This is a genomic window from Streptomyces virginiae (genome assembly GCF_000720455.1).
GTDB lineage: Bacteria > Actinomycetota > Actinomycetes > Streptomycetales > Streptomycetaceae > Streptomyces > Streptomyces virginiae.
Map to the genome: position 1 here is coordinate 229748 of NZ_JOAK01000012.1, position 57671 is coordinate 287418.

Consider the following 57671-nt stretch of genomic DNA (forward strand, 5'->3'; position numbering starts at 1 on the left):
GAAGCGGCGTGGGCGGCGACGAGGGCGCCCGCGGTGGCGGTGCCCAGGCTGCCGCCCACCTGCATGGCCGTCTGCTGCATGCCGCCGGCGACGCCCGACAGTTCGACCGGTGCGCTGCTGATGACGAGCTTGGTGGCGCCCACCATGACCGGGCTGAAGCCGAGCCCGAGCAGGAAGAAGCACAGCGTCGTCTCCAGCGTCCCGGACTGCGCGTCGAGACGGGACAGGGCGCACATGGCCGTTGCGGTCACCAGGAGCCCTGCGACCACCGGGGCCCGGGGCCCGGACCTGCTGATCCACATCGCCGCGAACGGCGCGCCGACGATCATCAGCAGGGTCAGCCCCAGGACGCGGACGCCCGACTCGGCCGGGGTCAGCCCGAGCACGTTCTGCAGGTAGAAGATCAGGACGAACGGCGCGCCGAACATCACGAAGGACATGGCGAGCATGGCCAGGACGCCGACGGTGAACCGGACCGACCGGAAGATGCGGGGCGGTACCAGCGGGTCGGCGGCGCGCCGCTCCCACCAGGTGAAGAAGGCGCCGAGGAGCAGCGCCGAGGCCAGCAGCGCCAGGGTGCGGGCGTCGGGCCGGCCCTGGTCGGCGACCGTGGCCAGGCCTCCGACGAACAGGCACAGCGCGGCGCCCAGGACGGCCATGCCGGTCAGGTCCAGGCGGCCGGCCGGCCGCTCGCCGCGTACGTCGCGCAGCACGGTGACGCCGAGGGCCAGGGCGACCGCGCCGAGCGGCACGTTCAGGAAGAACACCCAGCTCCACGAGGCGTGTTCGACGAGCAGGCCGCCGACGACGGGGCCGGCCGCGGTGGACGCGGCGATGACGGCGCTGCGCACGGCGATCGGCATGTTGAGCCGGTCGGCCGGGAAGGCGGTGCGCAGCAGGCCGAGGGTGGCGGGCTGCATCAGCGCGCCGAACACGCCCTGGAGGACGCGCAGTGCGATGACCCAGCCCAGGCTGCCGGAGGCGCCGATGGCCACCGAGGTGGCCGTGAAGCCGGCGGCGCCGATGAGGAAGACGGTGCGGTGGCCGTAGCGGTCTCCGAGCCTGCCGGCGGCGATGAGCAGGGCGGCGACGGCGAGCAGGTAGCCGTTCGTCACCCACTGGATGCCGGTCAGGCTCGCGTCGAGGTCGGCCTGCATGGCCGGCTGGGCGACGGTGACGATGGTGCCGTCGAGCGAGACCATCATGGCCCCGACCGACAGGGTCAGCAGGGTCAGCCAGGGGTGGCCCCGTACCCCGCGGCGCGGCGGGGAGGGCGGGCCGCCCTGCCCCTCCGCGGCCGCGGTGTGTCCGGTCACCCTGCTCATGTCAGGAGCTCACCCGGCTGTCCCGTGGCCGCCGCGGCGGTCGTCCGGCCGGCGCCGTCGCGCCCGACGGAGCCGCCGGGGCCGCCCGCGCCGTCCTCGGCGGGCTTCCAGCCGGGCGGGCCGAAGACGTAGCCGAGCTTGTGGCGCAGCGTGCTCGCGCCGCGCACGTCGCGGAACATGTTGCCGAACTCGTGGACCTGGATCTTCCAGATGGAGAAGGTCTCGATCTGCTTGGTCAGGCCGTACGTGGGGCGCTGCACCTCGGGCTGGAAGGTCCCGAAGATCCGGTCCCAGAGGATGAGGATGCTGCCGAAGTTCTTGTCCAGGTATTCCGGGTCGTTGCCGTGGTGGACACGGTGGTGCGAGGGCGTCACGAAGACGTACTCGAACCAGCGCGGCAGCTTTCCGATCTTCTCGGTGTGCGCGAAGAGCCCGTAGACGAGGTGGGCCGAGTGCATCGTGAAGACCAGCGCGGGGTGCACGCCGAGCAGCGGGAGCGGCAGCCAGATCATCTTCTCGAACCACTGGGCCCACTTGCGGCGCAGCGCGGTCGAGAGGTTGAAGTACTGGCTGGAGTGGTGCACCTGGTGGCCGGCCCAGATGAGCCGGATGCCGTGCGCGGCGCGGTGGTACCAGTAGAGGAGGAACTCCACGCCGAAGAAGAGGACGACCCACGTGGTCCAGGACGAGGACGACAGGTGCCAGGGCGCCACGTACTCGTACACGAGCAGGTAGAGCGCGAGCGCCACGGTCCGCAGCATGGTGGACGAGAACAGTGCGCCGAAGCCCGTGAGGATGCTCGCCCGGTGGTCCCGCAGGTCGTATCCGGGCCGCTCGTCGTGGTCGTCGCCGAACTTGATCGCCAACATCTCGATCACGATCAGCAACGCCATGGCGGGCAGGGCGTAGACCGCTGGATCGTGCAGCCGGTCTATGACCTTATCGAGCATCGCTCTCTCCTCGTTTCGACTTCCGCAAAAGCCTAAACACGCTCCCTAAAAAGCTCCCTAAAGCCCGCCTTAACTTGCACTCTCACCAGGACAAAACCCCTGCGGACAGAACTGTTTAGTGTCGTTTTAGCATGCCCCCGGTACGCTCGCCGTCGGCTTGGCAGGAAATCGCAATTTCCGGATCGTCGCCACTTTTTCGAGGAACTGGCCGCAATGATCCAGGAACGGGGTGCGAATGGGCGGGAACGGTCTCGCGGTCCGCATGGAGCGGCCGGCCCGCGGCGCCGGCCCGGTGCGCGTGCTCGCCCTGCACGGGCTGGCCGCGAGCGCGACCACCTGGACGGCCTTCGGGGAACACGCCTCGGACGACGTGGAGTTGTGGACGGCCGAGCTGCCGTGGGGAGTCGCCGGCCCGACCTCGTGGAGCCACCGCGGCGACCCCGCCGAGTGGATCGGCCGCGCCCTGGGCGCGGTCCCCGGCGGGGCCGACGTCCTGGTCGCGCACTCCTTCTCCGCCGTCCTCGCCGTCGAGCACCTCGCCCGCGCCCCGCACTCCGGACGGCCCCGCGCCCTGGTCGCCGTGTCGCCCTTCCACCGCCGGGACCCGGCCGACTTCCACTGGGACGACGCCGGCCACTACCTCGGCATCTTCCAGGAGGTGTTCGAGGAGGCGCTGGGCATCGCCTCGGCGCGCCGCCTGTCCCCGCAGACCCGCCGGGACATGGCCCTGCTCGTGCGCGACCGCGTCGGCCCGTACGGCTGGACGCGCTTCTGGGAGAGCTACCTGCGCAGCCCCTTCGTCGACCTCGGCGGCCTCGACCTGCCGGTGCTCGTCGTGGCCGGGGAGCAGGACCGCTTCGCGCCGCCGCCGGAGGCCGGGCTGCTGGCGGCCGCACTGCCGCAAGGACGCCTCGAACTGCTGCGGGACTGCGGGCACTTCCCGATGACCGAGCGGCCCGGGCCGTTCGCCGACGCCGTCCGCCGGCTGATCGCCGGGTCGGCCGCGCAGCCGTATGCGGCTCCCACGAGAGTGAGTTGACCCTTGCGCCCCTCTGCCACCCCCGACGTCTTCGTGACCGGAATCGGCGCCGTCAGCTGCCTCGGCGCCACCGCGGACGCGTTCTGGACCGGGCTGAAGGCCGCCGCCTCGCGGCCCACCCCCGTACCGGGCCTGACCGAGCACGTGCCCGACGTACTCGCCTACCAGGTGCCCGACGACGGGACCGCCGCGGCGGACGCGTCGCCCGGCGCCCTGGGCCGTGCCGCGCGCTTCGCGCTGACCGCCGCCCGTGAGGCGGTCACCGACGCCGGCCTGGGCGCGCACGAGGTCGCGGAAGCCGCCGTGGTGATCGGAACCGCCGTCGGCGAGAGCGGGGGGCGCGAGGGTGGCCACGACGGCGAGGGCGCCGGGGACGGGACCCCTGAACCGGCGGCAGGGTCCTGGGAGCCCATGTTCTCCGTCGCGTCCGCGGTCGGCGCCGAACTCGCCACCTTCGGGCCGAACATCAGCGTGAGCAACGCCTGCGCCGCGAGCGGCTACGCGCTGTCCGTCGCCGTGGACCTGATCCGCCGCGGCGAGGCCGACACCGTGCTGCTCGGGGGTGCGGAGGGCATCGCCCGGGTGCCCCTGGCCAGCTTCAGCCGGCTGGGCGCGGCCGACCCCGAGACCTGCCGGCCCTTCGACGCCGGCCGCCGGGGGACCGTCTTCGGTGAGGGGGCCGCCGTACTGGTCCTGCAGTCCGCCCGGGCCGCGGCCGGCCGACCCGTCTACGGCAGGGTGCTGGGGACCGCGTGGAGCTGCGACGCCCACCACCCCACCGCGCCCGACCCCGGCGGCGAGCAGCTGGTACGGGTGGCCCGCGCGGCCCTGGAGGAGGCCGGGCGCGGCCCCGGCGACGTCGGGTGCGTCGTCCCGCACGGCACCGGCACCCGGCAGAACGACGTGGTCGAGTACCAGGTCCTGCGGGAGGTCCTCGGCGACCGCGCCGCGCACACCCCGCTGTTCAGCCTGAAGGCCTTCATCGGCCACACCGCCGGCGCCGCGGCCGCATTCGCCGCCGTGTCCGCGGCGCTGATGGTCCGGCACGGGGAGATCCCGGCGAACATCGCGCTCGCGCGGCAGGACCCGGAGTGCCCGGTCTGGCTGCCGCAGGACGGACCGACCGCGCTGCGGCAGCCGAACGTACTGGTCAACGCGTACGCGTTCGGCGGCAGCAACTTCACGATGGTGTTCGGGGGCGGGTCGCGGTGACGGTTCGTGTCGTGGTGGCCGAGTCCGTCGTCCACGGTGCGGGACTGGTCCTGCCGCCGGAGGGGACCGGCCCGGCGGAGTCGTGGTTCGACCACCGGGCACGGCTCGGCCGCGGGTACAAGTACCTGCCGCCCGCCTGCCAGTACCTGCTCGCGGCGGCCCGGACGGCCCTGGAGGACTGCGGCCCGGAGGCGGACCCGCTCGCCGCGGCCCCGGAGCTGCGCGGCGCCGTCGTCGGCACCAACAGCGCCGTGGCGGCCCTGCACGCGGCCATCGACGAGACCGTCCGCCGCGAGGGGGCCTCCGCGCTGAGCCCGATGAGCGTGCCGTACTTCGCGGTGAACCTCGTCGCAGGCCGCCTGTCGACCGAGCACGTGCTCAAGGGCTTCAACCTGACCGTGACCTCGCCGCGGGTGGCCGGCGTCGAGGCCCTGCACCTGGCCGCCCTCGAACTGGCCGCGGGCCGCGCCGCCGTGACCCTGGCCGGGGCCGCCGAGGCCCCCGACCCGCGGGCCGCAGACGCCGAACCGGAAGCGGGAGCGGCGCTGTTCGTGCTCCGCCCGGGCGGCGGGCCCGTACCGGCCGGCGGCCGGGTACTGCGGACCGTACTGCGCTTCGTCCCGCCGCCGGCCCTGGCCGCCGCGGAAGGCCGCCGGCTCGCCCGGGACTCCGTACGGCGGGCCCTGGACGCGCTGCACTCGGGCGGGCCCGCCCCGGACGAGGTCGAGCTGCTGGCCGACCCCTCGCCCGTCGGTGACGCCGTCGCCGACGCCCTGCGCTCCTGGTGCGCCGACCGCGCACCGGTGTCCACGCGCCGGTCCGGGGCGCGGGCCGGGGCCCTGACCCCGGTGGTCCGGCTGGCCGCACGCCCCCTCCCGGCGGGCGCCGGCCGCCGGCTCGTCGTCACCGCCTCCCGCGCGGGCAACGTCGCGCTCGCCACGGCACACACCCCCGAACACACCGACTGAGAGGTACGCATGCTGACTTCCCTCAAGGGCTCCTGGTGCCTGATCCTGGGCGCCTCCAGCGGCATGGGCCGGGCCACCGCCCTGGCCATGGCCAAGGAGGGCGCCAACATCTTCGGCGTCCACTTCGGCACGGCGGCCCAGCAGGAAGAGGCCGACGAGCTGGTGGCCGAGCTGCGCGCCACGGGCGTGCAGGTGTCCTTCCACAACTGCAACGCCGCCAGCAAGCAGACCCGCGCCGAACTCGTCCCGGTCCTCAAGGAGCTGACCGGGCCCGAGGGCGTACGGGTGCTGCTGCACTCCCTCGCCTTCGGCAGCCTGCTGCCCTTCCTCCCGCAGGAGGGCCAGGAGGACGTCATCACCCCGCGCCAGATGGACATGACCGTCGACGTCATGGGCCACAGCCTCGTGTACTGGGTGCGCGACCTGTACGTGGCCGGGCTGCTGCCGCGCGGCGCCAAGGTGTTCGCGCTCACCAGCCGCGGCGACGGCCGGGTGATGCCCAGCTACGGCGCCGTCTCCGCCGCCAAGTCCGCCCTGGCCTCGCACGTGCGCCAGCTCGCCGTCGAACTGGCGCCCGCCGGCGTCTCGGTGAACGCCCTGCGCGCCGGCCTGACCCTCACCCCGGCGCTGCTGCGCATCCCCGGCAGCGAGGGACTGGCCCGGTACGCGACGGACTCCAACCCGCACGGCCGCCTGACGGTCCCCGAGGACGTCGCCGAGGCCGTCGTCATGCTCTCGGCCACCGACTCGTCGTGGATGACCGGCAACGTCATCGACGTCGACGGCGGCGAAGGCCTCGTCTGACCCCTCCCCCGCACGACCCGCACACCCACCCCAGGAGAGAACGATCATGCCCGAGCAGACCACCAGCGCCGCCGCCGTACTGGACACCGAGGACCTGCGCTCCACCATCGCGGAGATCCTGGACGTCGACCCCTCCGAGGTGACCGACACCGCCGACTTCAAGGAGGACCTCGACGTCGACTCCCTGCTGGCGCTGGAGATCCTCGTCACCCTGGAGCGCAAGTACCAGGTGAAGATGGAGGAGTCGAACCTCCAGCTGATGCGGTCCTTCAAGGTCGTCCACGACCTGCTGGCCGAGAAGCTCGCCGCCTGATGCCGCACGACACGCGCAAGGTCGCGGTCGTCACCGGCGGGTCGCGCGGCATCGGCCGGGCCGTCGTGGAGCGGTTCCTCTCCGACGGGTACGACGTCGGCTACTGCTACCGCTCCCGGCCCGCCGACGCCGACGCCGTCGAGCGCCTCGCCGCCGAGCACGGCGGCCGGGTCTTCGACGCGTCCGTGGACGTGACCGACGCCGACGCCGTACGCGGCTTCCTGGAGCGGACGCAGGAACGGCTCGGGGAGATCGACGCACTCGTCACCAGCGCGGGCATCGTCCACGACGGACCGCTGGTGACGATGGACCAGGCCGCCTGGAACAGCGTCATCGACACCAACCTGACCGGCACCTACAACGTGTGCCGGGCCGCCGTCTTCACCCTCATGAAGCAGGGCCGGGGAAGCATCGTCACCGTGTCGTCCGTGGCGGGCGTCCGCGGCAGCGCCACGCAGGCCAACTACGCGGCCTCCAAGGCCGGGATCATCGGCTTCACCAAGTCGCTGTCCAAGGAAGTGGCCCGCTTCGGCATCCGCGCCAACGTGGTGGCGCCCGGCCTGATCGCGACCGACATGACCGACGGCATGACGGCGAAGGCCCGCGACGGCGTCATCGCCACGATCCCGCTGCGCCGGATCGGCACCGCGTGGGAGGTGGCCGACACCGTGGCGTTCCTCGCGTCGGAGCGCGCCGCCTACATCACGGGACAGGTGATCCGGGTCGATGGCGGCATCAGCAACTGAGGGAGCGCGGTGATGGCAGCGATGGCAGCGCAGACGGGGCCCGCACGGGTCGTCGTGACCGGGCTCGGCGTGCTCACGCCGATCGGCACGACCGTGGCGGGCTTCTGGGACGCCGCGGTCCGCGGAGTGGTGGGCACGGGCCCGCTGACCCGTCCCGACGCGGCCGACTTCCCGGCCGCGCTGGCCGGCGAGGTCGCCGGCTTCGACGCGCCGCGGGCCGGCGGCGAGCGCAGCCTGGCGCTCGCCAGGGCCGCGGCCGCCGCGGCGGCGGCCGACGCGGGGATCCACCGGTGGACCGGCGACCCGTACCGGGCCGGCGTCTGCCTGGGCACGCTCCTGGGCAGCCGCGCCGGGCTCGAACCGGCCGTGACCGGCTTCCACCGCGCAGCGGACGCCCACGGGGCGCCGTACCCGGGGCCGCGGGCGGCGCCGGACCTCACGGACGCGGTGGCCCGCGAACTGGGCTTCCTCGGACCGGGCCTGGCCGTGGCCACGGCCTGCGCCTCGGGCAACAGCGCGCTCGCCCACGCCGCGGACACCATCCGGGCGGGCCGCGCCGACGTGATGATCGCCGGCGGTGTCGACGAACTGTCCAGCGGCATCATGATGATGTTCTCCAGCCTGCGCTCGCTGGCCCCCGACTTCCTGCGGCCCTTCGACCGCGACCGCGCGGGGCTCATCGTCTCGGAGGGGGCCGCCGCCCTGGTCCTGGAGTCCTACGAGCACGCCCGGCGGCGCGGCGCGCACGTCCACGCCGAACTGGCGGGCTGGGCCTCGGCGTCGGACGCCCACCACATGACGGCCCCGCACCCGCAGGGCAGCGGCGCCCGCCGTTCCATGCTGCGGGCCCTGAAGTCCGCCGGGATCTCCCCCGACCGCGTCGACCACGTCAGCGCCCACGGCACCGGCACCCCCTCCAACGACCGCGTCGAGGCGCAGGCCCTGCGGGAGGTCTTCGGGCCCCGCACACCCGCCGTGACCTCGCTGAAGGGGGCCCTCGGGCACACCCAGGGCGCGGCCAGCGCCATCGAGGCGGTCGCGTGCGTCCTGGCGCTGCGCGACGGGGTGGTCCCGCCCACGGCCAACCTGGTCGAACTGGACCCGGAGTGCGACGTCGACGTCGTGCGCGGCCGGGCGCGCGAGATGCCGGTGCGGGTCGCCGTCAACAACGCCTTCGGCTTCGGGGGCAACACCGCATGCACCGTCTTCACCCGCCCGAGCACAGCAGGGAGCGCACGATGAGCCCCACGGCCGCCGTCACCGGCATCGCCCTGGCCAGTCCGCTCGGCGGCAGCCTCGACGCGACCTGGGAGGCGCTCCTGGCCGGGCGGACCGGCTTCACACCGTGCACCGCCACCGACGGCCTGTACCCGGGCGACGCCAAGGCCACGGCCGGCGCGCTCGCCGACGACCTGCCGGACGTGCCGGCCTTCGGCCGCAAGCGGCTGCGCGCGCTCAGCCGCGAGTCCCTGCTGGTCTCCCGGGTCGGGATGCTCGCCTGGCAGGACGCCGGATTCGGGCCGGGGAAGGCCCCGGACCCGGAGGAGACCGCCGTCGTCCTGGGCACCGCCGCCGGCGGCCTGACGGGCTACCTCCAGGTGATGCGCGACGGCCTGACCCTCGGCCCGGAGCTGGTCAGCCCGTACGCGGGCCCGCAGGGCAGCCTGAACGCCGCGGCCTCGGACCTGTCCATCGCCGCCGGCGCGCAGGGCAGCATCGTCACCGTCACGGCCGGCCGCTGCTCCGGGGCGCACGCGCTGACCGTCGCCGCCGACTACGTCCGTACGGGGCAGGCGCAGGCCGTGCTCGTGGCGGCCGTGGACGTACTGGACCCGCTGCGGCTGGCCGCCGGTGAACGGGCGGGCACGCCACGGCCGTTCGGCGCGGACCGGGCCGGCGCCCCGCCCGGCGAGGCGGCCGTGGTGCTCGTCGTCGAGGACGCCGCACGGGCGCGGGCCCGGGGTGCCCGGGTGCACGCCGAGATCGCGGGCGTGAGCGCCCTTCGGGGCGGCGCCGACGGCGCGAGCGCCGCCGCTCCCGCTTTCGCGGCGGCCCTGGCCGAGGCCGGCGTCGCGGCCGGGGACCTCTCCCTCGTCTGTTCCTCCGCCGCCGGCGACCCGCTCACCGACCGCGCCGAGGCCTTCGCCGTGCACGGGGCCGTCGGATCCGGCACCCCCGTGCACAGCCCCTTCGGCGCCCTCGGGGACTGCGCGGGCGCCACCGCCCTGCTCCAGGTCGCGCTGACCGCGCGGGCCCTGGCCGACCGGTGCGCCCCGCCCACCGCGGGCCGGGGGGCCGCGGATCCGGACCTGCCCGCCGTCGCCATCTCGGACGGCCCGCGGGACCTGGCGGGCGGGCCCGCGCTGGTCCTGACGACCGACACCTACGGCCAGGCCTCGGCCGTGGTGCTGCGCACCCCGTAGGCCGAGTCCCGCCGGTCCGCCCGGCCCCGCGTACCAGAACCCATGAACGAACCAGGGAGAACCGGAGCTCCGGCCCCCTGCCGTACGGAGGTAGGAAGTGCATCACGACCCGGCTGAGCTGATCGCCATCGTGGGGATGGCGGGGCGATTCCCCGAGGCTCCCGACACGGACCGGTTCTGGGACCTGCTCATGGACCGCGGCGACGCGATCCGCCCCATCCCTTCGGCCCGTTGGAAGACCGACCAGCCACTGGACCCGGAGAAGGAGATCCAGGGCCACGGCGGCTTCCTCGAGGGCATCGACGAGTTCGACGCGGCGTTCTTCGGCGTCTCGCCGCGCGAGGCGGAGGTCCTCGACCCCCAGCAGCGGCTGATGCTGGAGACGAGCTGGCTGGCGCTCGAGGACGCCGGAGTGCCCACCGCGAGCCTGAGCGGCACCCGGACCGGCGTCTACTTCGGCGGACTGTGGCAGGACTACGAGCGGCTGCGCGAGGACCGCGGCGCCCGCCCGACCCAGCACTCCATATCCGGCAACGCCCTCGACATGCTGTCCGCGCGGATCTCCTACTTCCTCGGTCTCACCGGTCCCAGCCTGACCCTGGAGACCGGCTGCTCCTCCTCCCTCGTCGCCCTGCACCTGGCCTGCCAGGCGATCCGGGCCGGCGACGTCGACGGCGCGCTGGTCGGCGCGGCCAACCTGATGCTGACCCCGGACGTGACCATCGGCCTCACCCACTTCGGCGGTCTCTCCCCCAAGGGCCGGTGCAGCGCCTTCGGCGCCGGCGCGGACGGCTTCGTACGCGGTGAGGGCGTGGCCGCCGTCTACCTCAAGACCCTGGAGCGGGCCCGCCGGGACGGGGACCGCGTGCACGCCGTGATCGTGCGCACCGCCTCGAACAACGACGGCGGCGGCACCAGCCTGGTGACGCCCAGCCTGGCCGGCCAGGAGGACCTGCTGCGCCGCGTCTACACCGACTCCGGCATCCCCGTCGCCCGGGTCGCGTACGTGGAGGCGCACGGCACCGGCACCCGGGCGGGCGACCCGGTCGAGGCGACCGCGCTGGGCAGGGTGCTGGGGCAGGCACCCGAGCGGGCGGGCCGGCCGCTCGGCATCGGGTCGGTGAAGACGAACATCGGGCACCTCGAACCGGTGGCCGCGCTCGCCGGGCTCTTCAAGGCGGTGCTCTCGCTGAAGAACGGCGTCGTGCCGCCCAGCCTGCACTCCGCCGAGCTCAACCCGGACATCCCCTTCGGCGAACTGGGCCTGGAGGTCGTACGGGAGCCGCTGGCGCTGCCCGCGGACGGCGGCCCGGTCTACCTGGGCGTCAGCTCCTTCGGCTGGGGCGGCACCAACGCCCACGCCGTGATCACCGCGGCCCCGCCGGCCAGCGGGGCGGCGGACGGGGCCGCGCCGCAGGACCGCGGCCGGGCGCCCTTCGTCCTGCCGCTCAGCGCCCACAGCCAGGCGGCCCTCGTCCAGCGCGCCCGCGACGTGCGCGAGGCCCTGGACGCCCCCGGCGCCGACCCGCGGGAGATCGCCGCCACCCTCGGCTGGCAGCGCGACCAGTTCCCCTTCCGGGCGGGCCTCGTCGCCACGGACGGAGACGGCCTGCGCGCCGCGCTCGACGCCTACGCCGCCGACCCGGAGGCCACCTCGTCGGGCACCGTCGGCGGCCGGGCCCGCGACCGCGGCCGTACCGCCTTCGTCTTCCCCGGCCAGGGCTCGCAGTGGGCCGCCATGGGCGCCCGGCTGTACGCCGAGGACCCGGCGTTCGCCGCGGTGATCGACCGGTGCGCCGCGGCGCTCGCCCCGCACACCGACTGGTCCCTGACCGAGGTGCTCACCGGCCGCGACGGCGACGCCTGGATGGGCCGCGTCGACATCGTCCAGCCGGTGCTGTGGGCGGTCTCCGTCGCCCTGGCCGCCGCCTGGCGCACGGCCGGCGTGGAACCGGACGTCGTCGTCGGACACAGCCAGGGCGAGATCGCCGCCGCCACCGTGGCCGGGATCCTCTCCCTGGAGGACGCCGCCCTCGTCGTGGCCCGGCGCAGCGCCGTCCTGCTGCGCACCGCCGCCGGCACCGGTCGGATGCTCGCCGTCGACCTCGACGCCGACGCGGCAACCGCCGCCCTGGAGGGCTTCGAGGACTGCGTGGCGCTCGCCGTGCACAACGGCCCCAGCTCCTGCGTGCTCTCCGGCGACGGCGACTCGGTACTGCTGCTGAAGGAACTCCTGGAGGCGGACGGCACGTACTGCCGTCTGATCAACGTGGACTACGCCTCCCACAGCCCGCTCATGCTCGACCTGACCGACGAACTGCACGAGGTGCTCGCCCCGGTCCGGCCCGGCGAGGGCTCGATCCGCCTCATGTCCACGGTGCGCGCCGCGGAGCTGGCCGGCCCGGAGATGGACGGCTCCTACTGGGTGGAGAACCTGTGCCGCCCGGTGCGCTTCGCGCAGGCCCTGGACGCGCTCCTCGACGAGGGCGTCACCCATGTCGTGGAGGTCAGCGCGCACCCGGTGCTGGTGCCGGCGCTGGAGCAGATCGGCGCGCTGCGCAAGGAGCCGCCGGCCGTGCTGGGCACCCTGCACCGCGACCGCGGCGCCCCCGAGGACCTCGCCGAGAGCTTCGCGCAGGGCCACGTGGCGGGCCTGACGGCGTACGGGCCGCGCCCGACGTCGCGCGACGCGGGCGTGCCCGCCTACCCGTGGCAGCGCGAGAGCTACTGGGTCGGGGCGCCGCAACGCGGAGCGGGCCGTTCGGCCGCGTTCGCCTTCCCGCTCGTCCCGCTGCCCACCGAGGCCGGCACCTGGCACGGCACCACCGAGATCGGCACCGGATCCCACCCCTGGCTCGCCGACCACCAGGTGCACGACGCCGTCGTCGTGCCCGCCGCGGCCTCGATCGAGCTGTGTCTGGGCACGGCGGCCGCCCGTACCGGCGGTGTCCCGCAGTCGCTGCGCGGCCTGTCCTTCCTCAGCGACATGACCCTCGCGGACGGCGGGCTGCACCTGGGCGGCGTCTGGCGGGAGGACGCCGGCGAGGGCGCCGGTCTGGAGGTGCTGTCGCTGCCCGACGGCGCCGACGGCTGGACCCGGCACATGACGGCGCACGCCTCCTACCGCGCCGAGCAGGCGGCCCCGCCGGTCTTCCCCACCGACCTGCTGAGGCAACCGGCCGTCGACGGGGCCTCGTTCTACCGCTCCTGCACCGCCCGCGGCCTGCGGTACGGCCCGGCCTTCCAGGGCGTCGGCGAACTGCGCGTGCACGGCGACGAGGCCCTCGGCCGGGTGACCCTGGCCGAGCAGTGCCGGCCCGGCGCCCGCCGGTTCGTCCTCCACCCGGCCCTGTGGGACGGGGCGTTCCAGGTCTCCCTCGCGCTGTGCGCCCACGAGGACACCGTGGTGCCCGTCGCGATCGAGCGGCTCGCGCTGCTGCCGGGGCGGCCCTCGGACCTGACCGAGCTGTGGGTGCACGCGGTGCGCCGCCCCGACGGGCACTTCGACCTGGCCCTGTACGGGCCGGACCGCCAGCCGGTGGCCCGCGTGAGCGGGCTGGAGCTGCGCCGCCTGCGCAGCGGCGAGCGGTCCGGGCCGGCCCCCGAGCGCGTGCACCGGTTCGGCTTCCACGAACGCCCGTACGCGGAACCGGCAGCCGGCGCGGAGCAGGGGCCCTGGCTGGTGTGCGGCCCGGACTCGGCCCGCACCACCGCCGTCGAACTGGCCGGCGCGCTCGGCGGGACCGCCGTGACGCTGCCGCGGGCCTGGGCCGACGGGACACAGGCCTGGGCCGAGGCGTTGCGGGCCGCCGACGGCGGGGAGGTCGTGTTCGTCGCCCCGGACCGGGCGGCGGGCGAGGAGGAGCAGCGGGCGGGCCTGGAGGCACTCGGCGCGCTCGCCGGGGCCTGCGCGGACCGGCCCGTGGCGCCCCGCCTGACGGTGCTGACCACGCGGGCCCAGGCGGCGTCGGCCACCGAGGCGCCCGATCCGGGAGCGGCCCTGTACTGGGGCTTCGTACGGGTGGTGCAGGGCGAGCACCCGGGGCTGGCGGCGCGGCTGGTGGACACCGCGGGTGACGACGGGTGGACGGCCGGCGTCGTGCGGGAACTGCTGGACGCCGAGCGCGAGGACCAGGTCCTCAGCCGCGGGGAGCGGCGCCTGGCGGGCCGGCTGGAGCGCGGCGGGCACCGCCCGGACGACTCCGCCGCGCCGCTGCCGTACACGGGCCGCCAGCCGTTCCGGCTGCACCCGGGCCCGCGGCCCGGACTGTGGGAGTCCCTGCGCTACCTGCCGCTGGTGCGCCGGCGGCCGGGGCCGGGCGAGATCGAGATCGAGGTGGACGCGGCCTCCCTCAACTTCATCGACGTGATGAAGGCCGTGGGCACCTACCCCGACGAGGCCGGCGGCAAGGAGCTGCTCGGCGGGGACTGCTCCGGCCGGGTCGTCTCGGTGGGCCCCGGCACGGCCGGGTTCCGCGTCGGCGACCGGGTGGTGGCGTGCGTCTTCGGCGCGATCGTCTCGCACGTGACCGTCCGCGCCGACCACGCACGGCCGGTGCCGGAGGAGATGACGCAGGAGGACGCCGCCGCGCTGCCGCTGGTCCTGGCGACCGCCTGGTACGCGCTGCACGACCTGGCCCGCACGGAGCCGGGCGAGACCGTCCTGGTCCACTCGGCGGCCGGCGGTCTGGGGCTGGCCGCCGTCCAGGTGGCCCGGATGCTGGGCGCCGAGGTCATCGCGACGGCGGGCAGCGCCGCCAAGCGCGCCTACCTGCGGGAACTGGGCGTCGAGCACGTCTTCGACTCGCGCGACCTGTCCTGGGCGGACGCCGTGCTGGAGCGCACGGGCGGCCGGGGCGTCGACGTCGTCCTCAACTCGCTGACCGGCGCCGCCATCGCGCGCGGCCTGGAGGTGCTCGCCGAGGACGGCCGGTTCGTCGAGGTCGGCAAGAAGGACATCCACGGCGAGCGCACCCTGGGCCTCGCCCCCTTCCGCAAGGGCGTCAGCTTCGCGGCGGTGGACCTGGAGGGGCTCGTCATGCGGCGGCCCCAGCGGTTCGCCCGCCTCTTCCGCGCGGTCTGGGACGAGGTGGAGGCGGGCCGGCTCACGGCCCTGCCCGTCACCCAGTACACCTTCGACAACGCGGCCGAGGCGCTGCGGGCCATGTCGCACGGCGACCACATCGGCAAGTTCGTGCTGTACGGACCGCAGAGCGTCGAGCGGGTGGTGGCGGACCCGCTGCCGTACGGCCGGTTCCGCGCCGACGGCACGTACCTGATCACCGGCGGTCTGGGCGACCTCGGACTCTCCCTGGCCGAGCACCTGGTGGAGCGCGGGGCCACCGCCCTGGCCCTGCTGGGCCGTTCGGAGCCCTCCCCGCAGGCCGCGGACCGCCTCGCGGCGCTGCGCGCGGCCGGCGCACGGGTCTCGGTGGTGCACGCGGACGTCGCCGACGCCACCTCCCTGGACCTGGCGCTCGCCCGGGTGCGGGCCGAACTCCCTGCGCTGCGCGGCGTGTTCCACGCGGCGGGTGTCCTCTCCGACGCCGTCGTGCGCAACCTCGACGCGGCGGACGTGGCCCGTGTGCTGGCGCCGAAGGTCGACGGCGCCGCCGAACTGGACCGGCTGACGGCGGACGATCCGCTGGACCTCTTCGTGCTGTTCTCCTCGGCCGCCGGTCTCGTCGGCAACGTCGGCCAGTCCGCCTACGCGGCGGCCAACACCTACATGGACGCGCTGGCCGTGGCCCGGCGGGCCGCGGGCCGGCCCGCCCTCAGCGTCCAGTGGGGCACCTTCGACGGCATCGGCCTGGCGGCCCGGTCCGCCGAGCGCGGCGAGCGCCTCGCGGACCGCGGCATGGACGGCTTCGAGGCCGCCGAGGCCTGGCGGGCGCTGGAGTCCTTCCTCGCGGACGGCGAGAGCGTCGTGGGGTACGTGGCCCTGGACCCGCGCCGCTGGTTCGAGACGTACCCGGCGGCGGCGGGCCTGCCCAGCTGGAGCCTGCTGCGCACGACGAGGGAGCCGGGCGCCGGCTCGGGCGGCGACTTCCGCCAGTTGCTGGGCGGCTGTCCCGAGGAGGAGCGGCACGCGGTGGTCGAGGAGCGCGTACGGCAGCTCGCCGGCCGGGTGCTGCGGCTGTCGGCTGACTCCATCGACCGTGAGACGCCGCTGAAGTCGCTCGGCCTGGACTCGCTGATGAGCCTGGAGCTGCGCAACCGGCTGGAGGCCGATCTGGGGCTGCGGCTGTCGCCGACGCTCCTGTGGACGTACGGGGCGCTGCGGCCGCTGGCCGGCGCGCTGGTGGAGCGGCTCGCGGAACAGGAGGCCTGACGGTGGAACAGGACAGCGGCAAGGCGGCGGGCACGGTCCGCGCCACCCCGGTCAGCCGGGCCATGGAGACGATCCGCGCCCTGCGCGAGGAGCTGGCGGCGCTGCGGGGCGCCCAGCCGGTCGCCGTGGTCGGCGTCGGCCTGCGGGCCCCCGGCGGCATCGAGGACCTCGACGGCTACTGGTCGGCGCTGGCGTCGGGGACGGACGCGGTGCGCCCGATCCCGCAGTCGCGGCGGGCCCCCTTCGGGGACGCCTGGGACGACGTGCCGCACCGGGGCGGGTTCCTGGACGAGGTGCTGGAGTTCGACGGACCGTTCTTCGGTGTCGCGCCCCGCGAGGGGCGCTCCCTGGACCCGCAGCACCGGTTGCTGCTCGAAGTGGTCTGGGAGGCCCTGGACGACGCCGGCATCCCCGCCGGCCGGGCGGCGGCGGCCGCGACGGGCCTGTACGTGGGCATCACCGGCCAGGACTACCGGGAGTGGATGAGCGAGGGGCCCGACTCGTACTGGGCCACCGGCAACGGGCACTGCTTCTCCGCCGGGCGGCTCGCGCACACGCTGGGCCTGACCGGCCCGGCCATGGCCGTGGACACGGCCTGCTCCTCCTCACTGGTGACGGTCCACCTGGCGCGGCAGGCGCTGCGCAGCGGCGAGTGCGACATCGCGGTGGCCGGCGGGGTGAACCTGGTGCTGTCACCGCACGGGACCGCGCTCGCGGCGCGCACGGGCGCCCTCTCCCCGGACGGGGTGTGCCGTCCCTTCGACGCGCGGGCCAACGGCTTCACCCGTTCCGAGGGCTGCGGCATCGTGGTCCTCAAGCGGCTGGCGGACGCCGTGCGCGACGGCGACCGGGTGCACGCGGTGATCCACGGTTCGGCGGTCAACCACGACGGTCGGGCCTCGGGCTTCACCGCGCCCAACGTGCTGGCGCAGACCCGGCTGGTGGAGCGGGCGCTGGCGGAGGCGGGCCTGGGCCCGGCCGACATCGGCCACGTGGAGGCCCACGGCACCGGTACCTCGCTGGGCGACCCGATCGAGGTGGAGGCGCTGGCGGCGGCCCTGGGCCGGCCGGGCGGCGCGGGTGCGCCGGTCCTGCTCGGCTCGGCCAAGGCGAACCTGGGCCACACGGAGTCGGCGGCGGGCGTGCTGGGCCTGATCAAGGCCGTGCTGAGCCTGCGGCACCGGGCGGTGCCGCCCGTACCGCACTTCACCACCCTGAACCCGCGCATCGACCTGTCGGGGACGGGCTTTCGCATCCCGACCGAACTGGAGCCGTGGCCCGCCGGCGCCGGGGCGTACGCGGGCGTCAGTTCCTTCGGTATGAGCGGTACCAACGCGCACGTCGTGCTCGGCGCACCGGACCCGGTCGCGGAGCGGGCCGCGGGCCCGGTCGCGGCAGCCGCCGTCGCCGTGACCGGCTTCGAGGTGTCGGCCCGGACCCCGGCCGCGCTGCGGGCGTACGCGGCGCGGCTGGCCGCGCGCCTGGCCGGCATCAAGGACGAGGAGTACGCCTCCTTCGCCTACACCGTCACGCACGGCCGTACGGCCCTGGCCACCCGCATCCGGGTCGAGGCCTGCGACCGGCACGCGGCGGCGGCCGCCCTGAACGCCGTCGCCGAGGGCCTGACCCCGCCGGCGGTGCGGGAGGTCGCGGCGGACACGGCCCCCGGGTTCGCGGACCTGCCCCGACGGGTCGTAGACCTGCCGGCGTACCCGTGGGAACGGCGGCGCTACGCCCCGTTCGACGCGGAGCGCCCGGCCGCGGGCGGCTGACCGGCCGCGGGTACGCGCAAGGGCCGGTCCCGGACGGTGATCCGGTACCGGCCCTCCCTGCGCGGATCCGTCCGGTCAGGCCGCCGCCGCGTCCTGGATCAGGGCGACGACCGCAGCGACCGTGAGGTCCTTGGTCAGCGCCTCGAGGGGGACGTCGACGGCGAACTCGCGCTTGACGGACGCGGTGAGCTCGACGACGCCGAGCGAGTCGATCTCCAGCTCCTCCAGCCTGGCCTGGTCCGTGATCGCGTCGGGCTCCGCCCCGAAGTCGACGAGTTCGCGCTCGACGAAGGCACGGACGGAAGCAAGATCGGCGGGCTGGGGCACGACATCCTCGTCTCTGAATCCTGAGCAGTGAAACGCGCAGCAGCCTAACAACCGGCGGACTACGCCCCGCTAAAGCGACCCTTTCATCCGGCTGACCGCGGCACTAAATCAGCCTTGCCCGCCCTGTCGACCCCTCCTATATTCCCGGTGAACGCTCGGCCGAGACGTTCAGAGATGGAGACCTGCACATGCTCCGGATGCTGCTGAGGCGGCTTCTCCTCATTCCGCTCAGGCTCGTCCTGCGGCCCCGCGTCAGCGGCGTCGAGAACCTGCCGAAGTCCGGCCCCTTCATCATCGCGGCGAACCACTTGTCCTTTTTCGACTCGATATTCATCGCGCTGTTGGTCCCACGACACCTCTACTTCGTGGGCAAGCAGGGCTGGCTGGAGATGCCGGGCCTCAAGGGCCGGCTGCAGGGCCTGTTCTTCCGCTCCGTCGGGATGATCTCCGTCGACAGCACGAGCGGCTCCGCGACCATGGCGGGCCTGGAGACCTCCCTGCGCATCATGCGCGAGGGGCACGGGGTCGGCGTGCACATCGAGGGCACCCGGTCGCCCGACGGCCGCCTGTACAAGGGGAACACGGGCACGGCGTGGATCGCGCTGCGGAGCGGGGCGCCGGTGGTCCCCTGCGGGCTGACCGGCACGGAGCGGGTGCACCCGGCCGGCGCCAAACGGCTCTACGTCTCCCGCTTCGACGTCCGCTTCGGCGCCCCCATGACCTTCCCCGAGCACGCCGGACGAGAGGACGACCGCCGCGTGCGCCGGACGGTCACGAATCGGATCACGCAGGAGATATCCGCTCTGACCGGCCAGGAGTACGTGGACACCTATGCCGCGACGGTCAAGAGTCGCGCGGCGGAATCCCGGGCCAAGGCGGCGGCAAGCACGGAATAAGAAGGGCTTTAGCCCCCGCCGATAGTTTCGTTCCGAGCGCGACTTGACCACCGAGAGAGGTTCTCGTGAAGATTCTCCGCCAGGAAGACAAGAAGTTCGGCGTAACCGTCGAGGAATTCGATCTCAACACCGCCACGGAAGCGGATTTCGAAGAGATCAAGAACCGCGTCTACAGCGACAAGATCGTCGTGCTGCGCAACCAGCACCTCTCCTCCCCGGAATTCGCCGAGCTCGGCCGCCGCCTCGGCACCGTGGAGACGTACTACGAGCCCATGTACCAGCACCCGGAGGTCTCCGAGATCTTCGTGTCCTCGAACGTGGCGAGCTCGGACGGCACCCAGGTCGGCGTCCCGAAGACCGGCAAGTTCTGGCACGCGGACTACCAGTTCATGCCGAACCCCTTCGGCCTGACGCTCATCTACCCGCAGGTCGTCCCCAAGAAGAACCGCGGCACCTTCTTCATCGACATGGGCCGCGCCTACGAGGGCCTGTCCGACGAGCTGAAGCACGCCGTCGAGGGCACCCGCGCGGTCCAGAACGTCAGCCGCTACTTCAAGATCCGCCCCGAGGACGTCTACCGCCCCGTCGGCGAACTGGTCGACGAGATCCAGGCCAAGACGCCCCCGTCGCCCCACCCGACCGCCTTCAAGCACCCCGCCACCGGCGAGACCGTCCTCTACATCAGCGAGGGCTTCACCACCGGTCTGATCGACGCGGACGGCAACGCGCTGGACAAGTCCCTGCTGACCGCCCTCCTGGAGGCGAGCGGCCAGCTGGACGACACGTTCGAGCACGAGAACATCCACCTGCAGACCTTCGAGCAGGGCGACCTCCTCGTCTGGGACAACCGCAGCCTCGTCCACCGGGCCCTGCACACCGCCACTCCGGAGCCCGCCGTCTCGCACCGAGTGACCGTGTACGACCAGTACCCCTTCTACGAGGGCCTCGGCGCCTGACGCGGTACGCGCTCCCGCCGGCCCCCCACGAGTTCCGCTCTACAGAGGTGAAGAATGACCGCTCCCCAGTGCCCGGTTGCCCATGAGGTGTTCGACCAGCAGTACATGCGCGACCCCTACGGGACCTACGCGTCCCTGCACGAGAAGGGGCCCGTCCACCGCATCATGACCCCCGAGGGCTTCCCGGCCTGGCTGGTCACGGGCTTCGAGGAGACCCGGGACGCACTGGCCGACCGGCGGCTCGTCCGCAGCATCGAGCACGCCGGTGAGGACTACCGCACCCTGCCCCTCCCGGCCGAGTTCAGCACCAAGACCGTCGCCACCGAAGACGGCGCCGAGCACATGCGGCTGCGCAAGTTCATGAACAAGTCGTTCGCGATCAAGCGCGTGCGCGCACTGCGCAAGCGCGTGGTCGAGCTGACCGACGGCTACATCGACGCGATGGGCGAGTCCGGCGAGACCGACCTCATGACGGCGATCGCCCTGCCCCTGCCGATCACCATCACCGGCGACATCATGGGCGTCCCCGACGAGGACCGCGCGAACTTCCAGTACTGGACCGACTCCATGCTGGGCATCAACACCGAGGTCGTGCGCGAGGCCGGCGCCACGATGCTGGGCTTCCTCAAGCGCCTCATCGACGACAAGCGCACCAGCCCGGGCGACGACATCTTCTCCGACTGGATCGCCTGGACGGACGACGACGGCAAGCACCTCGACGACCACGAGCTGATCGGCCTGGGCTTCATGGTCCTGCTCGGCGGCTACGACACCACCGTGGGCATGATCGGCGGCGGCATGCTCGCCCTGCTGAACGACCGTCCCAAGCTGGAGCGGCTGCGGGCCAATCCGGAGCAGATCCCGGACGCCGTCGAGGAGCTGCTGCGCCTGTACGGCACCGCCCACACCGGTGTGCGCCGCTTCGCCACCGAGGACATGACCATCGGCGGCGTGGAGATCAAGAAGGGCGACGTCGTCCTGTGCTCCATGGGTGCCGCGGACCGCGACCCGCTGCGCTTCGAGAACCCGGACGAGGTCGACCTCGACCGGCCCAACCTCACGCACATCGCCTTCGGCCAGGGCCCGCACTACTGCCCCGGCTCGGAGCTGGGCCGCATGGAGATCGCCATCGCCATCGAGACCCTGCTGCGCCGCCTGCCCAACCTGGAACTGGCCGCGCCCGCCGACTCCGTCCAGTGGCGCGAGGCATACCTCATCCGCGCCCCCAAGGCCATTCCGATCCGCTACTGATCATGACCGACACCGAACTGCTGGCGCAGGTGCTCAAGCCCTACCGGGAGCACTGCCAGTACCTGAAGTCGTGCGAGGTGACGGTAGGGGGTGACGGGTCGGCCGGACTGGTCTCGGCCCGCTGCGAGTTCGAGATCCCGGAGTCGTGCTACATCGACGACACCGGGCACTTCAACTCGGTGGAGTTCAACATCTGTTACAACCAGATGCTGTACTACGTCATCGCGAAGTCGGTGCAGGACGGGCTCCTGGAGTCCTTCGCGCACTGGTCCATGGAGGACTACTGGCAGCGCCAGCTGGCCGACTTCCTCATCACCGACTTCCGCAGCACCTTCAAGCGGGCCATGCGCGGCCGCCACTTCTCCGGCGAGATCCAGATCCTGGACGTCGTGGAGTGGGAGGGCAGCGACATCCGCGAGCCGCTGCTCGTCGTCCACACCGCCTGCCGGTACTGGGACGCGAGCGGCGGCAACTGCCACGGCGAAGTGAAGATCGCCATCACCCATCCGATGACTGCGGTGCAACCATGACCATCGACCCCCGTGCGGCCGACCGCTTCCGGCGGCTCCCCCGGTCGGAGTGGCGGACGGAGCTGGAGGCCCTCGTGGTCCGGGAGTTCCGTACGGCCCTGCTGATGACCGGGGACGAAACCGTTCCGCTCGACGAGAACTACTTCGACCTGGGCCTGACCTCGCTGCGCGCCACCGAGATCAAGCAGCGGCTGGAGGCCGGTCTCGGCGTCACGATCGACACGTCCGTGCTCTTCGGCAGCCCGACGGTCGACCGGCTCCTGGACCACCTGCTCACGCAGCCCCTGGACGGTGCACCGGCGCCCGGCCCGGCGGCCCCCGCCGCGCCCGCCGCACCCGACCTGCGCAAGTCCCTGGTCGACGACCTGCTGAGCGACCTCTACCAGGCCTGACCACGTCTCTCCAGCAGGGCCCCTCGCGGCCCTGCCGGATCTGGAGGAAAGACCGTGCCCAACACGCCCGCCCATGAGCAGGATGAGCTGGAGGCGTCCCGTGAGGCTCTCCAGCAGCACAAGCAGCTCCTCAAGGAGCTGATGCTGGAGAAGTACGAGCCCATCGCCATCGTCGGGGCCGGAATCCGGTTCCCGGGCGGCAACGACACCCCCGAGGGCTTCACCGAGTTCCTGCGCGCCGGCGGTGTCGGGACCGGCCCCATCCCCGAATCCCGCTGGAACGTGGCGGAGTTCGCGTCCGGCGGCGAGAACGCCAAGGGCAAGATCCTGCCGCACAGCGGCGGCTTCCTGGACGGCATCGACCGGTTCGACCCCCGCTTCTTCAACATCTCCCCCAAGGAGGCCCAGTACATCGACCCGCAGCAGCGGCTCGTACTGGAGACCGCCTGGGAGGCGCTGGAGCACGCGAACATCGACCCGACCGCCCTGCGCGGCGGCAACGGCGGCGTGTACGTCGGCATCAGTTGCGTCGACTACACCATCGAGATCGACGACCTGGCCTACGACGAGCTGGACGCCAACGTCGGCACCGGCACGGCCCACAGCGTCGCGGCCGGCCGCATCTCCTACTTCCTCGGCATGCGCGGCCCGAGCATGGCCATCGACACCGCCTGCTCGTCCTCGCTGGTCGCCCTGCACCTCGCGGTCGAGGGGCTGCGGCGCGGCGAGTGCGAGATCGCGCTGTGCGGCGGCGTCAACGCCATCCACCACCCGCGCAACCACATCGTCTTCTCCCAGGCGGGCATGCTCTCGCCCGACGGGATGTGCAAGACCTTCGACGACTCGGCCGACGGCTACAGCCGCGCCGAGGGCTGCGGCATGGTCGTCCTCAAGCGGCTGTCCGACGCCCTGCGCGACGGCGACCGCGTGATCGCCCTGGTCCGCGGCACGGCGGTACGCCAGGACGGCGAGAGCGGCGGCCTGACCGTCCCCAACGGCTCCGCGCAGGAGCAGGTGATGCGGGCCGCGCTGGGCGCGGCCATGCTGGAGCCCGGCGACGTCTCCTACGTCGAGGCGCACGGCACCGGCACCTCGCTCGGGGACCCCATCGAGATGGGCGCCATCAACGGGGTGTTCTCCCGGTCCCACACCGCGGACGCGCCGCTCGTCGTCGGCTCGCTCAAGAGCAACATCGGCCACATGGAGGCCGCCGCCGGCATCGGCGGCGTCGTCAAGGCCGCGCTCCAGCTGCAGAACGGCGAGATCTACCCCCACCTGCACGCGGACAAGCCCTCGTCGCACATCCCGTGGGCGAACATGCCCGTCGAGGTGCCGAACGAGGGCCGCGCCTGGGCGGCGCCGGTCCGCCGCGCCCTGATCAACTCCTTCGGCTTCCAGGGCACCATCGCCTCCGCCGTGCTGGAGCAGCCGCCCGCACCCGCCGGGCAGGCGCACCCCGGCCAGGATGCGCCGCAGACCGCCGGGCACGTCTTCACCCTCTCCGCCAAGGGCGAGAAGGCCCTGGCCCTCCAGACGCAGAACTACCGCGACTTCCTCGCCGGGAACCCGGACGCCGACCTCGCCGACCTCTGCTACACGGGCAACATCGGCCGCGCCCACTTCGGCACCCGCCTGACGGGTGTCGTCCGTGACCGCGCCGAGCTGGAAGCGCTCCTGGACAAGGCCCCCGCGGCCGCCTCCGACCTGCGCAGGGTCGCACTTCTCTTCACCGGGCAGGGCTCCCAGTACCCGGGAATGGGCCGCTCGCTGTACGACGCGTACCCGGTCTTCCGGGAGCACCTGGACGCCTGCGAGCAGCTGTTCGCGCCGGCCATCGGCCGGTCGGTGAGGGACCTCGTCCTGGGCACCGCCGAGGACGCCGAGGTCATCCACGAGACCCGCTACACCCAGCCGGCGCTGTTCGCCCTGGAGTACGCCACCGCGAAGCTCTGGCTCAGCTGGGGCATCGAGCCGAGCGTCCTGATCGGCCACAGCATCGGCGAGGTCGTCGCCGCCGCGATCGGCGGGCTGTTCTCGCTGGAGGACGCCGTGCGGCTGGTCGCCGCCCGTGCCCGGCTGATGCAGTCGGTGACCGCCCCCGGCGGCATGGTCGCCGTGACAACGCCCGCCGAGGAGGTGGCGCCGCTGCTGGAGGCCTACGGGGACGTCTCCTTCGCCGCGTTCAACGCCCCCGGCCAGTGCGTGATCTCGGGCGGCACGGCATCGCTCGCCGAGATCACCGCCGCGCTCACCGCCCGCGAGGTGAAGACGAAGGCCCTGCCGGTCTCGCACGCCTTCCACTCGCCGCTGATGCACGAGGTGTTCGACGCGTTCCGCGAGGTCGTCTCCACGATCGACTTCCGGGTGCCCGAGCTGACCCTGGTCTCCAACCTGACCGGCCGGGTAGCCGACCCGGCCGAGCTGGCCACCCCCGAGTACTGGGTGCGCCACATCGGCGAACCGGTCGACTTCAGCGCGGGCATGGCCACCATCGGCGCCCGCGGCCGCCACGCCTTCATCGAGGTCGGGCCCGCCGCGACGCTGCTGGGCCTGGGCCGGCGCATCCTCGACGCCCGCGACCACGTCTGGGTGGCGAGCACCGGTGCCGAGGACACCGCCGGCTCCACGGCCCGCAAGGCCCTCACCGACGTCTACGCCGCCGGCCTGCACGTCGACTGGGCCGGCTACCACGCGGGCCGCCCGCACCGCCGCGTCCCGCTGCCGCGCACGGTCTTCGACCGCAAGCGCTACTGGCTCCCGATCAACGGCGTCCGGCACTCCAAGGAGCTGGTGGCCGATGCCTCGCGCGTCCACCACCCGCTGCTCGGCCAGGAGATCACCGACGCCGCGGGCCGCGAACGCGGTGTGCGCGAGTTCGCCGCGACCATCGCCCCCGACCGCCCGGCCCAGCTCGCGGACCACGTGGTCATGGGCCAGGTGGTGTTCCCCGGAGCGGGCTACGTCGAGATCCTGCTGGCGCTCCAGGACGCCGTGTACGGCGAGACGGGCCGGCCGCTGGAGGGCGTGGACATCCTCGAACCGCTGATCCTCACCGAGGACCAGCCCACCGAGGTCCGCACCCGCCTGACGGAACTGCCGGACGGCGGCGCCGAGGTGGAGATCGTCAGCCGGGTCGAGGGCTCCGGCCGGGCCATCGAGCGGCGGCACGCCGTCGCCCGGATCGCCGCCGGCTGGACCCTGCTGCCCGAGCTGGAGCAGGCAGCGGCCGAACTGGCCGCCCGGGCCGCCGCCGACACCGGCGGGCAGGCTCCGGCCCCGCGCCGCGCGGACGACCTGTACGCCGACTTCGCCGACCTCGGTCTGGAGTACGGCCCCGAGTTCCGCCGCATCGAGCTGTTGTCCCGCGAGGGCGACGGCGTGGCCGTCGCCCAGCTCCTCGGCCGGCCTGCCGGCGCGGTGGAGCACATGCCGCCGTCCGTCCTCGACAACGTCATCCAGTCCCTCGCGGCCGTCCTCGACAACGGCCACACCTACCTCCCGGTCGCCTTCGGCACCTTCCAGCTGCTGAAGAAGCCCAAGCAGGGCGCCCTGCGCAGCCTGGCGCGGATCACCAGCGAGGAGAGCGCCGACGGCGAACTCACCGCCGACCTGGTGCTGCTGGAGGGTGACCGGCCGCTGTTCGTCGTACGCGACCTCGGCTTCAAGCGGGTGGCCAACACCGCCGGCGGGCCCCGCCGCAGGTTCTTCCACACCCCGCGCTGGACCAAGCGCTCGCTGGTGCGGCGCGGTACCGAGGGAGCCCGCCGGATCCTGGTCGTCGGCCGGGACGAGGCGGCCCTCGCGGGGGCGGTCAACGACCTCGAGGCGGCGGACGTCTCCCTGGCCTTCGCGCCGGACGCCGGCTCGGCGGCCCGCGCGGCCCAGGGCCTGGCGGGGCGTCCCACCGACGTGGCCTGGTTCTGGCGTGCCCAGCCGGGCCCGGTCACCGAGGAGCGGCTGCGCGCCGAGTCCGAGGCCAACTACCGTGACCTGCTGGCATTGCTGGCCTCGCTGGAGCAGCAGGGCTTCGGCCGCGAGCAGAGGCTGTGGCTGGTCACCGAGGGTGCTCAGCGGCTGCCGGGCGACGTGCCCGCGCCGGGGGCCGGCGCCGTGCCCGCCTCCTCCCTGTGGGGCTTCGGCCTCTCCCTGTGGAGCGAGTACCCGACGTACAAGGTCACCCTGGTCGACCTGCCGGAGGGCGGCGACGCACGGTCGCTGGCCGACGAGTGGCTGGCCGCGGAGGCCGAGGAGTTCCAGATCGGCTACCGGGCGGGCAACCGCCACGTGCGCCGGCTGCGCCCGGTGGAGCCGGCCGCCGCGGACGACGACAACTTCGAGCTCACCGTGACGGAGTACGGCGAGTTCGCCAACATCAAGCCGGTGCCGCTGGCCGACGTCGCCCCCCAGGGGGACGAGGTGCAGGTCCAGGTGCACGCCGCGGGCCTCAACTTCAAGGACGTCCTCAACGCGCTCGGCCTGCTCAAGCAGCACGCCGAGGACACCGGGGTGCCCTACCAGCGGCTGCCCCTGGGCTTCGAGGGCTCCGGCACGGTCCTCGCGGCCGGCCCGGACGCCGAGTTCGCCCCGGGCGACGAGGTCGTCCTCAGCCACCTCGGGTGCATGAAGCGCCGGGTGACGGTGCCGTCGGCCATGGCGGTGCGCAAGCCCGCCAACGTCGGCTTCGCCGAGGCCGCCGGTCTGGCCACCGCGTACGTGACCGCGTACTACGCCCTGCACGACCTGGCCGGCATCAAGGCCGGCGACAAGGTGCTGGTGCACGCCGCCGCGGGCGGGGTGGGGCAGGCAGCGGTGCAGCTGGTGAAGCTCGCCGGGGCCGAGGTCATCGCCACGGCCAGCCCGCGCAAGCAGGCCCTGCTGCACGCCCAGGGCGTCGAGCACGTCCTGAACTCGCGCTCCCCGGAGTTCGCCGAGCGGATCCTGGAGATCACCGGCGGCGCGGGCGTCGACATCGTCCTCAACAGCCTGAACAAGGAGTACATCGCCGAGGGCATGCGGGCGCTGGGCCGGGGCGGGCGCTTCGTGGAGCTCGGCAAGATCGGCATCTGGTCCGCGGAGCAGGCGCGCGAGGCGCGTCCGGACGTGGCGTACCACAACTTCGACCTCAGCGAGTTCCCCGAGCACGAGCTGCGCGCGGTGAACAAGCAGATCCTGGAGACCGTCGCCGGCCTCCTGGAGCGGGAGGAGATCCGGCCCATCCCGACGACCTCGTACTCCTTGGAGGAGATCGAGGAGGCGTTCGGGGTCCTCAGCCGGGGTGCGAACATCGGCAAGCTCGTCCTCGACCTCACCGCGTCGGGCGACCGCCCGGCCCGGCCCGTGGAGATCGCCGCGGACCGCACGTACCTGATCACGGGTGGTCTGGGCGCCATCGGCACCGTCACCGCCGAACGCCTGGTCGCCCTGGGCGCCCGGCACATCGGGCTGGTCAGCCGGCGGGCCGTGTCCACCGAGCGGACCGCGGCCATCGCGGCCGGCCTCGGCGAGGGGGTCTCGGTGACCGCCTACCAGGGCGACATCGCCCGCACCGAGGACGTGCTCCGCATCGCCGAGGACGTCAAGGCGTCCGGCAGGCCGCTCGCGGGCGTCTTCCACGGCGCGGGCGTCCTGGCCGACATGCCGATCTCGGCGATGGACTGGGAGAGCGTCGAGAAGGTCTTCGAGGCGAAGGTGTTCGGCACCTGGCAGCTCGACCAGGTCCTGCGGACCTTCCCCGAGGAGCCGTTCCTGGTGGGCTATTCCTCGGTGGCCTCGGTGCTGGGACCGGTGGCGCAGGGCAACTACGCGGCGGGCAACGCCTTCATCGACACGGTGATGCAGTGGCGTTCCGCGGCGGGCCTGCCGGGCCTCAGCATCGGCTGGGGGCCGTGGGCCGAGGTGGGCATGGCCGCGAACCTCAGCGCCGAGCTGATCCGCGGCATCGAGGGCCAGGGCATGCGGTTCCTCAAGCCGACGGACGGCGCGCGGTGCCTGTTCAAGGCGCTGGGCGGCAGCGAGTCGCACGTCACCATCGGCGAGTTCGACTGGGACCGGTACGCGTCCGGGCGTCCGGCGGTGAGCGCGCTCTACCGCGAGGTGGCGCGGGCGTCGGCCGCGGCGGTGCGCAAGGTCGACCTCGACGCGCTGCGGGCCCTGCCCCGGGCCGAGCGCCGGGCCACGGTCAACGAGCTGATCCGGGAACGGATCGCCGTGCTGCTGCACTTCGAGGGCGCGGACGACGTCCCGGCGGACGCGAAGTTCACCGAGCTGGGGCTCGACTCCCTGGTGGCCGTCGAGCTGAAGAACGCCCTGGAGGCGGGCTTCCAGGTGCCGCTGCCGACGTCGATCGTGTTCGACTACCCGTCGATCCTGCTGCTGGCCGAGTACCTGGACCAGGAGATCGCCCCGCCGGCCGCCGACGAGGGGGCCGCGCGCCAGGCGCCGAAGGACGTCCGGGAGCTGTCCGAGGCCGACGCCGACGCCGAACTCGCCGACCTGATGGATCTGTGACGCGGTGAAGGAGTACATCGAGTCCCTGTCGGGGCTCTCCCAAAAGCAGCTGGTCCTGATGCTGGCACGGCAGCGGCTGCGCGAGAGCGAGGGCATCGCCGTCACCGGGCTCGCCTGCCGCCTGCCGGGCGGCCTGGACAGCCCCCGGCAGTACTGGGAGGCGCTGCGGGACGGCCGTGTGGTGGCCGGTGGCGGCGGAATCCCCGTCGACTCCACCGGCCGCCCCCGGTGGAACGTGGCCGCACCCGACCTGGCCCACCTGGCCGGACTGCTCGGCCAGGGCTCCTACCTGGCGGACATCGACCTCTTCGACGCCGAGCGCTTCGGCATCGGCGAGGAGGAGGCGGCCTTCATGGACCCGCAGCAGCGGCTGCTGCTGACGGTGGCCGCCGAGGCGCTCCAGGACGCGGGAGCGGAGCCCGGCACCGACGCCCGGGTCGGTGTGTTCGCCGGGGTGAGCACCGTCGAGTACAACTACGCCTGTCTGCGCAACGGGGTGGGTCCCGAGGGCCTCTCCCCGTACATGGGCACCGGTGGCGCGCTGAGCGCCACCGCGGCCCGCGTCGCCACCGGGCTGCGTCTGGGCGGGCCGGTGCTCACGGTCGACACGGCCTGCTCCTCGGCGCTGACCGCGCTGCACCTGGCCTCGCACGCGCTGCGGGCCCGCGAGTGCGACCTCGCCGTCGTCGGCGCCTGCCACCTGCTGCTGGCGCCGTTCACGACGGCCGTGTTCGCCCAGGCGGGCATGGTCTCGCCGACGGGCCGCAGCCGGCCCTTCGACGCGGCGGCCGACGGGCACGTGCGGGGCGAGGGCTGCGGGGTGCTGGTGCTCAAGCGCCAGTCCGACGCCAAGGCGGACGGGGACGTGCCGTACGCCGTGGTCCGTGGCAGCGGCATCCACCAGCACGGCGACCGGCCCGCCATGGCCGCGGCGTCCGCGCTGGGCCAGCGGCGGGTCATCTCGGACACGCTGCGCTCCGCCGGGATCGACCCGCACGCCGTGAGCTACGTCGAGGCGCAGGCCAACGGCTCGAAGCTGGGCGGGGTGATCGAGGCGGAGACCCTCGCCGGCGTCTACGGCCGGGACTCGGCGGACGCCCCCGAGCTGCTCGTCGGCTCGGCCAAGGGCACGCTCGGCTACCTGGAGACGGCGTCCGGCGCGGCCGGCCTGATCAAGACCGTGCTGGCGCTGAACCACCGCACGGTCCCGGTGCAGCCCGGCTTCGACGTGCCGGACCCGGCGATCCCGTGGCAGCGCCTGGCCCTGCGGGTGCCGACGGCCTCGCAGCCGTGGCCGGACGCGCCGCGGCGGCTGGCCGGGGTGAGTGCGTTCGGCTTCACCGGAACCAACGCGCACGTCCTGATGGAGGGCGTGGACGGGCCCCCGCGGCAGGCGCCCGGACCGGCGCCCGTGCGCGGCCGGCGGTACTGGCCGGAGGGCAACCAGTGGACTTGAGGAGCGAGGAGCCGCAGATGTACCACCCGCAGTTGCAGACCCTGGACCGTACGGCGGCCTTCCACGCCGCCGAACGCCCCGACCGGACGGCCGTGGTCTGCGAGGGCCGCGAGGTCGGTTACGGGGAGCTGCACCGGCGCAGCAACCGGACGTCCCGCGCACTGCACGCCGCCGGGGCGGTGCGCGGCTCCCGGGTGGCGTACCTGGGCAAGGAGTCGGAGCACTACTACGACATCCTCTTCGGCTGCGCGAAGGCCGGCACGGTCCTGGTCCCCATCAACTGGCGGCTGACGGCCTCCGAGGTGGACCACATCCTGCGGGACTCGGGGACCTCACTGCTCTTCGTCGAGGACGAGTTCCTCGACGTCGCGCACAAGGCGGCCGCCGAACTGCCGTCGCAGGTGCGGATCGTCGCCCTCGACGGCCCGGCGGGCCCCGGCAGCGGCTTCACCGCCTGGCAGGCGGGGCACTCGGACGCCGACCCGGAGGCGTCCGCCTCCCCCGACGACCCGATCGCCCAGATCTACACGAGCGGCACCACGGGCCTGCCCAAGGGCGTGGTGCTCGCGCACCGCAGCTTCTTCAAGGTGCGCGACGCCCTCGCGTCCGAGGGGCTCGGGTGGATCGACTGGCGTGAGGACGACGTCAGCCTCATCGGCATCCCCGGCTTCCACATCGGCGGCCTCTGGTGGGCCACGCAGGGCTTCAACGCCGGTGTCACCAACGTCGCCATGCGGATGTTCGTCAGCGGCGAGGCGGTGCGGCTGATCCGCGAGCACGGGGTCAGCACCACCTGCCTGGTCCCGGCGATGCTCCAGATGATGCTGGCGGAACCGGGCGCCGGCACCGCCGACTTCGCGACGCTCCGCAAGATCGTCTACGGCGGTTCGCCCATCTCCGAGAGCCTGCTCCAGGAGTGCCTGGAGCGGATCGGCTGCGAGTTCGCGCAGATCTACGGGCTCACCGAGACCGGGAACACCGCGGTCTGCCTGCCGCCGCACGAGCACGTGGCCGGCGGGGCCCGGCTGAAGGCGGCGGGGCGGCCCTACCCGGGCTTCGAGGCCAAGATCGTCGACCGGGCGGGCCGGGTGCTGCCCACGGGCGCGATCGGCGAGGTGTGCCTGCGCACGCCGTCGCGGATGCTCTCGTACTGGGGGCTGCCCGAGGCCACCGCGGACACCCTCGTGGACGGCTGGATCCACACCGGGGACGCCGGCTACCTCGACGACGGCGGCTACGTGTTCATCTGCGACCGGATCAAGGACACGATCATCGTGGCCGGCGAGAACGTGTATCCGGCCGAGATCGAGAACGCGCTCGCGCGGCACGAGGCCGTGGTGGAGGCGGCGGTCGTGGGCGTCCCGGACGAGCGCTGGGGCGAGGCGATCCACGCGTTCGTCGTGGTCAGGCCCGGTCACGAGGTCAGTCCGCGGCAGCTGGTGCTCTCCCTCAAGGGCACGGTCGCCGACTTCAAGATTCCGTCCGGTTTCGAGTTCATCGACACGCTCCCGCGCAACCCGAGTGGAAAGATCCTCCGGCGGGAACTGCGCGACCGTTTCTGGCAGGACCGGGAGCGTCAGGTCAACTGATGCCCGCGGGCGTTGTGTTGGCGCCTGTTCCCCCCACTTCCCGTCCCGATCCAGCGAGAAAGCAGGCAGCCGGATGGCTTCCCTCAGCACCATACGCAACGTCATCAACGCCGTGTCGTACGTCTCCGTGAAGGCGGCCGGAGGCCCGGCCTGGAAGCTGTTCCACGGCGCACCGCCCCGCACCCCGGTCCGGCCCGAGCAGCGGGAGGTCCACGACCGCGCCGAGCAGGAGACGCTCACCGTCGGCGGCCGCGAGATCCGCACCTACCGCTGGGGCAGCGGCGACAAGCCCGTCCTGCTGGTGCACGGCGTGAGCGGGCGGGCCGCGAACTTCGCCGGCTTCGTCGCGGGCATCGAGGCCCTCGGCCTGACCGCCGTGGCCTACGACGCCCCCGGCCACGGCTCGTCGGGCGGTTCGACCTGCACCATCCTGGAGCACGGCGCCGTCATGACGGCGCTGCAGGAGCGGTACGGCGACTTCCACGCGGTCGTCGGACACTCCTTCGGCGGCACCTCCGCCTACCTGGCGGCCCGCCGCGGCCTCGTCACCGAGCGGCTCGTTTCCATCTCCTCGGTGGCGGACTTCGGCTCGCTGCCGGACACCTTCTGCGGCCAGCTGGGTCTGCGCCCCGCCCTCGCCACCGAACTGCGCCGGCGCACCGAGCTGTTCTTCGCCCCCGAGCGGGACGTCTGGAACCGCTTCTCCGCCGACCACCGGCCGGAGGAGATCACGGCGCGGATCCTCGTCGTCCACGACGAGAACGACCGCGAGGTCGGCGTCGACCAGGGCCGCCGGCTGGCCGCGAGCTACGGCGACCGGGCGGAGCTGCTCATCACGAGCAAGCTCGGCCACCGCCGGATCCTGGGCGACCCCGAGGTCATCGGCAGGGTCCTGGACTTCCTCAAGGACTGAACCGGCGGGCGGCGGCATACGCGGCGGGCCGGCGGACGGAACAGACGAGCGGACGAGAGAGAGCGATGAGCAGCAAGCCTGGGACCACAGCCGGCCACCCGGAGCCGCACGCGCCGGCCGAACCGATCGCCGTGATCGCCATGGCCTGCCGCCTGCCGGGCGCGGCCGGACCACGCGACCTCTGGCGCCTCCTGCGGGACGGGGCGAGCGGCGTCAAGGACGTCCCCGCCGACCGCTGGAACGCCGAGGAGTTCTACGACGGGGACGCGCAGCGGCCGGGCCGCGTGAACACGCGGCGCGGCGGCTTCCTCGACGACGTGGCCGGCTTCGACGCGGAGTTCTTCGGCATCTCCCCGCTGGAGGCCGAGGCGATGGACCCGCAGCAGCGGCTCGTGCTGGAGCTGGGCTGGGAGGCCTTCGAGAACGCCGGCCTGCGCCCGTCCGAGGTCCGCGGCAGCGCCGCGGGCGTCTTCGTCGGCTCCATCGCCGCCGACTACGAGGCCCTGCTCGCGCAGCAGGGCCCCGAGGCGATCGGCCCTTACGCCTTCACGGGTCTGCAGCGGGCGCTGGTCGCCAACCGCCTCTCCCACACCTTCGGCCTGACCGGCCCCAGCATGACGGTGGACACGGGCCAGTCCTCCTCCCTGGTCGCCGTCCACCTGGCCTGTGAGAGCCTGCGCCGCGGCGAGTCCGAGCTCGCGCTCGCCGGCGGCGTACACCTCAACCTGATCCCCGAGAGCGCCGTGCGCGCCTCGCAGTTCGGGGTGCTCTCCCCGGACGGCGAGTGCTACACCTTCGACGCCCGCGCCAACGGTTTCGTACGGGGCGAGGGCGCCGCCGTCGTCCTGCTCAAGCCGCTGTCCCGGGCGCTCGCCGACGAGGACGAGATCGTCTGCGTCATCCACGGCAGCGCGGTCAACAACGACGGCCGCGGCGAGGGACTCGGCGTGCCGAACCCCGACGCGCAGGGCGACGTCATCCGCGCCGCCCTGCGCCAGGCGGGCGTCCCGGCCCGCGACATCGGCTACGTCGAGCTGCACGGCACCGGCACCCGGCGCGGCGACCAGCTGGAGGCCGAGGCGCTGGGCGCTGTGTTCGCGGACGGCCGCGAGGCCGTCGGCCCGCTGCGGGTCGGCTCGGTGAAGACGAACATCGGCCACCTTGAGGGCGCGGCGGGCATCGCCGGGCTGCTCAAGGCGGCCCTCAGCGTCCGGCACGGGGAGATCCCCCTCAGCCGCAACTTCGAGCGGCCGAGCGACCTCGTGCCCCTGGACCGGCTGGGGCTCGCCGTCCAGCGGGAGCACGGCGCGTGGCCCGGCGGGAGCCGCCCCCGGCTGGCCGGGGTCAGCTCGTTCGGCGTCGGCGGGACCAACTGCCACGTGGTCATCGGCCAGGCACCGCCGCGGCCCGCCACCGCCGCGGCCCGTGCGAGCGCCGCGGGCGCCACCGTGCCGTGGGTGCTCTCCGCCCGCAGCACCGCCGCGCTGCGCGACCAGGCCCGGGCCCTGGGCGAGCGCTTCGCCGCCGACCTCGGCCTGACCCCCGCAGACGTGTCCTACGCGCTGGCCGCGACCCGCGACCGGATGGAACACCGGGCCGTGCTCGTGGCGGGTTCGAGACAGGAGTTCCTGACCGGCCTGGAGGCCCTCGCGCAGGGCCGCCCCGCGCCGGGTCTCGTCCGCGGACGGGTCCGCCGCCCGGCCCGCACCGTCTTCGTCTTCCCCGGCCAGGGCTCGCAGTGGGAGGGCATGGCGCTGGACCTGCTGGAGACCTCGGAGGTCTTCCGGGCGTCCGTCGAGCAGTGCGCCGAGGCGCTCGCGCCGTACACCGACTGGTCGTTGACGGAGGTCCTGCGGGGCGCGCCGGGGGCTCCCGGCCTGGACCGGGTGGACGTGGTCCAGCCGGTGCTGTTCTCGGTGATGGTGTCACTGGCCGCCCTGTGGCGCTCGCACGGCGTGGAGCCGGACGCGGTGGTCGGCCACTCGCAGGGCGAGATCGCCGCCGCCTGCGTGTCGGGGGCGCTCTCGCTGGAGGACGCCGCCCGGGTCGTCGCGCTGCGCAGCCGAGCCATCGTCCGCCTCGCGGGCACCGGCGGCATGATGTCGGTGGCCCTGTCCCCGCAGGAGCTGGAGCCGCTGCTCGCCCGGCACCCGGGCGAGCTGGCCCTGGCCGTGGTCAACGGGCCCTCCTCGGCCGTGGCCGGGGGATCCCCCGGAGCGCTCGCCGCCCTGCGCACGGCATGCGAGGAACGGGGCGTGCGCACGCACACCCTGCCGGTCGACTACGCCTCGCACTCCCCGCAGGTCGAGGCCATCGCCGACGAGGTGCGCACGGCCCTGAGCGGCATCCGGCCCCGCGCGGCCCGCGTCCCCTACTGCTCCAGCACCACCGGGGAGTTCCTCGACACCGGGGCGCTCGACGGCGACTACTGGTACCGCAACCTGCGCGACACCGTGCGCTTCGACCGCTCCACCCGGACCCTGCTGGACGCCGGCTTCGACCTCTTCGTCGAGGTCAGCCCGCACGCCGTCCTGGCCGCCGGGCTCGCCGACACCCTGGAGTCGCGCCCGGCCGGGGCCGGCGCCGACGTCAGCGTCGTGGGCACGCTCGCCCGCGACGAGGGCGGCCGGGACCGCTTCCTGCTGTCACTGGCCGAGGCCCACGCGGGCGGCGCGGCGGCGGACCTGGCCGAGGTGGCCCGGGCCGCCGGGGGACGCCGGGTCCCGCTGCCCACCTACCCCTTCCAGCGGCGCCGGCACTGGCTGCGCACCCTGCCGCGCACCGCGCCCGCGGCCCCCGCCGGGCCCGCCGGCCCGGTCGAGCCGGTGCCCGCGGCGGCGCCGGCCGCCGACACGTCCGGCGCGTCCGGCGCGTCCGGCGCGGACCCGCTGGACCTCGTACTCGACCACGCGGCCGCGCTGCTCGGGTACGCCGACCCGGCGGACGTCGACCCGCACGGGGCCTTCCGCGACCTCGGCTTCAATTCCCTGACCCTGGTGCAGCTGCGGCGCCGTCTCGCCGAGGCCACCGGCCTGCCGCTGCCCGCCACCCTGTTCTTCGACTTCCCCACGCCCGACGCCACGGCGCGGCGGCTGCGGGAGCTGGACGCAAGCCGGGCGCACGGGCCCGCGGGCGTTCCCGCCGCCGACGCACCGGCCGCCCCCGGCACGCCGAAGGACTCCGACGCACCGGCCGCCGACACGCGGATGGACGGCGACCCCGTCGTCATCGTGTCGATGGCCTGCCGCTACCCCGGCGGCGTCGGCTCCCCCGAGGACCTCTGGCGGCTCGTCACCGAGGGCGGCGACGCCATGTCGGAGTTCCCCGCCGACCGCGGCTGGGACCTGGACGCCCTGCACGACCCGGATCCCGCCCGGCCGGGCACCACGTACGCCCGCCGGGCCGGCTTCCTCCTGGACGCGGCCCGCTTCGACGCGACCCTGTTCGGGATCAGCCCGCGCGAGGCCCTCGCCATGGACCCGCAGCAGCGGATCATGCTCGAACTGGCCTGGGAGACCTTCGAGCGGGCGGGCATCGACCCCCGGTCGGTCCGCGGCCACCGCACCGGCGTGTTCGTCGGCGCCATGCCCTCCGGCTACGGTCCCCCGCTGCACGAGGCCCCCAGGAACGCCGAGGGCCACCTGCTCACGGGCTCCGCGCCCAGTGTCATATCCGGCCGGATCAGCTACGTCCTGGGCCTCCAGGGGCCCGCGCTGACCGTGGACACCGCCTGCTCGTCCTCCCTGGTCTCCCTGCACCTGGCCGCGCAGGCCATCGAGCGCGGCGAGTGCGACGCGGCGCTCGCCGGCGGCGTCACCGTCATGGCCAACCCGGGCATGTTCACCGAGTTCAGCCGCCAGCGCGGACTGGCCGCCGACGGCCTGTGCAAGGCGTACTCGGCGGACGCCGACGGCACCGGCTGGAGCGAGGGCGCCGGCCTGCTGCTGCTGGAACGGCTCTCCGACGCACGCCGCCACGGACACCCGGTCCTCGCGGTGGTCAAGGGCACCGCCACCAACCAGGACGGCGCCAGCAACGGGCTGACCGCCCCGCACGGCCCCTCCCAGGAACGGGTCATCCGCGCGGCCCTCGACGCAGCCGGACTGGCCCCGCACGAGGTGGACGCGGTCGAGGGCCACGGCACGGGCACCGTGCTCGGCGACCCGATCGAGGCCGGCGCGCTGCTGGCCACCTACGGCCGGGACCGGCCGGGCGACTCCCCGCTGTGGCTGGGCTCCCTCAAGTCCAACATCGGCCACACCCAGGCCGCCGCCGGGGTGGGCGGCGTGATCAAGACCGTCCTCGCGATGCGCCACGGCCTGCTGCCGCGCACCCTGCACGCCGAGGCCCCCTCCCCGCACATCGACTGGTCGGCCGGCGCCGTACGGCTGTTGCAGGAGCACCGGCCCTGGCCGGCGGCCGCCGCCCCGCGCCGGGCCGCCGTCTCCTCCTTCGGCATCAGCGGCACCAACGCGCACGTCGTCGTCGAGGAGCCGCCCGCCCCGGCGCCGTCGGCCGAACCGGCCGCCGACCCGGTCCCGGCCGGTGTGCCCGTCGCCTGGCCGCTGTCGGCCGCCGACGGGGACGCGCTGCGCGAGGCAGCCGCCCGGCTGCGCGACGCGGTGACCGGCGGGCGGCCGCCCGAACCGGCCGACGTCGGCCGCTCCCTGGCCACCGGCCGCGCCGACCTGGCGCACCGCGCGGTGGTCCTCGCCACCGGCCTCGAGGAGTTCACGGCGGCGCTGTCGGCCCTCGCGGAGGGCACGGCGACCCCGTACGTCCACGAGGGGACCGCCGTCTCCGCACCGGGGCGGCTCGCCTTCCTCTTCACCGGGCAGGGCAGCCAGCGCCCCGGCATGGGCCGCGAACTGTACGAGGCGTTCCCGGTGTTCGCCCGCGCGCTCGACGAGGTGTGCGGACACCTCGACGGTCTGCTCGAAGGCCCGCTGCGCCCCGTCATGTTCGCCGCGGAGGGCACCGCCGGGGCCGCGCTGCTGGACCGTACGCAGTGGACGCAGCCGGCGCTGTTCGCCTTCGAGGTCGCGCTCTTCCGGCTGGTCGAGGCGTGGGGCCTGCGCCCCGACCGGCTGCTCGGGCACTCCGTCGGCGAGCTGGCCGCCGCCCATGTGGCCGGTGTGCTGTCGCTCCCCGACGCCTGCGCGCTGGTCGCGGCCCGGGCCCGGCTGATGGGAGCGCTGCCCGAGGGCGGCGCCATGGCCGCGCTGCACGCGCCCGAGGACGAGGTGCTCGGCTGGCTCGCCGGGCACGAGGACGTCGCGGGCATCGCCGCCGTCAACGGCCCCCGCTCGGTCGTGGTGTCCGGGGACGAGGACGTCGTACGGGAACTCCTGGACCGCTGCCGGGAGTCGGGCCGGCGCGCCAAGCTGCTCAACGTCAGCCACGCCTTCCACTCGCCGCTCATGCAGCCGATGCTGGAGCGGTTCGCCGACGTCGCCCGGTCGGTGACGTACCACCCGCCGCGGATCCCCGTCGTCTCGCACCGCACCGGGCGGCCGGTGTCCGCCGCCGAGCTGTGCACCCCCGACCACTGGGTGGAGCACGTCCGCCTGCCGGTGCGCTTCCTCGACGGGATGACCGCGCTCGCCGGGGACGGCGTGCGGGCCTGCCTGGAACTGGGCCCGGACGGCGTGCTCGGCGCCATGGCCCGCTCGTGCCTGGCCGAGCCGGGGGCGACCGTACTGGCCACGGCGGCCCGGCGGGGACGGCCCGAGCCCGCGACGCTGCTCGGCGCCCTCGCCGAACTGCACGTGCGCGGCACGACGGTGGCCTGGGAGCGGGTCCTGTCCGGGCGCGGGGCGCGCCGGGTGGACCTGCCCGCCTATCCCTTCCGGGGCGCCGCGTACTGGCTGCCGCTGCCCGGTCCGGCCGGCACCGGCCTGGCCGCGGCGGGCATCGGGGCGAGCGGCCACCCGCTGCTCGGCGCGGAGATCGAACTGCCGGGCCAGGACGGCCTCTTGTTCACCTCGCGGCTGTCGACCGAGTCCCACCCGTGGCTCGCCGATCACGTCGTGCAGGGCACGGTCCTGGTGCCCGGTACGGCCTTCGTCGAGATCGCCCTGCAGGCCGGGGCCGCCGTCGGGGCCGCGGGCGTGGCCGAGCTGGTGCTGCGGCGCCCGCTCGCGCTCGACCCCGGGACCGCGGTGGACCTGCGCTGCCAGGTCGGGGCCCCCGGCCCGGACGGCGCGCGCACCGTCACGGTGCACTCCCGTCCGGCCGGTGCGGGCCGCGGCGAGCCGTGGACCGACCACGCCGGTGGCCTGCTGGAGGCTCCGGCGGCGCGGGACGAGCGGGCGCCCGGTCTCGCGGCGGGGACGGACCCGGCCGAGGAGCACGGGCTGCCGGACGGCACGTACGAGCGGCTGGCCGGCCTGGGGTTCGCGTACGGGCCTGGCTTCCGGGGGCTGCGGTCGATGCGGCGCACCGACGGCGCGCTGTGGGCCGAGGTGGCCCTGCCGGACGGGCAGCGGCCCGCGGGGACGGCCTTCGCGGTGCACCCCGCGCTGCTGGACGCCGCCCTCCACCCCTTCCTGGTGGACTCCCTCGACTCGGGCGGGCAGGAGGTCCTGCTGCCGTTCGTGTGGCGCGGTGTACGGGTGCACGGCCCCGGAGCCGGCGCCGCCCGGGTGCGGCTGGAGTCCGCGCCGGGTGCGGGCACGTTCGCGCTGGAGCTGACCGACGGCGCGGGGCGGCCGATCCTGACGGCGGAGTCCGTCGTGTTCCGGGCCCGTCCGGCCGGGGACGATCCGGCGGCCGGCCTGCTCGTGCTCGACTGGTCGCCGGCATCGCGGCCGGGGACGGAGTCGGCGCCCGCGCCGCAAGCTCCTTCCGCCGCCGTGAACGGCGGGCGCTGGGCGGTGCTGGGGTCCGACAGCCTGGGGCTGGCCACGGCGTTCAAGGCGCGGGACGTCGCGGTGACCACGTTCGTCGACCTGCTCGCCCTGGACGGGGGGCTGGGCGCGGCGCGGGAGGTCCCCGACGTCGTGTTCGTCACGGCCCGTGGCGAGGCCGCGGACACCGCCGACGCGACCCGCTCGGCGACCCAGCGCACCCTGCTGCTGCTCCAGGAGTGGCTGACCGACACCCGGCTCGGCGACAGCAGGCTGGTGTTCGTCACCTCCGGCGCGGTCGCCGCGACGGCCGGGGACGAGGTCTGCGACCTGGCCGGCGCCGCCCTGTGGGGGCTGGTGCGCAGCGCGCAGACCGAGCACCCGGGCCGGTTCGTCCTGGTCGACGTGGCCGCGGATGAGGACGTCGACGCGCGGGCCCTGGCCTCGGTCGTGGCCTCCGGCGCACCGCAGTCCGCGATCCGGGCGGGCGCCGCACTGCACCCGGCCCTGACCCGGGCCGTCAGCGGCGGCGACGGCCTGGAGCCGGCCGCGACCGCGTGGGGCGGGCACGGCACGGTGCTGGTCACCGGCGGCACCGGCGCCCTCGGCGCCCTGCTGGCCGAACACCTGGTGCGCCGTCACGGGGTGCGCGACCTGCTGCTGCTCAGCCGCAGCGGGCCGCAGGCCCCGGGCGCGGGGCGGCTCGTCGCCGCCCTGGCCGACCTGGGGGCGTCGGCCACCGTCGTGGCGTGCGACGCCTCCGACGCCGGGGCTCTGGCCGCCGTACTGGCGGACGTGCCGGCCGACCGGCCGCTGACGGCCGTGGTGCACGCGGCGGGCATCACCGACGACTCCACGATCGCGGGGCTCACCCCGCGCCGGCTGGAGCGCGTACTGGAGGCCAAGGCCGCGGCGGCGCTGAACCTGCACCGCCTGACGGAGGGCGCGCCACTGCGGGCGTTCGTGATGTTCTCCTCCGTCATGGGCCTGCTGGGCGGCGCCGGGCAGGCCAACTACGCAGCCGCCAACGCCCAGTTGGACGCGCTCGCCCTGCACCGGCGCGAGCTCGGCCTGCCGGGCCTGTCCCTGGCCTGGGGGCTGTGGGGCGGCGCGGGGATGGGCGGCCGGCTCGCGGCGGCGGACCTGGCCCGTATGGCCCGGATCGGCCTGGCGCCGCTCTCGGCGGAGCAGGGCCTGGAACTGTTCGACGCGGCCTGCGCGGGCGACGAGGCGGTCGTCGCACCGGTCGCCCTGGCACCCGCAGCGCTGCGGGGTGACGGGCGCCGGCTGCCGGCGCTGCTGCGGGGCCTCGCCCTCGGCGGCGGGGCGGCCCCGGCCGGGTCCGCGGGGGCGGATTCCCCGCGGGACGCGCTGCGCGGGCTGCCGCCCGCGGAGCGGCGGGCGGAACTCGTCGAGATCGTGCGCCGCCGGGTCGCCGAGGTACTGGGGCACGCCGGAGCGGAGGCGGTGGCCGCGGACCGCGACTTCTGGGAGCTGGGCCTGGATTCACTGACCGCGCTGGAGCTGACCGGCAGGCTCGGTACCGAGGCGGGGGTGCGGCTGGGTGCGACGGCGGCCTTCGACCACCCGACGGCCGTGGCCCTCGCCGCCCACCTGGCCGGCGAGCTGGACGGGGCATGACGGCGGCCGCCGCCGTGGGGCTGGCTGTCCCCACGGCGGCGGCCGGCGGAGGCCGGTCAGTACGCGAGGGCCTCGCGCAGGGTGTCCACGACCGCGCCGCGGTGTTCGTCGGCGAGGAGGAAGAAGTGGTCGCCGTCGAAGCGGCGGACCTTGCAGGGGCCGGTGGTGTGGTCGGCCCAGCCGTCCAGCGGTTCGTGCGGGACCAGCGGATCGGCCGTGCCGCCGAGGACGTGCAGGGGCACGTCGAGCCGGATGTCCTCGAACCCCACGGCCGCTTCCCGGCTGAGGTCGATGTCGGCGCGCAGGACGCGGGTGACGTGGGCGAGCATGTCCGGGTCCTGCATGACCCACTCCGGGGTGCCCCCGCCGTCCCGCAGCAGCCGGACGGCGTCCTCCTCGCTGCTGGTGGCGTGCGCCCGGCGCCTGGTCCGGCCGGGTACCTGGCCGCTGACGACGGCGGCGCGGCAGTGCGGGCCGAGGAGGTGCGCGGTGCGGGTGGCGAGGAGCGCTCCGAGGCTGTGTCCGAAGACCACGGTGGGCAGCGGGTCCCGGCCGAGCACCTCGTCGGTGACGGAGCCGAGGACCTCGTCGAGGCGGCAGCCGGGGGTCTCGCCGAAGCGGCGTTCCCTCCCGGGCAGCGACAGCCCGAGCACTTCGACGTCGTCGGGGAGCGGTTCGACGAGGGGGAAGAGGGTGTTGGGGCCGGCACCGGAGTGCGGGAACACCAGCAGGCGCAGCCGGGGCGCGACCGCCGCCCCCTGCAGCCGCAGCAGCGGCCACCAGGGGGCGGTGGAGGAGGACTTCACCGTGCTCACGTCGTCTCTCCCGGTCACGGGCAGTGGATGATCTGGCCGGCGTAGGACAGGCCGCCGCCGAACGCGAAGAGCAGTACGGGCGATCCCTTCTCGATCTCGCCGCGCTCGATGAGCTTGGAGAGCGCGAGCGGGATGCTGGCGGCCGAGGTGTTGCCGGAGTCCACGACGTCCTTGGCGATGACGGCGTTGACCGCGCCGATCTTGCGGGCCAGCGGCTCGATGATCCGCAGGTTGGCCTGATGCAGGACGACGCCGCCGAGGTCCTCGGGCTTGACCCCGGCCCGCTCGCACACCTGGAGCGCGACCTTCGGCAGGGCGGTGGTGGCCCAGCGGTACACCGACTGCCCCTCCTGGGAGAAGGTGTGGGACGGCGCCTCGATGCGCACGGCGTGCCCCATCTCGGGCACGGATCCCCAGACGACCGGGCTGATGAGGGATTCCTCGGAGGCGACCACGACGGCCGCTCCGGCTCCGTCGCCGATGAGCACGCAGGTGGTGCGGTCGGTCCAGTCGGCGAAGTCCGTCAGCTTCTCCACGCCGATGACCAGGGCCTTCGTGGCGGAGCCGGTCCGGATGCTCTGGTCCGCCAGCGCCATTGCGTGTGGGAATCCAGAGCAAGCCGTGTTCACGTCAATCGCCGCGGGAGCCTTGGCGCCGACGGCCGCGGCGACGCGGGCGGCCATGTTGGGAGAGCGGTCCTGTGCCGTGCAGGTGGCCACGATGACGAAATCTATGTCGGCTCCGGTCAGGCCCGCATTCGCCAGAGCGTTTGCAGCCGCCTTTGCTGCCATGTCCGAAACGGACTCGTCCTCGGCGGCCACCCGGCGGGTCTTGATCCCGACCCGGCTCTGAATCCACTCGTCACTGGTCTCGACCATTTGCTCCAGATCGGCGTTGGTCAAAACCTTTGACGGCTGATAGTGCCCGAAGGAAAGGACGCGGGACCCGACCATCAGTGATTCTCCTCGTTCCATGGATCCTGACCCGGATCCGGATTGACCAATGGTCAGCCTATGCAGCGGGTCGACCGCGCTCATGCGGCGTTCACGCCCACCAGCTGATCCGCGCCACAGTCGTCCAGGGACGGGGCATGGGTCAAGATCGCGTGCTGAAGCCGCTGGAGGCGGGGCGCGGGTTCGATCCCGTGGTCCTCGACCAGGTTCCGCCTGACCCTGCTGTACGTAGCCAGCGCCTCGGCGGTCCGCCCGCTCCGGTAGAGCGCCACCATCAGGTAGGCGTAAAGGTTTTCCCACGTCGAGCGGTCGTCGAGCAATGCGTAGATCTCGCCCACCAGAGCCTTGTGGTTTCCGAGTTCGAGTTCGAGCTCGAAACGCTGCTCGTGCGCGAAAGAACGGCGCTCGTCGAGCCTGCGGCCGAGGGATTCAAATGCAGGAATGCTGCGCAGATCCTCCAGGGCCTGACCGCGCCACAAAGAAATGGCCTGCTCGAAGGTTTTCGAAGCCTTTTCCCGATCGCCGTTCCGGCGGAATTCCCGGGCCGTTCCGAGCAGCCTGTCGAATTCGTAGACGTCGAGATCGCACCCGATGAGCCGGAGTTTGTAGCCGGGCGGCTGCGTGGTGATGAGGGCGGCTGCGTCGAGATCGAGGCTCTGGAGGTGCTTGCGCAGCTTGGACACGTAGACGTGCAGGGCGGTGGAGGCGGTCTGCGGGGGAGCGCCCGACCACAGGGCCTCGATGAGCCGGCCGGAGGACACGGCCTCGCCGTGGTGGGCACAGAGATAGGCCAGCAGGGAGCGGAGCTTGAGCGCTCTCGGCGAAACCTGGGTCCCGTCCTCTGTCTCTATCTCAACTGGTCCGAGCACTTGGAACTTCACTATTCCCCCTGGTAGACCTCTGCGCCACGAAGGGGATGCGAACAACCGGCCTGCAACGTGCAGCCCCCCTCCGCACCCCTAGATCTTTCATGGGGTACCTAGATCGAGTCAAGCCGCTCATCTCTCATCTGAGGAACTCTTGAGGTGCCGAGAGGGAATCTCCGGATTACGAACGGTCCACACGAATCGGCCACATCTCACACTCATCCGGGATGACCCGATTCCGTTTCTTCGTCACCTTCGAACGACCATTTCCCGCCAGCATGCCCCAGCCATTCAAGCCAAATTCAAACGGCTCGAAAGCGACCTTCGACGGGCGGCCGTACCACCCCGAACCGGACATCCGACGCCCCCGCCCCAGCGGGTCGTCACCCTCCGGAAACCTCTCCGATCCCGTTCCTGGCGGGCCCGGGACCGCCCTGACGCCCTCTCACGGCGACCGTCCGGCCACCCTCCGTGCACACCGTCGGCAGACCGGACGGAACCCCGGCCGAGGCCCGGACAACTCCGCCCACCTGCGGGTACTTGCGGGTATGGTCCCGACAGACATCCGCCTCCGGAGGCCTTGGGGGAAGTCCACGACACGTGGACCGACGTGGCCGCCGCCGGCGGTTGACGCGTCGACGCGACCGCTCGCAGGCACGGGGGGACCGACCAGCCGGGCACGCTCGACGACGGCAGCACGGCCGCGGGCGATGCCTGACCCCCATCGCCCGCACCGTCGCCGGCCACCCGCGCACCGCGCGGTCGACACCGCCGAGAAGTGACATCCGGTGCGGCCGACTCGATCACTTTCGGTGCAACCGCCACGAACGCCCTGTCGTCCCCATCGACAGGGCGTTCGCACGTTTCGGAAACACATTCGTCTCGACCATCCGGTATGTGTACTCTGAACGCGCTTCACTTCTGAACTGGTTCAATAAACAAGGGGGGACCGGTGCAGCGTCACCGCGTCATGATTTCGGCTGCCGTCGTAGCGGCAGTCATCGGCTTCGTACCGACCGCGGCCCAGGCCGCAGACCAGCCCGCGCAGCGCCAGGGGAGCGCAGCCGCGGCGACGGACGCCGTCAAGGCCGCCGCGGCGAAGTCCGCCGTCTTCCACAGCCCGGCGGAGCGTACGGTCCGCACGTCCGGCAAGGCAGCGGCCGCTCCGCAGGCCGCGGGTGCCGCGGGTGCCGCGGGTGCCGCGGGTGCCGCGAAGGGCAACGCCGGCCTCGGCGTCGACCTGCGCGCCTCGGCCACCTCGGCGCACGGATTCAGCCTTGCGTCCCAGATCACCAGCGCCGCCGGCGCGCCCGTCAAGGTCGACATCGACTGGGGCGACGGCAAGACCGACACCGAGCACGTCACCGGGGCGAAGCTGCTGACCTCGAAGCACACCTTCGCCGAGGTCGGGAGCCACAAGGTCACGGTCACCCTGACCGACCAGGACAACAACGTCACCGCCACCAACAGCGTCGACGTCCAGGCCGCCGGCTCGAAGTTCACCCCGCACGCACCGACCCGGCTGCTGGACACCCGCTCCGGGATCGGCGGCAGCAACCGTCCGGTCACCCCGTACGGCGTGGCCCGCGTGAAGGTCGGCGGCAACAGCGGCATCCCGGACGACGCGACCGCCGTGGCGCTCAACCTCACCGTCGTCAGCCCCCGTTCCGGCGGCCACATCACGGCCTACCCGTCGGGCACCGAGCAGCCGACCACCTCCAACGTCAACTTCACCGCGGGCCAGACCGTGCCGAACATGACGATCGTGCCGGTGGGCGCGGACGGCTACGTCGAGCTCGTCAACCGCAGCTACGGCGACGTGGACCTGCTCGCGGACGTCACCGGCTACTTCAGCCACTCCGCCGGCGCCGGCGGCTACACCGCGCTGGAACCGACCCGCATCGTCGACAGCCGCGCGGGCCTCGGCACCTGGGGTCAGGTCGCCGGGCAGAGCCAGTTCCCCGTCCAGGTCGCCGGCCGCGGAGCGATCCCGTCCTCCAACGTCACCGCCGTCGCCCTCAACGTCACCGTCACCGGCCCTCGCGGCGCCGGCCACCTGACGGTCTTCCCGAGCGGACAGCAGGCGCCCGGCACGTCGAACGTGAACTTCGGCGCCAACCAGACGATCGCGAACTCGGTGATCGTCCCGGTCGGCCCGGACGGCCAGATCAACATCCGCAACGGCGCCTGGGACCCGGCCGACGTGGTCGTGGACGTCGTCGGCTACTACACCCCCAACGGCGGGGCCGCCTACCTGCCGGTGCTGCCGACGCGGCTGCACGACTCCCGCGAGTGGGACTGGCCGGTGGAGGGCCAGGACTACCGCTGGCTGCCGCTGGCGGACGGCAAGCCGAACAACACGGCGTACGTCCTGAACACGACGGTCACCAACACCCGCGGCAGCGGTCACCTCTCGGTCGCCCCGGACCCGAACACCTGGGCGCAGTACGACAACGACACGTGGAAGCCGCCGACCGCGCCGAACTCCTCGAACCTGAACTGGACGAAGGGCGCGACCGTCCCGAACCTGGTCCAGGCGAGCACCGGCAAGACCGGCGTCATCGACTTCTGGAACCGGGGCTGGGAGCCCGCGGACCTCGTGGTCGACATGTTCGGCGTCTACCAGCAGAACTGACCCACCGGGCGGACCGAGCCCTCACGACCGTGCCCCGGGAACAGCCGTACAGGCCGTTCCCGGGGCACGGCCCGTCATACGGGCAGCGGCGAGCGCAGCTCCAGCAGGGTGATCTCCGCCGGGGCGCCGACGCGGACCGGCGGGCCGAAGAAGCCCGCGCCGTTCGTCACGTACACCTGGGTGTCCTCCACCCTGCCGAGCCCGGAGTTGACCGGGTTGGCCAGTGAGGTGACCGCGGTCAGCGGGAACATCTGCCCGCCGTGGGTGTGTCCGGACAGCTGGAGGTCCACCCCGTGCCGGGCCGCCTCGTCGGCGAAGACCGGCTGGTGGGCGAGGAGCACCACGGGGCGCGAGAGGTCCCGCCCGCCCAGGGCCCGGCCGAGGTCCGGCCCCCGGCCGAACTCCTCCCCCGCCAGGTCCTCGACGCCGGCCAGGTCCAGGTACGCGCCGTTGTGGCGGATCTCCACGCGTTCGTTCACCAGCGGGCGCACCCCCACGTTGCGCATCTCGTCGAGCCAGTCCTCGACCCCGTCGTAGAGGTACTCGTGGTTGCCGGTGACGAAGAAGTTCCCGTACCGGGACTCGAGCGCCTTCAGCGGCCGGGCCGCCGGTCCCAGCTGGGACGCCGTGCCGTCGGCCAGGTCACCGACGATCGTCACCAGGTCGGCCTGGAGCCCGTTGACCATCCGGACGATCCGCTCGGTGTGGGCGCGCCCGAGCAGCGGCCCCAGGTGGATGTCGCTGACGACGGCGATCCGCAGGCCGGCCAGGCGCGGGTTCACCTTGGAGAGGGTGACCGGCACGCGGGTGACCAGCGGGTCGCCGAGGGCCGAGGACATGCCGTAGCCCGTCGTGCCGAGGGCGGTGACCCCGGCCACGGTGCCCACCGCGCGGCCGAGGAACAACCGCCTGCCGAGCAGCAGTCGGTCTTCCTCCCCCGGCGCGGCGGGCTCCGGTTCGGCCGCGGCCGGCACGGGTGCCGCCGCGGCCTCGGGCGTCGCGGCCTCGGGCGCGGCGGCCGCCGTCACGGGAACCCGTACCGGCGCCGGACCGGCCTGCTGCCCGGCGCTCCGCCGCCACCCGCGCAGGATCAGGGCCCGCGGCAGCTCCAGTACCGCGAGCGCCAGCAGCAGGTAGAGCAGTACGCCGATCAGGGTGTAGCCGGGCCACGCCAGGAACCGGCCGCCTCCCCCGCCCGAGGGGTCGAACAGCGGGGTGAGCATCCGGGTCGCGGGAGCCAGCAGCGCCGACAGCACGACGACCGGGGTCGCCAGCCGCCGGGCCGTGGTCCGGGGCCGCGTCGTGTCACGGACGAGCCGGATCCACAGGTAGTAGTGGACGACGGCGGAGCCCGCCAGCATCAGCGCCCACAGTCCGATTCCCAGCATGTGTCTGTCTCCCTCGGACCTGGTGGATCAGGAGCGGCCGGCGCGGACGCCGGCCCCGGCCGTGTCGGAGGTGGCGGCCGCCGGGCGCGCGGCCGGGGACGACTCGGAGATGCCGAACCGGTCGTGGAAGGCGCGCAGCGGCGCCGGAGCCCACCAGTTGGCCTGGCCCGCGAGCCGCATGGAGACCGGTACGAGGACCGCGCGGATCAGGGTCGCGTCGACGAGGATCACGACGACCATGCCGATGCCGAGCATCTTGAGGAAGACGATCTCGGAGGAGGCGTACGTGGCGAACGACGCGGCGAGGATGACGGCCGCCGAGGTGATCAGCGGTCCGCTGCGCTCCAGGCCGGCGGCGACGGCGCCCGCGTTGTCGCCGGTGAGGTCGTACTCCTCCTTGATCCGCGACAGCATGAAGACCTCGTAGTCCATCGAGAGGCCGAAGGCCACGCAGAACATCAGGATCGGGATGCTGGGCTCGATCGAGCCGCTCGGTGTGAAGCCGAACAGGTCGGCCAGGTTGCCCTCCTGGAAGATCCAGACGAGGACGCCGAACATCACGCCCATGCTCAGGGTGTTCAGGAGCATGGCCTTCGCCGGGAGCAGCACGCTGCCGGTCATCAGGAACAGCACCAGGAAGGTGGTGACCAGGATCAGGCCGAAGACCAGCGGCAGCCGGTCGACCAGCTCCGCACGGAACTCGCTCAGCTCGGCGGGGTAGCCGCCGATCTTCACCGCGCCGCCTTCCGCGCCCCTGCCCGCGACGGTACGGATCTCGGCGTGGGCGCGGTCGATGTCCTGGGCGACGGTGCGGTGGGTGGCGACGACCGAGTACCAGGTGTCGCGCTCGCTCGCGAACCGGCGGGCGGACTCACCCGGTTCGGCGATCTTCCGGCCCTTGGCGTACGAGCCGGTGAGGGCGTCGACCTGGTGGATCCCGGCGATCCGGGACAGCTCGGCGGCGGTGGCGTCGATCGAGGCGCGGTTGGCGTCGGTCCCGGCCTGTCCGGTGCGCAGCACCTTGATCGCGCTCATCTCCTCGGCGGCGAAGTTGTCGAGGATCTGCTGCTGGACCACGCGGCTGGAGACGTCCCGGGGCAGCACCTGCGCGCCGGGCACGCCGAAGGTCAGGCCGAGGGCGGGCGAGGCCAGCCCGAGGAGCACCACCAGTGCGGGGATGCCGTAGAGCAGCGGGCGGCGCATCATGCGCAGCGCCGTGTGGTGCCACCAGCCCTGCGCGGGGCGGGTGTGCCCGTCCTCGTTCTTGCGCAGGACCTTGCGGCCGAGCCGGGCCAGGGCCGCGGGCAGGATCACGAGCGCGGCGAAGACCGAGGTCAGGACGGTGGCGACACCGGCGTACGCGAAGGAGCGCAGGAACGGGAAGGGGAAGAGGAGCAGGGCTGCCAGCGACAGGACCACGGTGAGGCCGCTGAAGGCGACGGTGCGGCCGGCGTGGGCGACGGACTGCTCGACGGCGTCGGGGACGCTGCGCCCGGCCCGCAGCTCCTCGCGGAAGCGGTTGATGACGAAGAGGCTGTAGTCGACGCCGAGGCCGATGCCCATCACCAGGGCCAGGTTGGCGGCGAAGGTGGAGACGTCGGTGAGGTAGGTGACGCCGCGCATCAGGGCCAGGGTGGTGATGACCGAGAAGAGGCCCATGCCGAGGGTGAGGAAGGCGGCCGAGAACCGGCGGTAGATCGCGAAGAGCAGGAGCAGGACGAGCGGGAAGACGATCATCTCGGCCCGCAGGAAGTCCTTGCGGGACTGCTCGGCGGCCTGCCGGAAGATCTCGTCGCCGCCGCCGACCTGGACCGTGACCTGGGCGCCGTCCCGGGTGAAGGCCGGGGAGATGTCCGCGAGCCGGGTCCGGGCCTCGGTCACCGTGCCCGCCATGCGGGCGATGATCAGGGCCTGCCTGCCGTCGTTGCCGCGCATGGCGGGGGAGTTGCCGCGCGACCAGTACGAGAAGACCTCGGCCACCCCGTCCTGCCCGGCCAGTTCCCGCTCCAGTGCGCGGCCTTCGGAGGCGACCGCTTCGCCGTCCACGGTGCCCTGCTTGGCGGTGACCATCAGCAGCACGCTGGGCGTGCCGGCGTCGAACTCCTTCTCCAGGAAGGCCCGGGTGGTCACGGATTCGGAGCCGGGGGTCTCGAAGCGGCTCAGGACCAGGCGGTTCATGGTGCCGGCGGCCAGGACGAGGCCCAGTACGGCGAGGGCCACGCCGGCCCAGACGACGAGCCGGGACCGCGCTGCGGTCACCCGGCCCCAGCGCTGGAGGGCCGGTGGGCGGACGTGGGGGTCGAGGCGGTCGGACGTGTGTGTACGGGGCATGGTCTGCTCTCTGGACGAAGGGGCGGTGTGGGGGGAAAGGGGCCGGCGGCGGTTCACAGGCCGCGCGCGTCGAGCCAGGCGTCGATGCGGTCGAAGGTGGAGGCCGCGGAGCGGGCCATGGTGGCGTAGTGGCCGGCGCCGGGGACGGTGACGAGCTCGGTCGGGGCGCCGGTGAACAGCCGCTGGTGGGCGGCGCCTCCGGTGACGCGGGCGTCCTCGTCCCCGTAGACCAGCAGGACCGGGACCTTGATCGAGCCCAGGTGCTCCAGGTCGGTGAAGACGGAGTCGAGCTGTGAGCTCATGTCGCCGCAGGGGTGCCGGTTCTGGTGCGGGGCGGCGGCGTCCATGACGCGCTGCTCGGTGTCGTGGAAGTTGCCCCGGCGGAACTGGTCCGGTCCGAGGTCGTAGTAGACGTAGCCGCTCGGGTCGGAGGGCTCACTGCTGGGCTGGCCGCCCGCCATGCAGCCCTGGAGGGCGCCGAAGAAGCGGGTGTTGGCCTCGGGGGTCAGGCCCCGGTCGGTCCAGTCCATGATCATCAGGCCGTCGACGGCGCCGAAGGAGTACGCCTCGATCTGCGCGACCTGACCGCCGTTGGACTGCCCCGCCAGGGTGACCGTGTCGAAGCCCTGGGCCGTCTCCGGGCCCTCGGCGGGCTTCCCGCCGAGGGTGTACGTCCCGGCCCGCAGCTGCTGCACGATCTGGTGGGCGATGTCGGCCTCGGCTCCGATGCAGGTGTCGAAGCCGTCGGGGCGGTCGCTGGCGCCGTAGCCGAGCCGGTCGATCGTGACGGAGGCGTGCCCGCGCAGGGCCAGCTCCTCGGCGTAGTGGTAGCCGGGCACGTCGAGGCGCCAGTACCACTCGCCGGAGGCGATCCCGTGCTGGTAGAGGGTGACGGCCCGCTTGCCGCCCGCCCACACGGACGCGGGCGCGGTCAGGTGGCCGCTGATCCGCTGGGTCGCGCCGCTGGTGCGGCAACCCGCCTTGCTCCCGTTGGTGTTGCGCACGGTGAAGCTGACGGGGACGTCCACGATGTGCCGTGCCGCGAGGCGCGCGGCCGTCGCCTTCGCGGCCGCCTCGGCCTCGGCCGGGGACGGCGGCACGGACACCGCCGCCGTGCCCGCGGCCGCTCCGGCGGCCGGGGCGTCGGCCGGGGTGTCGGCCGCGGCGGTCATGGCGGCGGCCACCGGACTCGCCAGGAGTGCGACGGCCGCACCCAGTACGGCGATCCGCTTGATGATGCTCATGAGCTGCGCACCTTTCGTGCCGGCGCCGCGGCGGCCGGAAGCTGTCCCTGCGCCCGGTGCCAGGCGGCCTGGTCCGCGACGGTCTGTTCCAACGGGCGGAAACTCACGTCGAGTTCGCGCACCGCCCGGGCGGAGGAAACCCTCCTGTGGTGTCCTTCGAGGAGCGTGCGCATACCGGTCCGGGTGGCGACGGGCGCCACCCTGCGGGCCTTCGCCTGCCACTCCAGGAGCGAGGCGATCGTCATGGCCGCCGGCGCGGGCAGCCTGCGCGGCACCGTCCCGGTACCGGTCGCGCGTACGACCGCCGCGCAGATCTCGTGCAGCGGGTACCAGCTGCCGCCCGCGATCCAGCGCCCGCCACCGGCCTCCGGCGCGGCCGCGGCGACACACACGGCGGCCACGTCACGGGCGTCCACCAGGTGGTTGCCCGCCACCGGCAGCGCCTTGATCCCGCCGCGCGCCACGGCCAGGAACAGCCGGCCCGCGGAGGTCGGTCCGGCGTCGCCGGGCCCCCACATCCAGGCGGGCAGCACGAGCGGCACCCGCAGCCCGTACCGCTCGGCGAAACGGCCGGTCAGCCGCTCCGCGCGGATCTTGCTCGCCCGGTAGTGGTTGCCTCGGGAAGGGTCCCCGTTCGGGGTGTCCTCGTCCGCCGGCGCGTGCCGGTCCCCGCCGCCGAGCACGGCGATGGAGCTCGTCTGCACCACGGTGGGCACCTCGGCGTCCACCGCGGCCTTGAGCAGCTCCTCCACCGCGTCGACGTTGGTGCGGTAGAGCAGTTCCAGGTCGGGTCCGGGCTGGTAGTACTCGCGGAAGTACGCGGCCGTGTGGATCACCGCGTCCATCCCGCGCAGGGCGCCGGCGTAGCTGTCGACGTCGTTGACGTCCCCGCCGACCAGCCGCAGTTGCGGGCAGTTCGGCAGCAGCCTGCGGGCGCGCTCGACGTCCCGGACCACGGCCGTCACCTCGGACCCGGCGGCGAGCAGCCGGGCGACGACGGCGTGCCCGAGCAGCCCCGTCGCGCCGGTGACCATGACGGCGCCCGGCGCCGCGCGGCGCGGCGGCGCCGGTTCAGAGGGCGGCGGGTTCTCGGTCATGCGGGGTCCTTTCGGGGCCGGCCGGGGTGTGCGGGGTACGGGGCTGCGGCTCGGGACCGGCGCCCTCGCGCAGTCCGAGACGGCGGTGCAGGCGGCGCAGCGGGGCGGGGGCCCACCAGGTACGGGGGCCCAGCAGCGCCAGCACCGCCGGGACCAGCAGCGTGCGGACGACGAGTGCGTCGACCAGGACGGCCAGGGCGACGCCCAGGCCGAGCATCTTGGTGTTGGTGATCCGGGACAGGCCGATGGAGACGAACACGACGCTGAGGACCACGGCGGCGGCGGTGATCAGCCCGCCGGTGCTGCGCATCCCGGCCAGTACCGAGGCCCGGTGGTCGCCGCCGCGGTCGTGGTGCTCCTTGATCCGGGCGACGAGGAAGACGCCGTAGTCCATGGACAGGCCGAAGGCCACGCAGAACATCAGGACCGGAAGGGTCGCCTCGACGTCGCCGGTCGCGGTGAAGCCCAGCGGCCCGGACAGCGCGCCCTCCTGGAACACCAGGACGACGGCGCCGAACATGGCGGTCAGGCTGAGCCCGTTGAGGAGGACCGTCAGCACCGGCAGCACCACGCTCCCGGTGAGGAGGAAGACCAGCAGCAGCGTGCCGAGCAGGACCAGGGCGAGGGCGGGGGCCAGGCCCCGTCCGATGGCGGCCTTGCCGTCGACGACCTCCGCCGCGGGACCGCCGACGGACCCGCCGTCGGGCCCGACCGCCGCGCGCAGGACCCGTACGAGGTCCTGGTGGGCGGCCGAGGTCGCGGCCGTGTCGTCCTCGGCCACCACCGTCAGCAGGTCGTACCCCGCCGTGCGGCGCCCGGAATCGGCGGGCGAGGCGACCTCCGTGCGCAGCCCGTCCCGGTAGGTGCCGGCCGAGGACTCCACGCGGGTCACCCCCGCGAGCGCGGACAGCTTCCCGGCGATGCGGCCGGTCCGCTCCCCCGCCTCGGCCGTGGCGGCCCCGCCGTCGCGCAGCAGCACCGGGACCGCGCCCTCGGGCAGGTCGTCGAAGTCGGCGCGCAGGGACTCCTGGGCGGCCCGCGACTGGCTCGACGCGGGCAGCTGGCGGTGGTCCGCGGTGCCGAAGCGGGCGTTCAGGAACGGCAGTCCGAGCACCAGCAGCACCCCGGTCACCGCGATCGTGACCAGCGGGGCGCGGCGCATCACCAGCCGCGTCACCCGTCCGTCGGCCACCGGTCCCCGCGCCGTCCCGCGCCGGCGTCGGCGTACGGTCAGCGCGTCCACCCGGCGCCCCAGCAGGGCGAGCACCGCGGGCAGTACCGTCAGCGCGGCGAGCGCCGAGACGAGCACCACGGTGATGCCCGCGTAGGCGAGGGAGCGCAGGAAGTACAGCGGGAAGACCAGCATGGCCGACAGGGCGACGGCGACGGTCAGCGCCGAGAACAGGACGGTCCGCCCGGCGGTGCGCACCGTACGGGCCACCGCGTCCCCGGGTGCCGCCCCGGCGTCCAGTTCCTCGCGGAAGCGGCGCACGATCAGCAGCGCGTAGTCGATGGCGAGGCCGAGCCCCAGGGCGGTGGTGAGGTTCTGCGCGAAGACCGACACCTCGGTGAATCCGGTGACGATCCGCAGGACGGCCCCCGTGGCCAGGACGGTGACCAGCCCGACCAGGACCGGCAGGGCCGCCGCCAGCACCCCGCCGAAGACCCACACCAGGACGATCAGGGTGAGCGGCAGGGCGATCAGCTCGGAGCGGGCCAGGTCCTCGGCGACCGTGGACTGGATCTCGTCCCGCACGGCGAGCGGTCCGGTGATCCGGACCGTCAGTTCGCCCTGGCCGCCCCGGAAGCGGGGCGCGAGCTCCTCCAGCGCGGACCGGGCCCGGTCCTCGTCGCCCACGATCCGGGCGGCGATCACGGCCTGCCGGCCGTCGTGGGAGCGCAGCTCGGCGAGGCCGGTCTGCCAGTACGAGACCACGCCGACGACCGGCTTCTCGAAGGCGAGGCGTTCCGCGAGCCGGGCGCCCTGTGCGGCGAGCGCGCGGTCGTCGACCTGCCCGCCCTCCGGTACGGACACCAGCAGGACCAGATTGGGCTGCTGCTCGGGGTAGTGCGCCTCCAGTACGCGCTGCACGCGCGCCGATTCGGAAGCCGGGTCGGTGGTGCCGCCGCTGCCGAGCCGGTCGGGCAGGTCCGCCCCGAGCAGGATCGCGTCGAGGACCAGGACCAGGGCCGCCACGAGGAACAGCCAGGGGCGGCGCACCACGTGCGCGCCGAGGAGCCTCAGCATCACGCCACGCTTTCCACGGCGGCGCCGAGCACGGACACCCCGGCCACGAGCCGGCCCAGGTCCCGGTGGGAGGACCAGGCGCCGACCGCCCCGTCGGGGCGCACGTAGACGACCAGCGGGCCGGCCCCGCCCAGCTCGGTCAGCTTCCGGCCGATGTCCACGGCCCGGGCGTACGGCGCCGAGGGGTCGCAGCCGCCCCGGGGCCGGTGGTCGGTGAGCAGCAGGACGTCGGTCTGGGAGCGCACCGTCGAGCGGGCCACGAGCTCGGCGGCCTCGGCGGCGGTGCGTTCGCCCGCGTCGGCGCCGGACGTGCCGGGGCCGCCGGAGCCGGACGTGCCGGGGGCGCTCGCGCCCTGGAGCACGAGCAGGGTGTGCCGGCCGGCCGCGAGGAACTCGTGCAGGGAGGCCGCGTCGGTGCCGTGCAGCGGCTGCCACGGGGTGTCGGGCAGCCGGACCCCGGGGCTGAGCAGGCCCGGGCCCCTGCCGCCGCGGCCGCCGCGGGTGCCGGGCTTCGGGAGTTCGCCGGGGACCGCCGGGCTCGACTCCAGACCGGGATCGAGCTGGGCCAGCTCCGGGACGATCCTGCGGTCCAGCGCGCCGGTGGCGGTGGCCACCTTCAGCAGGGTGTCGCGCAGGACCCGCTTGGGTCCCTGGCGCAGCATCCACAGCCGGGTCTGGCGGTCGGAGTTGCGCAGCGCGCGCAGGGCGGCCGGCCGCCGCTCGGCCTCGTAGCTGTCGAGCAGCGCCGGGTCCGCGCCGTTGATCACCGCGGCCAGCTTCCAGCCGAGGTTGAAGCCGTCCTGCACACCGGTGTTGAGGCCCTGGCCGCCGGCCGGGCTGTGGCAGTGGGCCGCGTCGCCGGCCAGGAGGACCGAGCCCTCGCGGAACCTCGCGGCGACCTTGGTGTGCACCCGGAAGGTGCTGCGCCACCAGGTGGATTCGAGCTTCCAGCCCTTCGGGCCGCGGGCCGTGAGCAGTTCCTGGAGCTCCTCGTCGGACAGCGGCCGCACCTCGCCCGTGGCGTCACGGTCGAAGAAGACGCGGTGCCCGCCGCCGGGCAACGGTACGACGACCAGCACCCCCTCGGGGGTGAGGTGGTACTGCGCCTCGTCCTCGGGCAGTCCGCCGGTGAACACGCCGTCGCCCAGCAGGAAGTCACGTGCGTACGTGCTGCCCTCGAAGGCGATACCGGCGGCCGCGCGCACCGTGCTGTGGGTGCCGTCGGCGCCGATCAGCCAGCGCGGCGAGAAGGGCGCCGGGGAGCCCGTACCGGGAACGGTGAGGGTGACCGAGACGTTGGAGGGGGTGGAGCCGGTGATGCGGGCGGCGGCGAGTTCGGTGTTCCACTCGACGTTCCCGCCGAGCTTGAGCAGCCGGTCGTAGAGCACGCCCTCGGTCACCGACTGCGGTACGCACAGGGGGCGCGGGAAGGCGGTGTCGGCGAGCGCGCCGAAGCGGACGCCGCCCGTGCGCCTGCCGCCGGACCAGTAGGAGGCGCCGGACAGCGGCAGCGAGCGCTTTTCCAGCGAGTCCGCCACGTCGATGCGGCGCAGCACCTCCAGAGCGCCGCTCCACAGGATCAGCGCCTTGGGTTCGCTGGCCGGCCCGTTCCTGCGGTCGATCACCCGGCAGTCCACTCCGTGCTGGAGCAGGGTGCAGGCCGTGGTGAGGCCGGTGGGACCGGCCCCCACGATCAGCACGGTGTCCGTCTGCGTCATACGAGGCTCCTGCCATAGGCGCCGCCCCGGGACCGGAGCAGGGCCACGATCTGGTCGACCGCCTCGTCGGTGGTGGTGAAGTGGACGGCGAGCATGCCGAGGTCCGAGGCGGCCTGGCAGTTCTCCTCCAGGTCGTCGAGGAAGAGGCACTCGTGCGCCGTCGCGGGCAGCCGCTCCAGCAGCCGCCGGTAGATCAGCGGTTCGGGCTTGCGCACCCCCTCCTCCGAGGAGTCGACGACGGCGTCGAACAGCTCGTCGACGGGGAGCTGTGCGCGCCAGAGCGGCCCCCACTCCTTGACGTTGTTGGTCAGCAGCGCCGTCCGGTAGCCGCTCTGGCGCACTTCGCGCAGGAAGCGGACCAGCCGCTCGTTGACGGTCCGGGCGCGGAACCACACCTCGCCGAACGGCTCGTCGCCGAGCAGGTCCGCGTACGTCCGGCCGCCGGGCAGTTCGGCGAGCACCCGCTCGACCATCTCCCTCTCGGTGCAGCGGGCGGTCTCCAGGTCGGCCATCGGGCTGCTGCCGTGGCGCTGCGCGGCCCGGGCGAAGGCCTGCCGGAGCTCGGGCAGCGGCACGTCCACGGCGCGGGCGAAGGCCGCGAAGGTCTCATCCAGCGGGTTGGTCAGGACACCGCCGTAGTCGACGACCACGGTGGTGATGGGACGGAACGTCACTGGGCCACCTCAAGGCGGAACGAGGCGACGGCCCGGCCCTGCTGGAGGACGTCCACGACGACCGGGACGACCAGGGTGCGCAGCGAGTCCTTGAGCCGGAACTGCTCCACGCGGGCGACGGCCCGGGTCTGGAGGTCGAGTTCGGCGAACTCGTGGAACTGCGCGTCCATCGCCGTCACCTGCAGGCCGGTCGCCGAGATGGCGTGCAGCGAGGACACGGAGGCGGCGGCCAGCTGGCGGGCGGCCTCCAGCAGGAGGTTGCCGGGCACGTGGTCGAGCTGGTGGTCGAAGAGGTGGGGGTGGGTGGTGTCGGAGAGCACGGTGGCGGCGAACGCGCTCTCCCCGGCGGGGAGGGGCTGGGTGATCACCACGTTGTACGGGTCGCGGCGGCCGACCGAGGCGGGGGCGGCGGCCACGTGGGTGGGGAGGGCGCCGAGGTTTGCCGCGAGCGTGCTGCGGCGGCGGTCGCGCAGCGCGTGGTAGACGCCGCGGGTGAAGAAGGCCAGGCCGCCG

35 protein-coding genes (2 of these 35 running past the window's edge) are annotated in these 57671 nt (G+C 73.9%); 21 read left to right on the forward strand and 14 right to left on the reverse strand.

Going from position 1 to position 57671, the window contains the following annotated elements; translation table 11 throughout:
- A protein-coding gene (locus IG86_RS0119920; protein WP_078848150.1) for an MFS transporter crosses the window boundary here: on the reverse strand, positions 1-1325 show its 5' portion. It extends 325 nt beyond the left edge of the window; 1325 of the gene's 1650 nt are visible here — the first part of the coding sequence; its start codon is at positions 1323-1325; the stop codon falls past the left edge of the window.
- A complete protein-coding gene (locus IG86_RS0119925; protein ID WP_063761547.1) occupies positions 1322-2275 on the reverse strand; it encodes a sterol desaturase family protein in 954 nt (317 codons plus the stop codon). The genes IG86_RS0119920 and IG86_RS0119925 overlap by 4 nt, the downstream gene beginning before the upstream one ends.
- Before the next feature lie 235 nt (positions 2276-2510).
- Here IG86_RS0119925 and IG86_RS38870 point away from each other — a divergent pair, with 235 nt between their 5' ends.
- The 10 genes from IG86_RS38870 (at position 2511) to IG86_RS0119975 (ending at position 17883) form a co-directional block, all read left to right on the forward strand.
- On the forward strand, positions 2511-3314 hold the full coding sequence (locus IG86_RS38870) for an alpha/beta fold hydrolase (protein WP_051785285.1): 804 nt from the start codon (positions 2511-2513) through the stop codon (positions 3312-3314).
- Positions 3315-3317: 3 nt separating this feature from the next.
- Positions 3318-4526 (forward strand): beta-ketoacyl-[acyl-carrier-protein] synthase family protein, encoded by a 1209-nt coding sequence (locus tag IG86_RS0119935; RefSeq protein WP_030898397.1) that lies wholly within the window; start codon positions 3318-3320, stop codon positions 4524-4526.
- An 11-nt stretch (positions 4527-4537) separates the two neighbouring features.
- A complete protein-coding gene (locus IG86_RS0119940; protein WP_045936445.1) occupies positions 4538-5494 on the forward strand; it encodes a beta-ketoacyl synthase N-terminal-like domain-containing protein in 957 nt (318 codons plus the stop codon).
- A gap of 9 nt (positions 5495-5503) precedes the next feature.
- Positions 5504-6298 carry an SDR family oxidoreductase gene (locus IG86_RS0119945; protein WP_030827246.1) on the forward strand — a complete coding sequence of 265 codons (795 nt, stop codon included), beginning with the start codon at positions 5504-5506 and terminating at the stop codon, positions 6296-6298.
- 46 nt (positions 6299-6344) lie between these two features.
- Positions 6345-6611: an acyl carrier protein gene (locus IG86_RS0119950; RefSeq protein ID WP_030649165.1), complete on the forward strand. Its 267-nt coding sequence runs from the start codon at positions 6345-6347 to the stop codon at positions 6609-6611.
- On the forward strand, positions 6611-7357 hold the full coding sequence (gene fabG, locus IG86_RS0119955) for a 3-oxoacyl-ACP reductase FabG (protein WP_030827243.1): 747 nt from the start codon (positions 6611-6613) through the stop codon (positions 7355-7357). The genes IG86_RS0119950 and fabG overlap by 1 nt, the downstream gene beginning before the upstream one ends.
- A gap of 12 nt (positions 7358-7369) precedes the next feature.
- Complete coding sequence (locus IG86_RS0119960) at positions 7370-8599, forward strand: beta-ketoacyl-[acyl-carrier-protein] synthase family protein (protein WP_030827241.1); 1230 nt, start codon at positions 7370-7372, stop codon at positions 8597-8599.
- Positions 8596-9780, forward strand: a complete 1185-nt coding sequence (locus tag IG86_RS0119965; RefSeq protein ID WP_030827237.1) for a beta-ketoacyl synthase N-terminal-like domain-containing protein — start codon at positions 8596-8598, stop codon at positions 9778-9780. The genes IG86_RS0119960 and IG86_RS0119965 overlap by 4 nt, the downstream gene beginning before the upstream one ends.
- Positions 9781-9877: 97 nt before the next feature.
- Positions 9878-16111: a type I polyketide synthase gene (locus tag IG86_RS0119970; RefSeq protein WP_030898402.1), complete on the forward strand. Its 6234-nt coding sequence runs from the start codon at positions 9878-9880 to the stop codon at positions 16109-16111.
- Between the two features lie 2 nt (positions 16112-16113).
- Positions 16114-17883 (forward strand): beta-ketoacyl [acyl carrier protein] synthase domain-containing protein, encoded by a 1770-nt coding sequence (locus IG86_RS0119975; RefSeq protein ID WP_234316009.1) that lies wholly within the window; start codon positions 16114-16116, stop codon positions 17881-17883.
- A 75-nt stretch (positions 17884-17958) separates the two neighbouring features.
- On the opposite strand, the gene IG86_RS0119980 is transcribed toward IG86_RS0119975, so the two are convergent.
- Positions 17959-18210: an acyl carrier protein gene (locus IG86_RS0119980; protein ID WP_030649152.1), complete on the reverse strand. Its 252-nt coding sequence runs from the start codon at positions 18208-18210 to the stop codon at positions 17959-17961.
- Positions 18211-18398: 188 nt separating this feature from the next.
- Here IG86_RS0119980 and IG86_RS0119985 point away from each other — a divergent pair, with 188 nt between their 5' ends.
- The 10 genes from IG86_RS0119985 to IG86_RS0120030 all read left to right on the forward strand — a co-directional run bounded on the left by IG86_RS0119985 (position 18399) and on the right by IG86_RS0120030 (position 41189).
- Positions 18399-19106, forward strand: a complete 708-nt coding sequence (locus IG86_RS0119985; protein WP_030898405.1) for a lysophospholipid acyltransferase family protein — start codon at positions 18399-18401, stop codon at positions 19104-19106.
- 65 nt (positions 19107-19171) lie between these two features.
- Positions 19172-20062 carry a (3R)-3-[(carboxymethyl)amino]fatty acid oxygenase/decarboxylase gene (scoE, locus tag IG86_RS0119990; protein WP_030898409.1) on the forward strand — a complete coding sequence of 297 codons (891 nt, stop codon included), beginning with the start codon at positions 19172-19174 and terminating at the stop codon, positions 20060-20062.
- Positions 20063-20116: 54 nt separating this feature from the next.
- A complete protein-coding gene (locus IG86_RS0119995) occupies positions 20117-21313 on the forward strand; it encodes a cytochrome P450 family protein (RefSeq protein WP_045936446.1) in 1197 nt (398 codons plus the stop codon).
- 2 nt (positions 21314-21315) lie between these two features.
- Positions 21316-21843 carry an FcoT family thioesterase gene (locus tag IG86_RS0120000; protein WP_030898411.1) on the forward strand — a complete coding sequence of 176 codons (528 nt, stop codon included), beginning with the start codon at positions 21316-21318 and terminating at the stop codon, positions 21841-21843.
- On the forward strand, positions 21840-22235 hold the full coding sequence (locus IG86_RS40570) for an acyl carrier protein (protein WP_030649141.1): 396 nt from the start codon (positions 21840-21842) through the stop codon (positions 22233-22235). The genes IG86_RS0120000 and IG86_RS40570 overlap by 4 nt, the downstream gene beginning before the upstream one ends.
- Before the next feature lie 54 nt (positions 22236-22289).
- Positions 22290-28742, forward strand: coding sequence for a type I polyketide synthase (locus tag IG86_RS0120010; protein ID WP_208864268.1), 6453 nt, complete (start codon positions 22290-22292; stop codon positions 28740-28742).
- Between the two features lie 4 nt (positions 28743-28746).
- Entirely contained in the window at positions 28747-30198 is a 1452-nt protein-coding gene (locus tag IG86_RS0120015) for a beta-ketoacyl [acyl carrier protein] synthase domain-containing protein (protein ID WP_051785286.1), read from the forward strand.
- Between the two features lie 17 nt (positions 30199-30215).
- Positions 30216-31787, forward strand: a complete 1572-nt coding sequence (locus IG86_RS0120020) for a long-chain-fatty-acid--CoA ligase (protein ID WP_030827212.1) — start codon at positions 30216-30218, stop codon at positions 31785-31787.
- A 73-nt stretch (positions 31788-31860) separates the two neighbouring features.
- A complete protein-coding gene (locus IG86_RS0120025) occupies positions 31861-32700 on the forward strand; it encodes an alpha/beta fold hydrolase (RefSeq protein WP_030827209.1) in 840 nt (279 codons plus the stop codon).
- Positions 32701-32765: 65 nt separating this feature from the next.
- Positions 32766-41189, forward strand: a complete 8424-nt coding sequence (locus IG86_RS0120030) for a type I polyketide synthase (RefSeq protein ID WP_051785287.1) — start codon at positions 32766-32768, stop codon at positions 41187-41189.
- Between the two features lie 56 nt (positions 41190-41245).
- On the opposite strand, the gene IG86_RS0120035 is transcribed toward IG86_RS0120030, so the two are convergent.
- The 3 genes from IG86_RS0120035 to IG86_RS0120045 all read right to left on the reverse strand — a co-directional run bounded on the left by IG86_RS0120035 (position 41246) and on the right by IG86_RS0120045 (position 43838).
- Positions 41246-42004, reverse strand: a complete 759-nt coding sequence (locus IG86_RS0120035; protein WP_030898421.1) for a thioesterase II family protein — start codon at positions 42002-42004, stop codon at positions 41246-41248.
- Positions 42005-42018: 14 nt separating this feature from the next.
- Complete coding sequence (locus IG86_RS0120040; protein ID WP_030827199.1) at positions 42019-42957, reverse strand: beta-ketoacyl-ACP synthase III; 939 nt, start codon at positions 42955-42957, stop codon at positions 42019-42021.
- 80 nt (positions 42958-43037) lie between these two features.
- The gene (locus IG86_RS0120045) at positions 43038-43838 is read right to left on the reverse strand and encodes an AfsR/SARP family transcriptional regulator (protein ID WP_051785288.1); all 801 of its coding nucleotides are present in this window, start codon (positions 43836-43838) and stop codon (positions 43038-43040) included.
- Between the two features lie 955 nt (positions 43839-44793).
- Between IG86_RS0120045 and IG86_RS43025 the strand changes: the two genes are divergently transcribed.
- The gene (locus tag IG86_RS43025) at positions 44794-46458 is read left to right on the forward strand and encodes a PKD domain-containing protein (RefSeq protein WP_037848845.1); all 1665 of its coding nucleotides are present in this window, start codon (positions 44794-44796) and stop codon (positions 46456-46458) included.
- A gap of 74 nt (positions 46459-46532) precedes the next feature.
- Here the strand turns inward: IG86_RS43025 and IG86_RS0120055 are convergent, their stop codons facing one another.
- The 8 genes in view from IG86_RS0120055 to IG86_RS0120090 are tightly spaced (at most 53 nt apart) and all read right to left on the reverse strand, a layout consistent with a single transcriptional unit that may run on beyond the window.
- Positions 46533-47846: a metallophosphoesterase gene (locus tag IG86_RS0120055; RefSeq protein WP_030898424.1), complete on the reverse strand. Its 1314-nt coding sequence runs from the start codon at positions 47844-47846 to the stop codon at positions 46533-46535.
- 27 nt (positions 47847-47873) lie between these two features.
- A complete protein-coding gene (locus tag IG86_RS0120060) occupies positions 47874-50177 on the reverse strand; it encodes an MMPL family transporter (RefSeq protein ID WP_051785289.1) in 2304 nt (767 codons plus the stop codon).
- A 53-nt stretch (positions 50178-50230) separates the two neighbouring features.
- Positions 50231-51421 (reverse strand): alpha/beta hydrolase, encoded by a 1191-nt coding sequence (locus IG86_RS0120065; RefSeq protein WP_030898430.1) that lies wholly within the window; start codon positions 51419-51421, stop codon positions 50231-50233.
- Positions 51418-52518: an NAD-dependent epimerase/dehydratase family protein gene (locus tag IG86_RS0120070; protein ID WP_051785290.1), complete on the reverse strand. Its 1101-nt coding sequence runs from the start codon at positions 52516-52518 to the stop codon at positions 51418-51420. The genes IG86_RS0120065 and IG86_RS0120070 overlap by 4 nt, the downstream gene beginning before the upstream one ends.
- Positions 52493-54766 carry an MMPL family transporter gene (locus IG86_RS0120075; RefSeq protein ID WP_030898435.1) on the reverse strand — a complete coding sequence of 758 codons (2274 nt, stop codon included), beginning with the start codon at positions 54764-54766 and terminating at the stop codon, positions 52493-52495. The genes IG86_RS0120070 and IG86_RS0120075 overlap by 26 nt, the downstream gene beginning before the upstream one ends.
- The gene (locus IG86_RS0120080) at positions 54766-56484 is read right to left on the reverse strand and encodes an FAD-dependent monooxygenase (RefSeq protein WP_030898437.1); all 1719 of its coding nucleotides are present in this window, start codon (positions 56482-56484) and stop codon (positions 54766-54768) included. Before IG86_RS0120080 ends, IG86_RS0120075 begins: the two co-directional genes overlap by 1 nt.
- A complete protein-coding gene (locus tag IG86_RS0120085) occupies positions 56481-57158 on the reverse strand; it encodes an HAD family hydrolase (RefSeq protein WP_030827175.1) in 678 nt (225 codons plus the stop codon). The genes IG86_RS0120080 and IG86_RS0120085 overlap by 4 nt, the downstream gene beginning before the upstream one ends.
- Positions 57155-57671: the 3' portion of a ScbA/BarX family gamma-butyrolactone biosynthesis protein gene (locus IG86_RS0120090; protein ID WP_030898440.1), read on the reverse strand. Its footprint extends 467 nt past the window's final position; the window shows 517 of its 984 coding nt (coding positions 468-984); its start codon lies off the right edge, out of view; the stop codon is at positions 57155-57157. Before IG86_RS0120090 ends, IG86_RS0120085 begins: the two co-directional genes overlap by 4 nt.

Bases quoted from the DNA above. Each gene is read 5' to 3' on its own strand.
- IG86_RS0120055 (WP_030898424.1), bottom strand. From the start codon at position 47,846: ATGCTGGGAATCGGACTGTGGGCGCTGATGCTGGCGGGCTCCGCCGTC.
- IG86_RS0119925 (WP_063761547.1), bottom strand. From the start codon at position 2,275: ATGCTCGATAAGGTCATAGACCGGCTGCACGATCCAGCGGTCTACGCC.
- IG86_RS0120020 (WP_030827212.1), top strand. From the start codon at position 30,216: ATGTACCACCCGCAGTTGCAGACCCTGGACCGTACGGCGGCCTTCCAC.
- IG86_RS0119995 (WP_045936446.1), top strand. From the start codon at position 20,117: ATGACCGCTCCCCAGTGCCCGGTTGCCCATGAGGTGTTCGACCAGCAG.
- IG86_RS0119945 (WP_030827246.1), top strand. From the start codon at position 5,504: ATGCTGACTTCCCTCAAGGGCTCCTGGTGCCTGATCCTGGGCGCCTCC.
- IG86_RS38870 (WP_051785285.1), top strand. From the start codon at position 2,511: ATGGGCGGGAACGGTCTCGCGGTCCGCATGGAGCGGCCGGCCCGCGGC.
- fabG (WP_030827243.1), top strand. From the start codon at position 6,611: ATGCCGCACGACACGCGCAAGGTCGCGGTCGTCACCGGCGGGTCGCGC.
- IG86_RS0119960 (WP_030827241.1), top strand. From the start codon at position 7,370: ATGGCAGCGATGGCAGCGCAGACGGGGCCCGCACGGGTCGTCGTGACC.
- IG86_RS0120040 (WP_030827199.1), bottom strand. From the start codon at position 42,957: ATGGTCGGGTCCCGCGTCCTTTCCTTCGGGCACTATCAGCCGTCAAAG.
- IG86_RS0119965 (WP_030827237.1), top strand. From the start codon at position 8,596: ATGAGCCCCACGGCCGCCGTCACCGGCATCGCCCTGGCCAGTCCGCTC.
- IG86_RS0120025 (WP_030827209.1), top strand. From the start codon at position 31,861: ATGGCTTCCCTCAGCACCATACGCAACGTCATCAACGCCGTGTCGTAC.
- IG86_RS0119985 (WP_030898405.1), top strand. From the start codon at position 18,399: ATGCTCCGGATGCTGCTGAGGCGGCTTCTCCTCATTCCGCTCAGGCTC.
- IG86_RS40570 (WP_030649141.1), top strand. From the start codon at position 21,840: ATGACCATCGACCCCCGTGCGGCCGACCGCTTCCGGCGGCTCCCCCGG.
- IG86_RS0119950 (WP_030649165.1), top strand. From the start codon at position 6,345: ATGCCCGAGCAGACCACCAGCGCCGCCGCCGTACTGGACACCGAGGAC.
- IG86_RS0120060 (WP_051785289.1), bottom strand. From the start codon at position 50,177: ATGCCCCGTACACACACGTCCGACCGCCTCGACCCCCACGTCCGCCCA.
- IG86_RS0120070 (WP_051785290.1), bottom strand. From the start codon at position 52,518: ATGACCGAGAACCCGCCGCCCTCTGAACCGGCGCCGCCGCGCCGCGCG.
- IG86_RS43025 (WP_037848845.1), top strand. From the start codon at position 44,794: ATGATTTCGGCTGCCGTCGTAGCGGCAGTCATCGGCTTCGTACCGACC.
- IG86_RS0120075 (WP_030898435.1), bottom strand. From the start codon at position 54,766: ATGCTGAGGCTCCTCGGCGCGCACGTGGTGCGCCGCCCCTGGCTGTTC.
- IG86_RS0120030 (WP_051785287.1), top strand. From the start codon at position 32,766: ATGAGCAGCAAGCCTGGGACCACAGCCGGCCACCCGGAGCCGCACGCG.
- IG86_RS0120080 (WP_030898437.1), bottom strand. From the start codon at position 56,484: ATGACGCAGACGGACACCGTGCTGATCGTGGGGGCCGGTCCCACCGGC.
- IG86_RS0120000 (WP_030898411.1), top strand. From the start codon at position 21,316: ATGACCGACACCGAACTGCTGGCGCAGGTGCTCAAGCCCTACCGGGAG.
- IG86_RS0120065 (WP_030898430.1), bottom strand. From the start codon at position 51,421: ATGAGCATCATCAAGCGGATCGCCGTACTGGGTGCGGCCGTCGCACTC.